General features: G+C 73.8%; 47 protein-coding genes, 1 tRNA gene and 1 riboswitch (1 of these 49 running past the window's edge). Of the genes, 31 read left to right on the top strand and 17 right to left on the bottom strand.

Annotation, left to right across the window (positions count from 1 at the left end; all coding sequences use genetic code 11):
* The 8 genes from ACIBIW_RS17180 to ACIBIW_RS17145 form a co-directional block, all read left to right on the top strand.
* Positions 1–503, top strand: partial view of a hypothetical protein gene (locus ACIBIW_RS17180; RefSeq protein WP_399336839.1) — the 3' portion only. Its footprint begins 445 nt before the window's first position; only the last 503 of its 948 coding nucleotides appear in the window; its start codon lies beyond the left edge, outside the window; its stop codon occupies positions 501–503.
* Positions 503–1,666, top strand: a complete 1,164-nt coding sequence (locus ACIBIW_RS17175; protein ID WP_399336837.1) for a hypothetical protein — start codon at positions 503–505, stop codon at positions 1,664–1,666. Before ACIBIW_RS17180 ends, ACIBIW_RS17175 begins: the two co-directional genes overlap by 1 nt.
* Before the next feature lie 69 nt (positions 1,667–1,735).
* Positions 1,736–2,818 (top strand): glycoside hydrolase family 25 protein, encoded by a 1,083-nt coding sequence (locus tag ACIBIW_RS17170; protein WP_399336835.1) that lies wholly within the window; start codon positions 1,736–1,738, stop codon positions 2,816–2,818.
* A gap of 2 nt (positions 2,819–2,820) precedes the next feature.
* On the top strand, positions 2,821–3,087 hold the full coding sequence (locus tag ACIBIW_RS17165) for a hypothetical protein (protein WP_399336833.1): 267 nt from the start codon (positions 2,821–2,823) through the stop codon (positions 3,085–3,087).
* Between the two features lie 29 nt (positions 3,088–3,116).
* Positions 3,117–3,404, top strand: coding sequence for a hypothetical protein (locus ACIBIW_RS17160; RefSeq protein ID WP_399336831.1), 288 nt, complete (start codon positions 3,117–3,119; stop codon positions 3,402–3,404).
* Positions 3,401–4,081, top strand: a complete 681-nt coding sequence (locus ACIBIW_RS17155; protein ID WP_399336828.1) for a collagen-like protein — start codon at positions 3,401–3,403, stop codon at positions 4,079–4,081. Before ACIBIW_RS17160 ends, ACIBIW_RS17155 begins: the two co-directional genes overlap by 4 nt.
* 526 nt (positions 4,082–4,607) lie before the next feature.
* Positions 4,608–5,171, top strand: coding sequence for a hypothetical protein (locus ACIBIW_RS17150; protein ID WP_399336826.1), 564 nt, complete (start codon positions 4,608–4,610; stop codon positions 5,169–5,171).
* Positions 5,168–5,956 (top strand): hypothetical protein, encoded by a 789-nt coding sequence (locus ACIBIW_RS17145; RefSeq protein ID WP_399336824.1) that lies wholly within the window; start codon positions 5,168–5,170, stop codon positions 5,954–5,956. Before ACIBIW_RS17150 ends, ACIBIW_RS17145 begins: the two co-directional genes overlap by 4 nt.
* A gap of 228 nt (positions 5,957–6,184) precedes the next feature.
* Here ACIBIW_RS17145 and ACIBIW_RS17140 read toward each other — a convergent pair whose 3' ends face one another.
* Complete coding sequence (locus ACIBIW_RS17140) at positions 6,185–6,820, bottom strand: DUF1524 domain-containing protein (protein ID WP_399336822.1); 636 nt, start codon at positions 6,818–6,820, stop codon at positions 6,185–6,187.
* A 241-nt stretch (positions 6,821–7,061) separates the two neighbouring features.
* Between ACIBIW_RS17140 and ACIBIW_RS17135 the strand changes: the two genes are divergently transcribed.
* The 4 genes from ACIBIW_RS17135 (at position 7,062) to ACIBIW_RS17120 (ending at position 10,233) form a co-directional block, all read left to right on the top strand.
* A complete protein-coding gene (locus ACIBIW_RS17135; RefSeq protein WP_399336820.1) occupies positions 7,062–8,306 on the top strand; it encodes a helix-turn-helix domain-containing protein in 1,245 nt (414 codons plus the stop codon).
* 314 nt (positions 8,307–8,620) lie between these two features.
* The gene (locus ACIBIW_RS17130; RefSeq protein ID WP_399336818.1) at positions 8,621–9,271 is read left to right on the top strand and encodes a hypothetical protein; all 651 of its coding nucleotides are present in this window, start codon (positions 8,621–8,623) and stop codon (positions 9,269–9,271) included.
* A gap of 1 nt (position 9,272) precedes the next feature.
* Entirely contained in the window at positions 9,273–9,908 is a 636-nt protein-coding gene (locus tag ACIBIW_RS17125; protein ID WP_399336816.1) for a hypothetical protein, read from the top strand.
* A 133-nt stretch (positions 9,909–10,041) separates the two neighbouring features.
* Positions 10,042–10,233, top strand: a complete 192-nt coding sequence (locus tag ACIBIW_RS17120; protein ID WP_399336814.1) for a hypothetical protein — start codon at positions 10,042–10,044, stop codon at positions 10,231–10,233.
* Between the two features lie 588 nt (positions 10,234–10,821).
* Here the strand turns inward: ACIBIW_RS17120 and ACIBIW_RS17115 are convergent.
* The 5 genes from ACIBIW_RS17115 to ACIBIW_RS17095 all read right to left on the bottom strand — a co-directional run bounded on the left by ACIBIW_RS17115 (position 10,822) and on the right by ACIBIW_RS17095 (position 15,297).
* Positions 10,822–10,980, bottom strand: coding sequence for a hypothetical protein (locus ACIBIW_RS17115; RefSeq protein WP_399336812.1), 159 nt, complete (start codon positions 10,978–10,980; stop codon positions 10,822–10,824).
* A gap of 173 nt (positions 10,981–11,153) precedes the next feature.
* Positions 11,154–12,026 (bottom strand): cyclase family protein, encoded by an 873-nt coding sequence (locus ACIBIW_RS17110; protein WP_399336810.1) that lies wholly within the window; start codon positions 12,024–12,026, stop codon positions 11,154–11,156.
* Between the two features lie 125 nt (positions 12,027–12,151).
* Positions 12,152–13,582 carry an amidohydrolase family protein gene (locus tag ACIBIW_RS17105; RefSeq protein WP_399336808.1) on the bottom strand — a complete coding sequence of 477 codons (1,431 nt, stop codon included), beginning with the start codon at positions 13,580–13,582 and terminating at the stop codon, positions 12,152–12,154.
* Positions 13,583–13,663: 81 nt separating this feature from the next.
* Complete coding sequence (locus ACIBIW_RS17100; protein WP_399336806.1) at positions 13,664–14,641, bottom strand: MBL fold metallo-hydrolase; 978 nt, start codon at positions 14,639–14,641, stop codon at positions 13,664–13,666.
* A complete protein-coding gene (locus ACIBIW_RS17095; RefSeq protein WP_399336804.1) occupies positions 14,638–15,297 on the bottom strand; it encodes a hypothetical protein in 660 nt (219 codons plus the stop codon). Before ACIBIW_RS17095 ends, ACIBIW_RS17100 begins: the two co-directional genes overlap by 4 nt.
* Positions 15,298–15,379: 82 nt before the next feature.
* On the opposite strand from ACIBIW_RS17095, the gene ACIBIW_RS17090 reads away from it, so the two are divergent.
* The 5 genes from ACIBIW_RS17090 to ACIBIW_RS17070 all read left to right on the top strand — a co-directional run bounded on the left by ACIBIW_RS17090 (position 15,380) and on the right by ACIBIW_RS17070 (position 20,024).
* The gene (locus ACIBIW_RS17090; protein ID WP_399336802.1) at positions 15,380–16,021 is read left to right on the top strand and encodes a TetR/AcrR family transcriptional regulator; all 642 of its coding nucleotides are present in this window, start codon (positions 15,380–15,382) and stop codon (positions 16,019–16,021) included.
* A gap of 440 nt (positions 16,022–16,461) precedes the next feature.
* Complete coding sequence (locus ACIBIW_RS17085; protein ID WP_399336800.1) at positions 16,462–16,881, top strand: molybdopterin-binding protein; 420 nt, start codon at positions 16,462–16,464, stop codon at positions 16,879–16,881.
* Between the two features lie 589 nt (positions 16,882–17,470).
* On the top strand, positions 17,471–18,634 hold the full coding sequence (locus ACIBIW_RS17080) for an ABC transporter ATP-binding protein (protein WP_399336798.1): 1,164 nt from the start codon (positions 17,471–17,473) through the stop codon (positions 18,632–18,634).
* On the top strand, positions 18,631–19,356 hold the full coding sequence (locus tag ACIBIW_RS17075) for an ABC transporter permease (RefSeq protein WP_399336796.1): 726 nt from the start codon (positions 18,631–18,633) through the stop codon (positions 19,354–19,356). The genes ACIBIW_RS17080 and ACIBIW_RS17075 overlap by 4 nt, the downstream gene beginning before the upstream one ends.
* Positions 19,353–20,024 (top strand): ABC transporter permease, encoded by a 672-nt coding sequence (locus tag ACIBIW_RS17070; protein ID WP_399336794.1) that lies wholly within the window; start codon positions 19,353–19,355, stop codon positions 20,022–20,024. The genes ACIBIW_RS17075 and ACIBIW_RS17070 overlap by 4 nt, the downstream gene beginning before the upstream one ends.
* A gap of 106 nt (positions 20,025–20,130) precedes the next feature.
* Here ACIBIW_RS17070 and ACIBIW_RS17065 read toward each other — a convergent pair whose 3' ends face one another.
* The 4 genes from ACIBIW_RS17065 to ACIBIW_RS17050 all read right to left on the bottom strand — a co-directional run bounded on the left by ACIBIW_RS17065 (position 20,131) and on the right by ACIBIW_RS17050 (position 25,173).
* Positions 20,131–20,658 carry a GTP-binding protein gene (locus ACIBIW_RS17065; protein WP_399337603.1) on the bottom strand — a complete coding sequence of 176 codons (528 nt, stop codon included), beginning with the start codon at positions 20,656–20,658 and terminating at the stop codon, positions 20,131–20,133.
* Positions 20,659–20,728: 70 nt separating this feature from the next.
* Entirely contained in the window at positions 20,729–21,109 is a 381-nt protein-coding gene (locus ACIBIW_RS17060) for a DUF742 domain-containing protein (protein ID WP_399337601.1), read from the bottom strand.
* A gap of 600 nt (positions 21,110–21,709) precedes the next feature.
* Complete coding sequence (locus ACIBIW_RS17055; RefSeq protein ID WP_399336792.1) at positions 21,710–22,189, bottom strand: roadblock/LC7 domain-containing protein; 480 nt, start codon at positions 22,187–22,189, stop codon at positions 21,710–21,712.
* Positions 22,186–25,173 (bottom strand): ATP-binding protein, encoded by a 2,988-nt coding sequence (locus ACIBIW_RS17050; protein ID WP_399336790.1) that lies wholly within the window; start codon positions 25,171–25,173, stop codon positions 22,186–22,188. The genes ACIBIW_RS17055 and ACIBIW_RS17050 overlap by 4 nt, the downstream gene beginning before the upstream one ends.
* Before the next feature lie 737 nt (positions 25,174–25,910).
* On the opposite strand from ACIBIW_RS17050, the gene ACIBIW_RS17045 reads away from it, so the two are divergent.
* The 9 genes from ACIBIW_RS17045 (at position 25,911) to ACIBIW_RS17005 (ending at position 36,130) form a co-directional block, all read left to right on the top strand.
* A complete protein-coding gene (locus ACIBIW_RS17045; RefSeq protein ID WP_399336788.1) occupies positions 25,911–26,846 on the top strand; it encodes an ABC transporter substrate-binding protein in 936 nt (311 codons plus the stop codon).
* Between the two features lie 162 nt (positions 26,847–27,008).
* Positions 27,009–28,811, top strand: a complete 1,803-nt coding sequence (locus ACIBIW_RS17040) for an aromatic amino acid lyase (RefSeq protein ID WP_399336786.1) — start codon at positions 27,009–27,011, stop codon at positions 28,809–28,811.
* A 680-nt stretch (positions 28,812–29,491) separates the two neighbouring features.
* Positions 29,492–30,724 carry an alginate lyase family protein gene (locus ACIBIW_RS17035; protein ID WP_399336784.1) on the top strand — a complete coding sequence of 411 codons (1,233 nt, stop codon included), beginning with the start codon at positions 29,492–29,494 and terminating at the stop codon, positions 30,722–30,724.
* 98 nt (positions 30,725–30,822) lie between these two features.
* Positions 30,823–31,389 carry a GNAT family N-acetyltransferase gene (locus tag ACIBIW_RS17030; RefSeq protein WP_399336781.1) on the top strand — a complete coding sequence of 189 codons (567 nt, stop codon included), beginning with the start codon at positions 30,823–30,825 and terminating at the stop codon, positions 31,387–31,389.
* Positions 31,390–31,461: 72 nt separating this feature from the next.
* Positions 31,462–31,535 (top strand) — tRNA-Met (locus ACIBIW_RS17025).
* Between the two features lie 164 nt (positions 31,536–31,699).
* Positions 31,700–32,917 carry a PP2C family protein-serine/threonine phosphatase gene (locus ACIBIW_RS17020; protein ID WP_399336779.1) on the top strand — a complete coding sequence of 406 codons (1,218 nt, stop codon included), beginning with the start codon at positions 31,700–31,702 and terminating at the stop codon, positions 32,915–32,917.
* A gap of 266 nt (positions 32,918–33,183) precedes the next feature.
* Positions 33,184–33,325, top strand: a riboswitch (cyclic di-AMP (ydaO/yuaA leader).
* 11 nt (positions 33,326–33,336) lie between these two features.
* A complete protein-coding gene (locus ACIBIW_RS17015; protein WP_399336776.1) occupies positions 33,337–34,491 on the top strand; it encodes a M23 family metallopeptidase in 1,155 nt (384 codons plus the stop codon).
* Positions 34,492–34,757: 266 nt separating this feature from the next.
* Positions 34,758–35,081 carry a divalent-cation tolerance protein CutA gene (gene cutA, locus ACIBIW_RS17010; RefSeq protein ID WP_399336774.1) on the top strand — a complete coding sequence of 108 codons (324 nt, stop codon included), beginning with the start codon at positions 34,758–34,760 and terminating at the stop codon, positions 35,079–35,081.
* A 104-nt stretch (positions 35,082–35,185) separates the two neighbouring features.
* Complete coding sequence (locus ACIBIW_RS17005) at positions 35,186–36,130, top strand: aldo/keto reductase (RefSeq protein WP_399336772.1); 945 nt, start codon at positions 35,186–35,188, stop codon at positions 36,128–36,130.
* On the opposite strand, the gene ACIBIW_RS17000 is transcribed toward ACIBIW_RS17005, so the two are convergent.
* From ACIBIW_RS17000 to ACIBIW_RS16985, 4 genes are all read right to left on the bottom strand, one after another.
* Positions 36,041–37,165 carry a PrsW family intramembrane metalloprotease gene (locus ACIBIW_RS17000; protein ID WP_399336770.1) on the bottom strand — a complete coding sequence of 375 codons (1,125 nt, stop codon included), beginning with the start codon at positions 37,163–37,165 and terminating at the stop codon, positions 36,041–36,043. The two genes, ACIBIW_RS17005 and ACIBIW_RS17000, sit on opposite strands and share 90 nt — an antisense overlap.
* A 93-nt stretch (positions 37,166–37,258) precedes the next feature.
* Entirely contained in the window at positions 37,259–37,978 is a 720-nt protein-coding gene (trmB, locus tag ACIBIW_RS16995; RefSeq protein WP_399337599.1) for a tRNA (guanosine(46)-N7)-methyltransferase TrmB, read from the bottom strand.
* A 240-nt stretch (positions 37,979–38,218) separates the two neighbouring features.
* Positions 38,219–39,466, bottom strand: a complete 1,248-nt coding sequence (gene lhgO, locus ACIBIW_RS16990) for an L-2-hydroxyglutarate oxidase (RefSeq protein WP_399337597.1) — start codon at positions 39,464–39,466, stop codon at positions 38,219–38,221.
* Positions 39,467–39,576: 110 nt separating this feature from the next.
* Complete coding sequence (locus ACIBIW_RS16985; protein ID WP_399336768.1) at positions 39,577–40,998, bottom strand: MFS transporter; 1,422 nt, start codon at positions 40,996–40,998, stop codon at positions 39,577–39,579.
* Positions 40,999–42,117: 1,119 nt separating this feature from the next.
* On the opposite strand from ACIBIW_RS16985, the gene ACIBIW_RS16980 reads away from it, so the two are divergent.
* Positions 42,118–44,217 carry an asparagine synthase-related protein gene (locus ACIBIW_RS16980; protein WP_399336766.1) on the top strand — a complete coding sequence of 700 codons (2,100 nt, stop codon included), beginning with the start codon at positions 42,118–42,120 and terminating at the stop codon, positions 44,215–44,217.
* A 415-nt stretch (positions 44,218–44,632) separates the two neighbouring features.
* Positions 44,633–48,181 (top strand): AfsR/SARP family transcriptional regulator, encoded by a 3,549-nt coding sequence (locus tag ACIBIW_RS16975; RefSeq protein ID WP_399336764.1) that lies wholly within the window; start codon positions 44,633–44,635, stop codon positions 48,179–48,181.
* A 194-nt stretch (positions 48,182–48,375) separates the two neighbouring features.
* On the opposite strand, the gene ACIBIW_RS16970 is transcribed toward ACIBIW_RS16975, so the two are convergent.
* On the bottom strand, positions 48,376–50,439 hold the full coding sequence (locus tag ACIBIW_RS16970; protein WP_399336762.1) for a sigma-70 family RNA polymerase sigma factor: 2,064 nt from the start codon (positions 50,437–50,439) through the stop codon (positions 48,376–48,378).
* 183 nt (positions 50,440–50,622) lie between these two features.
* Positions 50,623–51,417, bottom strand: coding sequence for a TetR/AcrR family transcriptional regulator (locus ACIBIW_RS16965; protein WP_399336760.1), 795 nt, complete (start codon positions 51,415–51,417; stop codon positions 50,623–50,625).
* Between the two features lie 364 nt (positions 51,418–51,781).
* Between ACIBIW_RS16965 and ACIBIW_RS16960 the strand changes: the two genes are divergently transcribed.
* Together ACIBIW_RS16960 and ACIBIW_RS16955 are read left to right on the top strand one after the other, a co-directional pair.
* Positions 51,782–53,251, top strand: a complete 1,470-nt coding sequence (locus ACIBIW_RS16960) for an NAD(P)/FAD-dependent oxidoreductase (protein WP_399336758.1) — start codon at positions 51,782–51,784, stop codon at positions 53,249–53,251.
* Positions 53,252–53,450: 199 nt separating this feature from the next.
* Positions 53,451–55,112, top strand: coding sequence for a SpoIIE family protein phosphatase (locus ACIBIW_RS16955; protein WP_399336756.1), 1,662 nt, complete (start codon positions 53,451–53,453; stop codon positions 55,110–55,112).
* Between the two features lie 84 nt (positions 55,113–55,196).
* On the opposite strand, the gene ACIBIW_RS16950 is transcribed toward ACIBIW_RS16955, so the two are convergent.
* Positions 55,197–56,516: an MFS transporter gene (locus ACIBIW_RS16950; RefSeq protein ID WP_399337595.1), complete on the bottom strand. Its 1,320-nt coding sequence runs from the start codon at positions 56,514–56,516 to the stop codon at positions 55,197–55,199.
* Between the two features lie 213 nt (positions 56,517–56,729).
* Here ACIBIW_RS16950 and ACIBIW_RS16945 point away from each other — a divergent pair, with 213 nt between their 5' ends.
* Positions 56,730–57,290, top strand: a complete 561-nt coding sequence (locus ACIBIW_RS16945) for a MarR family winged helix-turn-helix transcriptional regulator (protein ID WP_399336754.1) — start codon at positions 56,730–56,732, stop codon at positions 57,288–57,290.
* Positions 57,291–57,671 lie beyond the last annotated feature (381 nt).

The following is a 57,671-nucleotide window of genomic DNA, read 5'->3' as shown; positions in this document are numbered from 1 at the left end:
AGCTGTACGTCGGCGGCCGGTTCCGGCCGTGCACGTCCACCACTCTGCCGGAGTACGCGGGCATCGGGGACGGCGTCGTGGAGACCGACACCGGCCGCGTACGCATCTACGCCCCCGGCGGCTGGCGCACCATCTCTTCGAGCAGCGACGGCACGATCAGCATCGACTCCCCGCTGTCCGCCTGGTCCATCGAGACCGAGAGCGTGATCGAGGTGCGTAATGGCCTCGTCACCATGCGGCTCGGCAGCTTCGAGCGTGCCGCCGGAACACTTGGGGCGTCGACCTCTTCGCGGCTGCCCGCGCTCATCCCGAGCGCGTACCGGCACGCCACCCGGGATCAGTACATCGTCGGCTACGTGACCGGGGTGGAGGTGTGCCGCATGACGCTGTACTCCCGCAACACGGACATGCCGGGACAGATTTGGTTGACCCAGAAGCCGAGCATTGCCAACGGCGACCACGTCCTCGCCACGAGCGGTGTGACCTGGGTGGTGGCGGACTGATGGCCCGCAGTGAGTACGGTGCCGGCGTCGCCGACTTCATCGTGACTCCGGCCGACGGCCTGTGGCAGGTCGGCGCCGGGGTGAGCGTGACGTTCTGGGACTCGCCCGCGGACGGCATCCAGTACACCGACCTCCTTGACGCCGACGGCGGGCCGCTCACCGCGGTGACCGCCGACGAATTCGGCGCCCTTCCCAGGTTCTTCGGGCCCGAGGACACCATCGGCATGTGGGCGGATGCGGGCGGCGGCACCCGCGCCTGGATGGACGCGCACAGCCTGACCGCAGGGGCGCCCGGGGACGAGGACCCGGCACCGGTCACCTCCGTCAACGGACAGACGGGAACTGTCGAGCTAGACGCCGATGACGTGGGCGCGATCCCCGCGGAGGCGGCCGGCGCACCGGAGGGCGTCGCGCAGCTCGACGAGGACGGGCACGTCCCCACCGAGCAGCTTCCGGAGATCGGCGGCGCGGTCGACTCCGTCAACGGCAAGACCGGCACCGTGGTCCTGGCGGCCGCCGACGTCGGCGCCGTCGACCTGGCAGACGTGGGCAGCGCGGGCGGCGTCGCCGACCTCGACACCGACAGCCGGGTGCCCGACGCGCACCTGCTGCCCTACGGCTTCCGGCCCACGGACCTCGGCATGCTCGCCTGGTCCTTCGACCCCGCGGCCGGAACCAGCGGCGGCCGGGCGCCGTCCACCGGATCGTTCCGCATCACCGCCATCCCCGTACGGGAGACGATGACGGTTACCAAGCTGGTGTGGCACGTCCTCGGCTACGAGGGCACCGGCCTCGACGCCGGGTCCAACGCCGGGATCTTCGCGCCGAGCGGCGCTCTCTGGGGAGACGTCGGCAGTATGATCGACGCCACCAAGATGCCCGCCGTCCACAACGCGGGCGGGCAGACCGTCGCGGTGCCGCTGTCCGAGCCGGTCGACCTCGATCCCGGCATCTGGTACATCGGTTTCCGTTTCATGATCGGCACCAGCGCGAACGCGCCGATCATGATGTGCGCCGATTCCACGAACGCAACCCCGGTGGTCACACTCGACACCGACGTGAAGCCGTTCGGCGTGATCTCTGGCCTGTCATCGTGGCCGACCTCATTCAATCTCAACGCGGTGGAAACCGATCCCATCCGGTTCTGGGCCGCCCTCGCCTGAGCAGCCCACCCCACCCCACCCCTCGCCCCGACGCCGTGTGGTCCGGGGCTCTCTCACGTCTGGAGTCCCATGGCGACCAGCCGCGGAGTCGACGTCTCCGCCTACCAGAGCCCGCAGAACTGGGCCGACCACAAGAAGGACGGGGTGAGCTTCGCGTTCGCCAAGGCGAGCGAGGGCGCCCACACCCACGACACCCGCTTCGCCACCCACATCACCGCCATCAAGGCCGCGGGCCTGGTGCCCGGCGCGTACCACTTCGCCTGGCCCAACCAGAACCCGGCGACCGAGGCTGCGAACTACATCGCCGCCGTGCATCCGTACGCCGGGAAGGGCTTCACGCACTGGCTCGACCTGGAGCGCTACGAGGACGGCCGCAACTACACCGGCCGCTCGGCCGCGCAGATCAACGCCTACACCACGGCCTGGCTCGCCGCCGTCCGCAAGGCGTTTCCAGGGCAACGCGTCGGCGTCTACACCAGCGGTGACGACCTCGCCAAGGGCCACGTACCCGCCGGGGTGCCGCTGTGGTACCCGGCCTACCCCGGGGCCTCGTGCGACACCTACGCCGAGGCCGAGAAGCGCCCGCAGCCCCGCCCCTCCGGGCGCACGCCCATGTTCTGGCAGTTCGCCGGGAGCCCGCTCGACCGCTCCGTCTGCTACCTGTCCGCCGCCGAGCTGCGCACCTGGGCCGCGGGCGACGCCCCCAAGGAGGACGACCCCATGCCCCTGCCCCTGTACGTCAACCTCGGTGTCGCCGAGCCGTTCACCCTCGCGCCTGGCCAGGACTGGGACGCGATCGAGTTCACCACGGAGTGGACGGACGAGCCCGGGCACCACGCCACCGGCGGCAGCGTGTTCGCCCGGGGCCCTGCTCGGTTCGTCGGCCAGCTCTCCCTCGTCGTGGAGGGCCTGCCGCCGGGGCGCGAACTCCAGATGCGGCAGTCGGAGGTGGACGCCTCGGGCAAGGAGTACGTGCAGGACCACCCCATCTTCGAGCTGGTGGGCACGGGCGGGTCGACGTTCGGCGGGATGCCGGTCGTCAACCGGCTCGCGAAGGACCGGCAGATGCGGATCAGGATCAAGGCGTTCGAGGACACCCCCGTGAAGATCGTGAGCGCCGTGCTCAAGGTCATGACCTGGAAGGAAAGTTGATCATGACGAACTCCTCTCTGCCGCCGCTCGGCACCATCGGCCGGACTGCGGCCACGTACGCACGTGACCTCGCGGAGCGTGTGATCTGGACGTTCCTCGCCGCGGCAGGCGCGGTCGCGCTGGCGGCCGGTCCGGCGGACATGCTGCACGCCTCGTTCTGGCAGGGTGCGGCCTCCGCGGGGATCGCCGCCGCGGTGTCGCTCGTGAAGGGCCTTGCCTCGAAGGTCGTCGGTGACCGCAACAGCGCGTCGTCCGCGCCCGGAGTCTGACCCTGCCCCTGCACGCCGAGGGGGTGCCAATGGACGCCGCCACGCTCACCGCCGCCGCGGCCCTGATCACCGGGGTTGCGGGGGCGGCGGCGGCCGTCTACGGCCACCGCGGCGCCGCACGGGCGACCCGGGAGGGGAACGCAGTGACGGGCTTCAACAGCCTCACGGACCAGCTCCAGGAGGAGCGCGTCGAGCTGCGCACGGAGCTGGCGACCGTGCGCGCGGAACTGGCGGCCGAGCGCGCCGAGCTGTCTGCCGCGCGCGCGGAGTCCGCGCGGCTGCGGGCCCTGGTCGTGCAGTTGGGGGGCGAGTCATGACCCGGGCCGAGGCCCTGCTGTACCGACGCCGCCACCTGCTGTGGGTGGTGGCCGCACTCCTCATCATCGGCGGCGGCGTCGCGCTCGCCCTCATCCAGGTGCACCGGGCGCAGCAGCGAGCCGACCAACTCGCCAGCGAGGCGGACCGCCGCGGCACCGCCGTGAGCACGCTGGCGACGGACGTGCGGACCCTACGGCAGCAGGTGCGGGATGCAGGGGCGACACCGGCGGCTCCGGACCCGGCTGACGCCGTCGACGGCCTGCCGGACCGGGCCGAGGTCCCGGTGCCGATCCCGGGCCCCCGCGGCGAGCGCGGGATCACCGGGCCCCGCGGCGCGACCGGCGCGCCGGGGAAGACGGGCGCCGCGGGCGACCCGGGGGATGTCGGCGCCGACGGCACGGACGGCTCGGATGGTGCCGCGGGCACGGCCGGACCGCCGGGCCCCGCGGGCGAGCCAGGCCCCGCCGGGCCGCCCGGCGCGGACGGGCGGGACGGCGCCCCGGGAAAGGACGGCCGGGACGGTCAGACCTGCCCCGACGGCTACACCCTCCAGCCCCTGCCCGCGGACCCCGATGCACTCGTGTGCCGCCGCGACGACGCCCCCGCCGACGGCGACTCCGGCTCGACACCGCCTCAGGCCGCCGGCCTCGACCCCACCCGCAGGCAATACCGATGACAACGGCCCCCGCCCACCCCTTCACGGGGCGGGCGGGGGCCACTTTGTCTTGTGCCGAGATTTGTGACAATAACTGGCCAATCTATTCATACCAGTTGATTTGATATTCATCCTGCCCATACTCGTCCTCATGCCTACCTCTCAGCCCGCCGTCCCCGTCGGGGGCCGCATCGAGCCCGTGTCTATCCGTCTGATGGGTTCGCCCGCCGCCGTGCGCGCGGCCGTGGCCGCTCTTCAGTCCGCGGCCGCGTGCAGCCCAGCCAGCTACTACCCGATGCGCCGTGGTGACGGGGAGCGCGCGTATCTCCAGATCACTGTGCCGCTGGTGGACGGGAGTGCGTGAGACCGTCCGGCGCCGCTGGCCCCACAGCCCCCGCCCGCCCCTCCACGGGCGGCGGGGGCTCTTCGTCATGCCGTGCTCCCCGTGCGAGCGGAGAGGATGGGAGGTCCTTCGCAATGTCACCCCTCTGCACACAGGGCGTCACGGTGCGATACCTTCAGTCCTCGCGGCGTGGAAGGGGGGCACGTGCCGGAAGAAGAGATGACTGACGCTCTTGCTGAGAAGATCTTGAGCGGCACGGCAGGAGGAGCGCTGAATGCGCCCTTCGAGTGGCGGCAGAAGAATTTTCCGCGCAAAGAGAGCGCACCGATCCATATAGAGGCAACCGCACCCATCCGGACGGATCTCGGAATTCGACTCGATCTTCGGATGAGAATTGGACTGGACCTTCCCTGGGAATACAGCCTGCTCCTCGTTTGTCCAGCGGCCCGCGTCTGCCTGCGCCGATTGGATATTCGCGGCTCGCACCTGGCTCGCGCTAGTGGCGAAGAATTCATCAACAGGACACATAAGCACAAGTGGTCCGTGGCGCGAAAAAATGCGGACGTATATGCGCCGGACGACATTCGACACAACCCGGACCCGATCCCGAATGCAACCCTCTTGATCATGGATGAAGAATACGATCGGGTCGTGCGTGACTTCGTCCTGGAGTGCAAGATGGCCGTAGGGGCGGGGTACGTGTGGGTACCGCCACCGAGCCCGCCGGTGACGCAGCCGACGTTCGATGGTCTGGAGGACTACCCGTGAACGCACTCGACTACGTCGACGATCAGCTTTCGTCTGTGCTCAAGTGCTGGCGCTTTGCCCCCGGCGGGCGCCCTGGAACTGTCTCCCTCACCGGACGCCAGTACTTCGCCGACGGTGACGGCGTCCGGGTTCTCATCCGAGTTGCAGGCGAAGAGGCCCTCGCGAGCGATGGCGGCGTGATGGCCGCTCGCCTGACCGACGCCGGTGTCGACATCGCCGGATCGACCCGTGCAGGGGCAGCGTGGCGGGAGATCCTGGCCCAGTTCGAGCTTCGCGAACTGGATGGCAGGATCGTCGGACGCCGGCCCTTGCGGCAGGCAGATCAACTGGCCTCCGACATCGCAAGCGCCATGCTCACTGCCGACGGCCTGCGCTGGCTGGCCCTTCCCGAGCGGGAGAGCAAGCTCACGAAGCAACTGTACGATTTCTTGCGAGCTGAAAAGTTCTCATTCACCAGGCGGCCGACGATCAGCCTCCCTCGGGGGTCGAAGGTTAAGCCGACCGCTCGCGTTACCACGCCAAAGCGGGAAGTTCTCATCCAGACTGTCGCAGGAGGCGAGCAGGGAATCGAGCATGCTCTGTCCCTCGTTCAGCGCATCGATCGCGCTAGCTACACTTTCGATCAACGGCTCGTCCTGTTGAAGGGCGTTCCGGGAGAGTGGCCAGCCGATCATCTTGATCTCCTGGCCGAGCATACCCCTGTGGGCTTCTCCGCCCGTATGGAACAGGTGCAGGCGTTCTTGGGAAAGGGCAAGAAGTTGCCGTCACCGGTCGAGGGTTTGTGACAGAGACGAGACGCGACCCTGGATCACCAAAGCGGCCATCGGCCGACGCTCTCCGCGAGTGGGGCATTCCACGTGCGACCCCTTCCGCTCCTCAAAGGACAACGCGTCTCTGTGACAAGGCTCAAGACCTGCCCCGAAGCCCAGCCCGACGCCAGTACCCCTGACCCGACACGGCCCCCGCCCGCCCCCGTGACGGGGCGGGCGGGGGCCGCTTTGCTGCGCGGGGCGTCAGCTACAGGTGTCGAGCATGTCGCCGAGCGCCGTCACCTCGTCGTCGGTGGTCGTCAATGCAAAGGTGTGCTTGATCGACGTGTAGTCCTCGGCGTACGTGCACCAGAAGGCTTGATCCTCGGGCTTCCAGTCGGCCGGTCCGGAGTCCGACTTGGAGCTGTTCGACGACTCGGACGCCACGATCAACTGCGGGTCGTCGAGGTCGTTGCCGAACGCCTTGCGCTGGTCCGCGGTCCAGTCGTCGGCGCCGGAGCGCCACGCCTCCGCGAGTGGTACGACGTGGTCGATCGTCGCCTGGGCCACGACCGTCTGCGTGGTCCCGTCGTAGGCGGAGTACCACGAGCCTGACTCGGGCTGGCAGTCGCCGTCCTCGTCGACGACGTCGTCGCCGTCGCGGGCGAGCACGGCCTGCCGCGTGGTGCAGCCGTCGCCCTGTGACGCCCAGATGTCGAAGGCATCCCGGCTGTAGCCGTCCATGCTGTGGGGGGTGGCGACGGTGAGGTCAGCGAGGTACTCGCGGGCGGTGCTCTCGGCGGGCGGGGGTGGGGGGTCGGCCATCGCCGCGGGGGCGAGGCCGATGGTGCCGACGCTCAGGGCTGCCGAAGCGGCCAGGATGCCGAGTCTTTTGCGCACGGTTTCTCCTTGTGTGGGGGGTTCGGTCCCTCGTCAGGCGCGAACCTGACGAGGCGACAGGGGCCCCATCCCCAGCACAGGACCGGCGGAAACTGGGGATCACCCCAGCGAGAGAGGAAGCGTCAATGCAGCCTTCCAGCGGGCCTCGTCCACTTACGGTGGGCGGGGCCGCTGCGCTATGTCCGGACGCGGGGGGCCGCCGTACTCTGGCGATACGGCCACTGCCACCGAGGGAGCGCCTGTGACCATCCCAGATGACCTGAGCGATCTCTGTCCCGGCGAGCGTATCCGCGTCCTGCGAGAGTCGCGGGGACTGTCTCGTCCAGCGCTCGCGCAGTTCTGCAACCGCGGCCCGGACTGGCTCAAGAAAATCGAGTCGGGCGAGCGTGAACTGCGTTCTCACACGCTCATGATGCGGCTCGCGATCGCCCTTCAGTTGCCCGATCTCTCCCTGCTGACGGGCGGTCCGGCGGAGGTTGCGCAGCCGGTGCCTCTCGGTCGCCTCTCCCATCCGGCGATGCCCGCCATCTGGACCGCCGTGATGGCGCGTCCTCTGGCGTCGGCCGCCGCAGACGGGCCGGTTGCCCCCGCCGTTCTCCAGGGCCGGGCTGATCAGACATGGCGTCTGTGGCACTCCTCCAGGCGAAACCGGAGCGAGGTCGGCGCTCTGCTGCCAGTTCTTATCAGGGATGCCGAAGCGGCGGTCCGGGCCCTCGACGGGGAGCAGCGGCGTGCTGCCCTCGTTGCGCTTTCCGACGTCTACCGGTTGACCGGGCAGGCCACGGCGTACATTGCCCCGGCCGAGCTGGCGTGGGTCGTTGCAGACCGGGCGCTCACAGCCGCGCAGGCAGCGGATGCCCCGGCTGCCATCGCCGCGGCCGCCTGGAACCTCGGCAACATCTTGCGCGAAACCGCGTATCCCGAGGAGGCGTTGCGCGTCGTCACCGAGGCCGCCGACCTCATCCGCCCGCATCTGGAGGACGCCCCCGAGGACTGGCGCGGTGTGTACGGCGCGCTTCAGCTCCACGCTGCGGTGACCGTAGCCCGTGACGGGCGTGAGGGCGACGCGTGGCGGTACTGGGACAAGGGCGACCAGGTGGCGAAGTCCCTGCCAGCCGCGTACGTCCACCCCAGCACCGTGTTCGGCCGGGCGAACGTCGATTTCCACGCAGTCAGCGTTGCGACCGACTTGCAGCGGGCGCAGCGGGCGCTCGGCCTGGCGGACGACATCGACCCCGACGTAATGCCGTCCCGCGAGCGCCGGGCACGCCTGTGGGTCGAGGTCGCCCGCGGGCACCTTCAGCGGGGCGACCGAACGGCCGCGCTGCACGTCATGCAGATGGCTCACAAGATCGGTGCCGAGACCGTGAGCTACACGCCCTCGGCCCGCGGCGTCACGGCAGACCTGTGGCGGTCGGCGCCCCGCGCGATGCGGACGGAGGCGAGCGAACTGGCCGCCGTGGTGGGGATCACGGGGACGGCATAGGGACAGCCGGGGACACGGGGACATTCTGTCCCCCTTCTCTACGTCGTGTGCCCCTACGGTGACGGCCCGTCAGTGCCTCACCTGGGAGCTCCTGTGACGATCGCTCTGCCCTTACACGCATCTCCGCGTCGCGATGCTGCGCCCGTCTGCGACCCCGAAACGGGCGAGATCCGCGTCCCTATCTCGCTGTACCAGGTCGATGACCACCAAGTGGACTGCGACCTGGTGCTCTCCCGGGCCGAGGTGGAATCCCTCCTCACCGTCTTGGGCAGAGACCTGGCAAGGCGGAGAGTGCCGCTCCAGGGGGTGCCGCAGTGAGCGCTCGGCCCGCCCCCACCACCGCCGCATTCCGGACAGGCGCCGCAGCGGCCTGGCTGGCGCGGGCGCACCGGCGCCCGGCCGAGGTGCACGAGGCGTGGACGCACCCCTATGGCGTCGCCGCGCTGCCCTGCGGAGTGCTGTATACCGCCGTGCGCCTGCCCGATCCGGTCGTGCGCGCCGCTCTCGGCACCGACGACCTCGACACCCTGCACGCCGCCCTCGCCGCGGCGCTGCACGGGCCGGTCTTCCGCGACCCCGCTGGCGCCCGCTACTACGCCCTCGTACCCCCCGGCACCACGGGGACCTGGCGGCTGCCGGACGTGGAGTGCCTGGGCCCCGAGTATTACCTCGGCGTGCCCAACCCCGCCGCCGTGCGCCCGTCGGGGATGAGCGGGTACTGGGCGGTGCCCATCGAGGGACCGGGGCACCTGTGCGACCCGGTGGCCGTCGAGGAGCTGGCGCGGCTCGGGCGGTCCCGGGCAGGGGACGGGGTGGTCCGCTGGTGCAACTGGCACCACGGCTACGCCCATGGCACCGAGCTGGTGCAGATCATCGAGCAGGGGTCGGCGTTCGGCGGCGGCCTGTACGCCTGCCCGGACTGCCGCACGGTGCACCACCTGACGCCCCTGGTCGGAGGTGAGTGAGGTGCCGCAGGACGAGCGCCGCCCCACCGCCGACTGGCTCGCCTCCGCCCACCTCCACCCCGCCGAAGTCCACCGGGCGTGGGAACGGCCGGGCGGCGTGGCCCCGCTGCCGTGCGGCGTGGTGTTCACCGCGGTGAGCCTGCCCGCGCTCATCGTGCACGCCGCCGCCGGAACCGCCGTCCCCCACACGGTGCGCGCCCGGCTCGGCGAGCGCCTGGGCGGCCCCGTCATCCACGACCCCGCGCACGCCCGCTACTACCCCCTCGTCCCTGCGGACACCGCCAAGTCCTGGCACCGCACGGTGGCGTACGTGCGGTGCCTGGAGCCCGAGCAGCACCTCGATGCGCCCGCGCCGAGCGCCACCCAGCTCTCCGGGCAGGTTCCGTACTGGGCGGTGGCGCCGGTGGAACCTGAGCGGCTATGCGACCCAGCGGCGGTGAAAGCACTGACCCGCCACGGCCAGCGGCGGGCCACCGCGAGCGGCATCGGCTGGTGCCACTGGCACCAGGGCTACGCGCACGGCACCGAACTGGTGACGGTCACCGGCACGTCCAGCCTCGACGCCGGGGGGCGCTGGGCCTGCCCGCCCTGCCGCAGGGCACACCACCTCGAACCCTTCTACGAGCAGCGGAACTGATCCACCCCCAGCTCCCGCGTGGTGCCTGTCAGCCTCGTCACCGCGCGGGTGGGCGGCCCGTGCCGCCCCGGCCCCGGCCCCCGCACTCGCTCTGCGGGCCGGGGCCACCCCAACCACCTGAGGAAGGACGCGCATGCCCGCCACCCCTGACGAGCCTGATGAGGCCACGCCCGAGGACAGGGAGCTGATCAGCCTGGCGCTCGACCTCGGAGCTGCTGCCGCGATGGCCCGGGACGAGAACCTGCCGCCCGCGATGCGCGAGGCCGCCGCCGCGTACCAGGAGGAGTTGACCGACGAGGCGAAGCGTCGCACCGGCGGCGCCTGATCCTCAGCTCCCGTGCGGCCGGCGACCCCCACGGGGCCGCGCGGGCGGGGCGGCCACAGGAGTGCCGCCCCCGCGGCCCCGGCCGTCACCGTGCTCTGGCGGCCGGGGCCCATCGACTGCCGTCCCCGGCCACTGCCCGGCCGGGGACGGCTCCGCTGTCACACCCCCGCCGTACCGTGGAGGGCAGTCCGTATCCACGCTGCTGGCGCTCGTGCAGGACCACCCCGGGGCCGGGCTTCCACCACGGAAGCCCGGCCCTTTCGTGTGCTCGTTGCCGTGCTCACGCAGGTGCGGGATGATGGGGTTCTGCGCAGGTCAATCCCGGTGCGGGGGAGGCGGTTTGCGTGAGCGGTGCGTGAACGGGCGTCCCGGAGTGGCCCGGAATTCCCGGTGTGAGCCGGAGTGAGTGAAACCCCCGCACCCGGCCCACCAGGGCATTCGGAGTAGGCCAGAGTGGGCCGGAGCAGAACCTATCGACTTTTAATCCATTGGTTGTGGGTTCGAGTCCCACACGGCCTACGAACAGGACCCAGGTCAGCGGGGGCGCTGCCTGGGTCTTCGGCTGTCCTCCACGGACGCCGCCCCGGCCTACTGCTCGTCAGCCTCGCTGGCGAGCTGGGCGGCAAGGGCGTTGAACGCGGTGACGTACTGGTTGGCCATGCGTAGTGTGCTTGTCTCGGGCGTGACGTTGTACGTCTGCGCGACGTCGGTGGTGCCGAGGGCGAGGATGCCGACCGCCGTGGACACGGCCGCCGCGCGTTCGAGGAGGGTGTGGACACGTCTGTCTGTTGCCGTGATCGCTCCTTCGTCATCGCGCGAACCGTGCCGGGGCGGGCCGTGCCACGGTGGTCGGAGTCACCTCACCAGGCGCCGCTCTCTCCTCGCTGCCGCGGATCTTTCGTCTCCGGTCGGCCGGGAGGTCAGAAGATGGCCAGGGGGTTCACCGGGATGCCCGTGGCGCCGGTGACGGGGATCGGGGCCAGGGTGAAGAGGAAGGCGGCGCGGGCGAGTTCGGTGGCGGTGGTGGCCAGCAGGTCGGTCTCCGTGCCGTCGATCAGCGGCATACCCAGCCTCGCCAGGGCGATCCCGTGCAGCGGCATCGGGCCCGTGGCGCCCGGCAGCGGGGGCGGGTCGCCGACGTCGCCCGCGTAGAGGGAGACCTCGCGGTCGGCCAGCCACCGTACGGCGTCGAGCGTCATCACAGGCGGCGGCTCCTCGGGGATGCCACGCACCGGCCGCCCGCCCCGTACCACCAGGGCGTCGCCCGACTCCACGCGCACGCCGGCCCGCGCCTCCGCCGCGTCGAGGTCGTGCCCCATCACGAGGTGGCCGGGCGGGAGCCGGTCGCCCGGTGCCAGGTCGAGCAGGACGCCCCGGGTGGCGAGGCCGTCCGCGAACGCGCCGGTGGAGCCGTGCGCCACGCCGCCACGCGCCACCGCGTCGGAGAGCGGGACGCCCGGGTACACCTGGCCGTTCACGGGCACGTGGGCGAGCGCGTCGATGTGGGTGAGGCCGGCGTGGTGGGTGTTGACCACCAGGACGTCGGAGAGGGCGCGGGCGGGCGAGCCGGTGAAGCTCAGCATCTGGAGCACGGCGGCGGGCGCGGGGCCCGGCGCGAACGGTATCGGGCCGCCGAGCGGCACCGGGGTCACCCGGCGCGCCAGCGACACCACCCGGCCCTCGCGTGCCTCCTCCACGCCGCGGGCGCGTGCCTTGTCGGTGATGTGGTTGAGGGTGCCGCGCTCGTCCTCGGGGCCCCAGCGCCCCCAGTTGCTCGGCGGGGTCAGTTCCATGGGGCCTCCTGGAGCGGATTTTCCTGGTGTGGGTTCTTCTGGCATGGGGTCTCCCGGTGGGTGCGGTGGTGGGTTGTGGGGGGGGAGTGCGTTGTGGGTTGTGGTGGAGTGCCTGGGGGAGGGGGTCAGGCGGCCGAGTGGGTGGTGGCCACGTGGTCGCGGATGTGGGCCAGGGCCCGCGCGTCGAGATGGCGGCCCGCGCGGACGACCCCGCTGACGGCGTGCAGATGGCGCACGTCGGCCAACGGGTCGGCGTCGAGCAGGACGAGATCGGCCGCCCTGCCCTCGGCGACGCTGCCCAAGCGGTCCTCGACGCCGAGGAACCGGGCGCCGAGCAGCGTGGTCATCTGGAGCACCCGCAGCGGCGAGAGCCCGGCCCCGGCCAGCTCGTCGAACTCCCGGTGCAGCGCGGCCCCCGGCACCTCCCAGCCCGCGCCGCACGCGTCGCTGCCCGCCAGCATCGGCACCCCCGCCTCGTCGAAGACGCGCACGAGCCGCAGTTGCAGCTCGTAGACGGCGCGGTGCACCGCGCGCTCCTCCGGGGGCCTGGCGGCGTACGTGTCCGCGGCGCACCGCCAGGTGTCGAGGGCGCCGGGCGCCATGTAGCGGTGGTCGGGGTCGTCGCGGTACTCGGGGGCGTCCGCGAACTGGGTGGTGTGGGCGCGCACCAGCGTCGGGCACTGCCAGGTCTCGGTGGCGGCGAGGAGGGCGGCGAGGTCGCGGGCCCGCGCCTCGTCGAAGGTCTCGGTCGCGCGGCGCAACAGCGCGACGTCGCCGTCGCCGCGGCCCAGCAACGGGTTGGTGACCAGGGAGCGCAGATGGGCGATCATCCGTGCGTCGAGCTGGGGCACGGGGCGGGCAGCGGCGGCGGCGAGCTGGCGCTCCACGGCCGTACGGATGCCGGCCTCGTCGGTGCAGCAGGCGGCGAGCAGCGCGATACCGGGGCCCAGGTGCTCGACGCAGCGCAGGCCCCCGCGGGCCGCCGCGCGGATGTCGACCCCGGCGGGGAGGTGGCCGAGCAGCGGGATGCCGAGCCGGTTCGCCTCGGTGAGGGCCGCCGTGAACACCGCGGGGGTGGTGTCGCCGACCTTGATGAAGTCGGCGCCCTGCGCGTGCTGCGCCCGTACCGTCGCGGTCACCGTCTCCTCGTCGCGGGCGTTGAGCGGGGTGCGCAGCGGTACGCCGGGGATGGCGAGGGGCGCCGGGCCGTCCGCCGGGGCCGGGAGCGTGCCGGCCCGGCGGGCGGCAAGCAGCTCCGGGGAGCCGGCCATCTGCCGGAAGCCGGTGATGCCGTGGGCCAGCATCAGCGCGAGGGTGCCCGAGGGGTCGCCGTCGCCGAGCGGGTGGGCGTGCATGTCCAGATAGCCGGGGACCAGGAACCTGCCGCGCCCTGGCACCACCGTCACGCCGTCCGACGCGGGCGGCGCGGGGGCCGTGGGAGTGACGCGGGTGATGGTGCCGTCGGCGGTGTGGACGTCCTGGTGCGGGTGCGGGGTGCCGTCGTGGGTGTCGACGACCGTGATGTCGTGCAGGAGCAAGGGGCCTGGATGGGGCATGGGCGGGGCTTCCTGTGCGTGGGTGCGGTGGAGGGGAGTGGGTGGGCGTGTGTGGGGCTTGGGGTTTGGGGCGTGAGGTGGTCAGAAGGTGTCGAGGTCGCGGGCGAAGTGGACGGGGCCCTTGAAGTGGGCGGCGATGGCGCGCCGTGCGTCGGGGATGGCGGGGTCGGCCACGCCGATGTGCGTCAGTACGAGGGCCCGTACGCCCGCCCGGCGTGCGAGGAGGCCGACCGCGTCGGGGGTGAGGTGCTCGCGCTCGAAGTGGCGCTTCATGAACGCGGCGGCGGCGGGCCCCGCGGCGTGCAGCGCCGGGGGCACCCGGGAGGCGTCGTTGACCTCGCTGACCAGCAGGTCGGCGCCGCTCGCCAGTTGCTCCACGCGCTCGCTCGGGCCGGTGTCGCCGGTGTAGGCGATGCTGCGGTCCGGGGTGTCGAAGCGGTAGGAGAGGGACTGGAAGCGGGCGGAGTGGTCGCTGCCGGGCGGGAAGTCGTAGTGCGTGTTCACGGCGGCCGTGACCCGGACGCCGACCACGCTGAACGTGCTGCCCTCCGTGACCTCGGTGGCGGTCACGGACGCGAGCGGGTCGGGGCCCTGGGTGAGACCGGGGGGTACCGAGGCCCTTCCCAGGTCCGCGAGGTGGCCGAGGGCCGCCTTCAGCCGGTCGACCAGCTCGGCGGTCCCGGGCGGGCCGTAGACCGCGAGGGGTCCTCCGGTACGGGGCTGGAGGCGGCGGCCGAGCAGGGCGAAGAGGCCGCCGGTGTGGTCGATGTGGAGATGGCTGAGCACGATCACCCGGACGTCGGCCAGCGCCACGCCCGCGCCCGCGAGCCGGTCGACGGCGCCTTCTCCCGCGTCCACGAGGAGCGCGTGGCCCGGGCGGTGCAGGAGGTTCGCGGGCTGCGAGCGCGCGGCGCGCGGGGTGGGGCCTGCGGCGGTGCCGAGGGTGGTCCAGGAGAGGGCGTGGGCGGCGGGTGCAGCGGGGGGCGTGGAGGCTTCGGGTGCCGGGGGTGCGGTTGGGTTCGGGTGCGGGGCCGGGGGCGGTGTGGGGTCGGTGGTCATACGGTGTCACGTCCCGGGGCGGGGGTGCGCCCTTGGCGGCGTAGGCGGGGGGTGCGGGGCGTGGGGGTGGGGGCGTGATCGGGGGTGGTGCGCGGGTCGGGGGTGGCGGTCGGTGCGGGGGCGGTCTGGGGTGGGGCGGCTTGGGCGGCGGAGGTGCGGGTGGTGGTGGCCGCGGGTGAGCCGAAGAGGCGGGGGTGGAGGCGGGGGCCGAACGCCGTGACCACCACTACGATCAGGGCGCCCACGATCACGTTCGCGGAGCCGACGCCCGCGGTGACGAGTATCTCCGTGAGGACGAACGCGCCCATGATCAGGGAGCCCTTGGCGACCAGCAGCCAGCCGGTGTGCAGTGCGGGGCCGGTCGGGCGGCCTGCGCGGCGGGCCACGTACTGGATCACGGCGAGCAGGCTCCGTACCACCAGGACGGTGATCACGAGCCGGAGCAGGCTCTGCACCGGGGACTCGCCGGAGTGCCAGGCCCACAGGACGCCGATGCCGAGGCCGGCGATCAGGTACCAGGCGCGCAGAGGGAGCGTGCGGCGCGGTTTGCCCGCGGCGGGGGCCGTGGCGGCTGCGGGGGTGGGGGAAGGGGTCGCGGGGGGCTCGGGTGAGGGCATCGGGGCCTGCCGTTTCGGCTCGACTGCGTAACCGGACATGTGATGTCCGCTTGGCAGAGCCAGCGTAGCAGCAAGTGGACACCGCATGTCCATTTCCTGTGAAGGGATCTATCCTCGACGCATGACCGACCCCGCAAGAGCGCCCCTGAGGGCGGACGCCCGGCGCAATCGCGAGCGCATCCTGGCCGCTGCCGCGGAGGTGTTCGCCACCCGTGGCCTCGCCGCGACGCTCCACGACGTGGCGGCGCACGCGGGGGTGGGGGTGGGCACCGTCTACCGGCGGTTCCCCGACAAGCGGGCGCTGATAGCGGCGCTCTTCGACACCAAGATCGAGGAACTGGTGTCGACGGCCGAGCGGGCCGCCGCGATCGAGGACCCCTGGCAGGCGCTCACCGCGCTGCTGCGCGATCTCACGCTGCACGCGTCGTCGGACAGCGGTCTTCGGCAGGTGCTCGGGAACGAGGCGCCGGGGCCCGACAAGTTCGTGGCGGCGCGGCGGCGGCTCGCGGTGGTCGCCTCGCGGCTGCTGGTACGGGCGAAGGAGGCGGGGGTGGTGCGGGCGGATCTGGAGTACGTGGATCTGGCGATGCTGTGGCGGATGCTGACGCATGTGGCGGAGCAGACGCGGGGGGTGCGGGGGGATGCGTGGGAGCGGTATCTGGAGATCGTGCTTGAGGGGATACGGGGGCGGGAGGGGCAGCGGGGGCTGGGAGTGGTGGTGCTTGGGGCGGGGGAGGTGCCGCTGGTTCTGGGCGGTTCGTAGGGGTGGGGGGGCTTACGGGGCCTGGCGGGGAGGGCAGCTTCGAGAGCGCATCGGTTTCTTTTTGTGGGCGAGGGCTTACGGAGCCTGGTGGAGAGCGTGGCTTCGAGAGCGCACCGGTGCGTCCACCCGTGCCGCCCTGCGGCACGATTGCCCGCCAAAGGCGGTGGGGCTGCGCCCGCTCAAGGGGGCGGGCCGCGCCCGCGCATGGGGCCAGAGGGTGCGCATCGGGCCGGGGGTGCGGGCTTCGCCCGCTGAGGGGCGTTCTGGGCTTCGAGCGTGGATGGGGCCGCGCCCCACGCCCCCTCACCCGTTCAGAACCCCGCCGCAAGCGGCCCCGTTGCGGCGGAGGCACCGTGGTGGGGGCCATATGTTTCGGTGCTGGTCGGTGAGGAGGCGGTTGTGGTGGTGTGGGCGGAAGCCGCATGGGTGGGGTGGCCGGGATGGGGCTGAGTATTCGGAACCAGATTCCCGGCACCGTCACCTCCGTCACCACGGGAGCCGTGATGGCGGTGGTGAAGGTCAGGCTGGCCGGGGGCCAGGAGGTCACGGCGGCCGTGACGGGGGAGGGCGCGGCGGAACTCGGTCTTGCCGCGGGGTCCGCGGTGCGGGTGCTGGTGAAGGCCACCGAGGTCGCCCTCGCCACCGGGCCCCTGGAGGGGATCAGCATCCGCAACCAGTTGCCTGGCACCGTCACCGCGCTGGCCGAGGGCGGGGCCATGGCCTCGGTCGGGGTGGCCGTGGAGGGGGCCGCGCTCACCGCCGTGATCACCCTCGACGCGGCCCGCGACCTCGGTCTCGCGGTCGGCGTCCCGGTGGTGGCGCTGGTGAAGTCGACGGAGGTGTCGCTGGCGGAAGGGTGAGGGAGCCCCCGGGTGGGCCCGGGGTTCAACAGGCGGGTGGTCCCACAGGCGGCCGACTCACGGGCCGGGCCCCGGGCCCCGCAGGCCCCCGATTCCACACAGCCCCGCCCCCGGGCCCAGATCCCCCGGACCCCACACAGCCCCGGCCCCGGGCTCCAGCACCCCGGACCCGACAACTCCCCCGAGCCTGGGCCACCGGCCCCACGCAGCCCCACCCCCGGCCCAGCACTCCGAACCCCACAAATCTTCGAGCCTGAGCCACCGGCCCACGCAGCCCCACCCCGCCCCCAGCACCCCGAACCCCACAAATCCCCCCGAGCCCGACCCACCGGCCCCACACAGCCCCCCAGGCCCCCAAGTCCCACGCACCCCCACCCCCCGGAGGGAACCCGCCCCTCAAACAGACCGACTCCCCCGATCACGGACCCAGGACCTCCGGGTCAATAAGCGATCACGAAACACTCCCTCCACAGAACCCGGGGCACGGGCGTTCTAGACTTGCCCACTCATGCCGGTATGCATGGCTGCTTGAAAGCCCAAAAGCCGCAAAGCCCAAACCGTTCCGCCAGCCCGAGGGGTGTTCGGCGCCGTGATAACCATCGAAGAAGTCAGCAAGCGGTATCCGGACGGCACCGTCGCCGTCGACCGCCTGTCGCTCGACATACCCGACCGCTCGATCACCGTCCTTGTGGGACCGTCCGGCTGTGGGAAGACCACCACGCTCCGCATGATCAACCGGATGATCGAGCCCAGCGCGGGCCGCATCCTGCTGGACGGCAAGGACCTCCAGCAGCAGCCGGTGAACGCGCTCCGCAGATCGATGGGGTACGTGATCCAGAACGCGGGGCTCTTCCAGCACCGTACCGTCGTCGACAACATAGCCACCGTGCCCCGGCTGCTCGGCTGGTCGCGGCAGCGGGCCAGGGACAGGGCCGCGGAGCTGATGGCGCGCGTCGGGCTCGACCCGGCCATGGCCAAGCGCTACCCGTATCAGCTCTCCGGCGGCCAGCAGCAGCGCGTCGGGGTGGCGAGGGCGCTCGCCGCCGACCCGCCGGTGCTGCTGATGGACGAGCCGTTCTCCGCCGTCGACCCGGTGGTGCGCCGCGGCCTCCAGGAGGAGCTGCTGCGCATCCAGGGCGAGCTGGGCAAGGCCATCGTCTTCGTGACGCACGACATCGACGAGGCCATCCGCATCGGCGACCGCGTCGCGGTGCTGCGCACCGGCGGCAGGCTCGCCCAGTTCGCGCCGCCCGACGAACTGCTCTCCGCGCCCGCCGACGACTTCGTCGCGGACTTCCTCGGCGCCGACCGCGGCATACGCGGCCTCTCCTTCTTCTCCACCACGGGGCTCAACCTGGACTCCACGCCCGTGGTCGCCGAGGACGCCACCACCAAGCAGGTCGCCGCGCGCGTGCGCCCCGACGTGCCGTACGTGCTGGTCACCGACGTGGACGGGAAGCCGCTCGGCTGGGCGGAGCCGGCCGGGTGGACCGAGGGCGAGAAGACGCTGCTGCCGCCGGGGCAGACCTTCGAGTTCGGGCGCGACTCGCTCAGGGTCGCCCTCGACTGTGCGGTGCTCTCGCCGACCGGCTGGGCGATCGGCGTGGACCGCACCGGCAGCGTCGTCGGCGTGGCGTCCCAGGAGACCGTCGCCACCGCGATCCGCGCCGCGCACGCGGAGCGCGACCTCGGCGGCGGTGGTGGCGGGCCCGTCGACGGGCCCCCGTTCGCCAAGGCGGGAGTCGGGAAGTGAACGGCTTCTTCGACATGCCGAGCGACCTCCAGCACAGCTATCTGGGCCTCATCGGATGGCATCTGGAGGAGGCGCTGATCCCGGTGCTCGTCGGACTCGTGGTGGCGCTGCCGGTCAGCCAGCTCTGTGTGCGCTTCCGCTGGCTGTACCCGCCGGTGCTGTGGGTCACCACCGTGCTGTACGCGGTGCCGTCGCTCGCGCTGTTCGTCGTGCTCATCGACTACACCGGGCAGAGCGAGATCACCGTGATGATCCCGCTGGCCCTGTACAGCCTGGTGGTGCTGGTGCCGGCGATCGTGGACGGGGTGCGCTCCGTGCCCGAGGAGACCAAGGCGGCGGCGATCGCCATGGGCATCGGGCCGATGCGCCGCTACCTCACGGTGGAACTGCCCATCGCGGTGCCCGCGGTCATCGCGGGCCTGCGGGTGGCGACCGTGTCCAGCATCAGCCTCGTCAGCGTCGGCACCCTCATCGGCAACCAGGGGGCGCTCGGCAACCTGCTGGCCGACGCGATGTTCTACCACCGGCCGATCCTGGCCTGGAGCAGCGTCATCACCACGGCCGTCCTCGCGGTGCTCGCGGACGCGCTGCTCGTACTGCTGCGCAAGCTGCTGACCCCGTGGCAGCCGAGGAGCGCCCGCGCCGCGGCCCGCGCCGCGCGCGCCGCCGCCAAGGAACCCGAGCCCATGACCGCCGCGGCGGCGGGGGAGCGTGCGCTGTGAACATCCTCGACTTCATCAGGCAGTTCTTCAGCGACTCCGCCCACTGGCACGGCTACGACGGCATCCCCTCGCGGGTCGTCCAGCACCTCGGCTACTCGGGCGCCGCGCTCGGTATCGCCGCCGCGATCGGCCTGCCCGTCGGCCTGGTCACCGGGCACACGGGGCGCGGCGGCAACGTGCTCGCGTTCGTGGCGACCGCGGCCCGCGCGCTGCCCAGCTTCGGCCTGCTCGTGCTGATGTTCGTACTGATCGGGCTGAGCACCATCCCGGTGATGATCCCGCTGGTGGTGCTGGCGATCCCACCGATCCTCGTGACCACGTACGAGGCGGTGCGCAGCGTCGACCCGGCGCCGGTGGACGCGGCCAGGGGCATGGGCATGGAGCCCGCGAAGATCCTCTTCCAGGTGGAGCTTCCGGTGGCGCTGCCGCTCATCCTCAGCGGCCTCAGGTCGGCGGCCATCCAGATCGTGTCGACGGCGACCATCGCGGCGTACGTGAGCCTCGGCGGCGTGGGACGGTACATCGTCGACGGGCTCTACCAGCGCAACTACGAGAAGGTCGTGGGCGGCGCCACCCTCACCGCGGTGCTCGCGCTGCTGGTGCTCGTGCTGTTCTGGGCGGTGGCGCGCCAGGCGGTGTCGCCAGGGGTGCGGGGCGACCGCCGCTAGGGAGCGTCTTCAAAAGACCCGGGGCCTCGGCAGTCGGCAGTGCGAGGCCCCTCGGGGACCCTGCGCGCACGGTCACCGCGTGCGCAGGGCCTCCGAGGGGCCTTCGTCACCCGCCCGCGCGGGCGAGGGCGTACTCCAGCACCACGAGCAGCGCGTCCCGTACGGAGCCGCGCTCGCGCGCGTCGAAGACGGTCAGCGGGATCTGCTCGCGGACGTCGAGCGCCCAGCGGACCTCGTTGAGGTCGTGTTCGAGCACGCCGTCGAAGGTGTTGACGGCCACCGCGAACGGGATGTCCCGGTGCTCGAAGTAGTCCACCGCCGCGTAGCAGTCGTCCAGGCGGCGGGTGTCCACGATGACGAGGCCGCCGAGCGCGCCCTCCACCAGGTCGTCCCACATGAAGCCGAAGCGCTCCTGGCCCGGCGTGCCGAACAGGTAGAGCTTCAGCGTGGGGTCGAGGGTGACACAGCCGAAGTCCATGGCCACGGTGGTGGTGGTCTTGGTCGGGGTGTGCGAGAGGTCGTCGACCCCGGCGGCCACCGAGGTGATGGACGCCTCGGTGGTGAGTGGCTCTATCTCTGATATGGACGCCACGGTCGTCGTCTTGCCGACGCCGAAGCCGCCCGCGATCACCATCTTGACCGGCAGCGGTGGCCGGTCGGGCGCCTCGCGGGGCTCGTCCTCCGGTACGGGGTAGCCCCGGGTGTCAGCTGTCACGGACGAGGCCCCGTGAGTCGGGAACGGCGCGGAGACCATCGATAACCCTTCGAAGTACGGAGACGTCCCGGGCGCTCTCCGCTCCCGGGATGTAGAGGGTCAGCTGTCCGTCGGCGCGCAGATCGTCGGCCAGTACCCGTATCACATTGAGATGCAGCCTCAGCTTCGCGGCGACCTCCGCGAGGGACTGGGGCGTGCGGCAGGCACCCACGATGTCGCGGTGCTCGAAGGCGAAGGAGTCGAGCGCTGCGAGCCCGTCCTCGGTCGCCACCACCTGGGTTTCCACGGGGATCGGGCGCACCAGGCCCGCACCGCCTGCCACCCTCCCCGAGGTCAGCAGGAACGGCCGCACGGCCGAGGCGGGCGCCACCGAGGCGTCCTCCCCGCCCGCCCGGTTGCCCTGCGGCCCGCCGGCTCCGGCTCCTTCGCCCCGGGACCCGCCCGGGGTCCCGAAGCCGCCGTCGCCGAAGCCCCCGGGACCGTTCCCTGGGCGCTCGTAGGGTCCGTGGTCGAAGACCCCGTCGTCGTAGGGGCCGCCGGGTTCGTAGGGGCCGCCGTCGCGGTCGTACGGGCCGTGGCCGAAGCCCTCGTGTCCGTACGGGCCGCCGTGGGCGTCCCCTCCGAAGGGCTCGTGGTCGCGGTCGTACCCCTCGCCGTGCCCCGGTGCGCCGTGCTCGGGCCCCGCGTGATCGTGGCCGAATCCCGGGTGTCCCGCGCCGAAGGCGCCGGCCGACCGTCCGAACCCGTTGCCGTCGCCGAAACCGGCGCCCTCCCCGAAGCCGGTGCCGCCGCCGAATCCCGCGCCCGAGCCGAAGCCGGGGCCCTGTCCGAAACCGCTCCCAGGTCCGCCGGCGCCCACGGCGGGGGGCCCGCCGTCGTGCCGCGCGGCCCCGCGCGGCCCTGACTCACCCGGTGCCATCACGACCTCCCCTCGTCACCGCGTCGCGTCCGTCGGCTCTCGCCGCGCCGGTCATTCCGCGATCGCCCTGCCGACCGTGTTCTTCAGCTCCATCACGAGCTGGGGGCTGAGCGCGGAGCCCGCGCGGTTGGCGAAGAGCGTCATCTCGTACGCGATGTTGCCGAGCTTGGCCTCCTTGGAGGCGACCACGCCGAGTACCGCGCCCGCGCCGATCGCGGAGACGAGCAGATGGCCGTGCTCCAGGTCGATGATGACCTTGTTGAGCCCGCCGAGGCCGTAGTTGCCGGAGGCGCCCATGGCGAGGCTGGTGAGCCCCGACACGATGGCCGCGAGGCGCTCCGAGTCCGCGTGGGGGCTCAGCCGGGACACCGCGATCAGCAGGCCGTCGGAGGACACGCCGATCGCGTCCACCACGCCCGCCGTCTCCGTGGCGAACCTGTTGAGCAGCCAGTTGAAGTCGTGCGCCGCGGCCCGCAGGTCGTGCGGTCCGGGCGGCGGTCCTGAGGGGTTGCCATTTGCCCACGTGGTCACTGGTTCACACCTTCCGAGGATGAGTCCGAGGATGAGGACGAGGGCGGGAACGGCCGCATGTTCGGCCCGTTCCGTTGCGGATTCGTTGCCTGGGACGGCCGGTTCGCCTGTGATGGGTGGTCCGGGGGCGGCTGGCGTCGCGGGAGCGACGGAGGAGGCGTCGCCGCCTGCCCCGTGCCACCGGGATGGCCCGCCTGGTCCCGTACCGCCCAGCGCGGCTCCGCTCCGACGCTGTCCCGCCTGGCCCGTTCCACCGCTGCCTCGAAGTCGTCGATTTCGGAGCGCGTCGCCTCGGCGTCCGCGGGCCGCCACACGGACGGCCTTTGGTGCCTCGGCTCCGGGCTGAGCATGCTGGACGCGTTGGTCGCCGCCAGCGTCGCGCCGCGCACCCTGCGCTTCAGCGGCCGGGGCGCGTCCCGGCCGTCCGACGCGGGGCGCTGCGGCGCACCGCCGCCCTGCTGCGGCGCGCCCGCGGGGCGGGTGCCGGGACCGCCCCGGGGGCGCTCCTGGGCGTACGGGGGCCTGGAGTGCTGCTCGGCGGCCGGTGTGCGGCGCGGCAGCGCCGGGGGGCGCTCGCCGTGGCCCCGGTACCGCTCGGGCTCGGGCCCGGCTCCCTGGTGCCCGCCGGGACCCTGGTGGCCGCCGAAGCCCTGGTGCCCGCCCGGGCCCTGCGGCGCCGCGGTGCCCTGGTGTCCGCCGGGGTCGGTGCCCTGGTATCCCCCGCCGGGGCCCTGGTGCGCGGCCGCGGCGTTCTGCTGCGCCCACTGCGGCACCCGCGGGCCCGCCGGGGCCTCGGGGGCGCGCGGCTCGTCGTCCTGGCCCCACTGCGGCTGCTGCGGGCGCTGCGGCCCGCTCTCGTGTCCGCCGTGGTACGCGGGGGCGGGGGGCGCCAGGGGCGGCGGGGCCGGGGCGGCCGCGACCGCGGGCCGGCTCGGGGCCGTGATCGGCTCGGTGGCGGGCCCCATGGGCAGCAGGTGGTCGGAGGGGATCTCCACCGCGGCGGTGACGCCGCCGCCCGGGGTACGGGTCAGCGTGACGGTGATGCCCCAGCGGCGGGAGAGCACGCCGACCACGAAGAGGCCCAGCACCTTGGTCGGCACCAGGTCGAGCCGCTCGCGGCGCACCAGCCGCGCGTTCTCCTCGTTCAGCCGCTCCGGGTTCATGCCCAGGCCGTGGTCGACGATCTCGATGACCGCGCCGCGGCCGCCGGGCACGGCGAGCAGCCGTACCTCGACGCGGCTGCTCGCGGGCGAGAACGTGACCGCGTTCTCCAGCAGTTCTGCCAGCATCAGGGTGAGGTCGCCGACCATGTCGGGCGCGAGGGTGACGTCGCCGTCGGCGCTCGGGACTACCCGCTGGTAGCCCTCGATCCTGCCGAGCGCGGCGCGCACCGTGGTGCTCAGCCGCGAGGGGCTGGCGTCGAGCCCGGCCTCCCTGATCCCGGCGAGCAGCATCAGGCTGTCCGCGTTGCGCTGGAGGCGTACCGCGATGTGGTCGATCCGGTAGAGGCGTTCCAGGACGGCCGCGTCGGTCTCGCCGCGCTCGACGGCGTCGATCAGGGCGAGCTGGCGGGCGGTCAGGTTGCTGACCCTGCGGCCGACGTTGCCGAACATCTCCGCGATGTTGCGGCGGCTGAGCACCTGGCGTTCGAGGAGCGCGGTCGCGGTCTCCTGCACCTGGTTGAACGCCTCGGCCAGTTCGCCGATCTCGTCGTGCACCGGGATCGGCACGGCGGGCAGCCGGGGCGGCCCGGTGTCCTGCGCCTCGTCGTCGGTGATGCGCGCCAGCTCCTTGCCGGTGGCGTCGGCGACCCCGCGGGCGGCGCCGGTCAGCCGCCGTACCGCGCGCAGCACGGAGCGGCGGGCGAGCACCGAGAACAGCAGCCAGACGGCGAAGGCGAGCAGCGCCACGCCGACGAGCTGTCCCGCCTGCCACCAGGCCGTGTGGGAGGCGTCCTCGGTGCTGTCGGCTATCTGCCCGATCAGCGACTGGGCGATCTTCAGCCGGCTCGCGGCCTGCCGCTCGTACGTGGGCGCGTCGCGCAGGGATTCCTCAAGACCCGCGCGCACCTGCGCCGGGCCCTCGGAGACCTGGTTGCCGGGGTCGATGCTGAGCGAGGCGTAGAACCGCTGGACGTTGCCCGCGTCCGCGCCGTGCTCGATCCTGGACAGCTCGTAGGACTGGCTCGGCGTCGCGTACTTGGTGAACCGCGCCGCCTGGAGCGTGTACTGCTCGAACTGGCCGACCGCGATGGTGAACTCGTTGAGCGCGTTGGGGTCGCCGGTCGACGCGGCGAACACGCTGGTCTCGAACGACGCGTGCGCGATGTCGGCGCGCAGCAGCGCGTCGAGCTGCGCGGGGACCGAGCCGCCCGCGGCGCCGCCCGGCTGGTTCTCCAGGTCGAGCCCGTCGATGAGGGCGTCCACGATCCGGGAGTAGGCGGGGTCGAGGTTGTCGGCGGGCATCGGCCCGTCGGCGACCCCGTCGCGGAGCGTGTCGAGCGACCCGATCTCGCGTATCGCGTCGTTCTCGCCCGGCGGCAGCCGGTCGCCGAAGGCGTCGCGGACCGCCTGCACCTGCTTGGTGACGGCCCGTTGGGCGGCGGTGAACGCGGTCGTGTCGGGGCGCTCGTTCGACGGGAGCACGGCGCCTGAGTCGGTCGTGCCCGCCGCCTCGTAGTGCAGCGAGACGAGCACGGCCTGCCGGTGCTCGGCCTGTACGTCGTCGATGAGCCTGGCCACCTGGACGCTGTCCCGGGTCAGCCGCGCGGTGTCGCCCGCGGTGCGGGCGCTGGATATCTGGTTGTTGACGCCGTATCCGAGCAGGCCGGCGACGACGAGCACCGGCACCACGACCAGCACGTTGACCTTGCGCCGGAACGGCCAGCGGTCGAGAAACGCGCCCGCCCGTTTGAGCCCCTGTGGCTGGGGTTCATCCGCGGGCGGCGCGTCTTTGCGCGGCGGGTCCTTCCTGTGCGCTGGCACCAAGCCTCCTCGACTGGACTGTGCTTCGTACTGCGGGCGTGACCGTGCGTGGTGCGTTCCGTGCGGGTGGTGCGGTGGTGCGCAGTGCGGTGCGGGTGGTGCGGGTGGTGCGGGGCGCCGGGGTGGCGGTGCCCGGGTGGTGCGCGTGCGCCTGGCTCCGGCGTACGCCGGGCGTGCGAGACGCATTCTGGTCTGCCTTGCGCCATCGGTGTAGTCGATGTGACAGACCCGACTCGGACAATAGGCGTGTCGGCAGTGACACTTAGCAAAAAAGGTGCAGTCCGCGGGTAGCGGTGCCCCCTCGGGGGTGGTGCTGGCTCGCGGGATCGAGTCCGCCGCCCGGCGCGCCCCCGGTCCGAAGCATGCCATCGGAACGCGGCGGTGACGCACGCGGGGCGCATGATTACGGAACGGATACGAGGCCGCGGACGCCGTTGTCCGGTTGGCAGACCCTAGCGGCAGACCCGGGGTGAGGGCGGCTTTTTGGTAGGCAACAGCGGGAATTCCGCCTGAACCAGCTTGTGTTGATCGCAAGGCGCGCCGGGATCTCTCACACGGGGAAGTGGATCGATCCCGGACGGTAACAGGAACAGCCTTGACTCCTCCTTCCGCCACTGGTTTGGATCGACCACCAGTGCTGCGCCGCACCACCGTGCGGCGCCGCGCACCGGTGCAGTGCCGCACCACCGTGCCTGAGACCACCGCCTCTGAGTCTGGATTGGATCGTGACCGGAACCATGAGTACCAACAAGCGCGTCCTCGCGGCCGCCGTCGTCCTGATGGCGACCCTCGCGGGGTGCGGCTCCGGGGACTCCGGGGGCGACGGCTCCTCGGACCCACTGAAGGACGACACCGCCGACAAGGGCACGGTGGTGGTCGGCTCCAACAACTTCCCCGAGAGCATCCTGCTCGGCGACATCTACGGGGAGGCGCTGAAGGCCAAGGGCCTCAAGGTCGAGTACAAGCCGAACATCGGCAGCCGCGAGACCACGTACGGCCTGATCAAGAGCGGTTCGCTGACGGTGATGCCGGAGTACAACGGCTCCCTGCTCGCGTACCTGGACGCGAAGGCCACGCCCAAGACCGAGGACGAGACCAACCAGGGGGTCAAGGACAAGCTCGACCCCAAGCTGACGCTCCTCGACGCCTCGCCGGCGCAGGACAAGGACTCGCTCACGCTCAACGCCGAGACCGCAAAGAAGCTCAACTTGACCGCCCAGTCGACGGTCGGCGACCTCAAGGACGCCGCCTCCGGCCTGGTGATCGGCGGCTCGCCCGAGTTCCAGACCAGGCAGCAGGGCCTCAAGGGCCTTGAGTCGGTGTACGGGCTGAAGTTCAAGACCTTCAAGGCGCTGGACGCGGGCGGCCCGCTGACCGTGGCCGCCCTCAAGGACAACAAGATCCAGGTCGGTGACGTCTTCACCACCGACGCCAGCATCAAGACCAACAAGTTCGTCGTCCTCCAGGACGACAAGAGCCTCTTCGGCTTCGCGAACGTCGTACCGCTCGCCTACAAGTCGGGGCTCAGCCAGAAGGGCGTCGACGCGCTCGACGCGGTCTCCGCCAAGCTCACCACGGAGGAGTTGCAGGGCCTGCTCGCCGACGTGCAGAACGAGCGCAAGGACCCGCTCGAAGTGGCGAGCGGCTGGCTGAAGGACAAGGGGCTGTCCTGACCCTCCCCTTACCTTCCCCGGTGGGAGCGGTCCGCGCACCGCTCCCACCGGGGGCTTCCTGCCCCGGCGCCACCGCGGCCGCGGGGGACGAGTCCCGCCCCGCGCGGCCGGTCGTTTCCACCGGCCCCGCACACGCGGGTCCCGTACCCCAGGAGGCACGGAATGTCGCTCGACCTCGGCTACGACACCCCGGTGGTCCTGGACGGCCGCACGCTCGACGCCGAGCGGGTCGCCCGACTCGCCGACGGCCGCGCGCAGCCGCTCGTGGACCCGGCCGCGCTCACCGTCGCGGAACGCGGGCGCGGCCTCGCCAGGCGGCTGACCGGCCGCGTGTACGGCAGGAGCACCGGCGTCGGCGCCAACCGCGGCATGGAGGTCACCGACCTCGACCCCGCCGCGCACGACCTGCGGCTGCTGCGCAGCCACGCGGGCGGCATCGGCGCCCCGCTGCCCGCGCGCCAGATCCGGGCGATGCTCGCGGTACGGGCCAACCAACTGCTCGCGGGCGGCTCGGGACTGCGCCCCGCGGTGGTGCTCGCGCTCGCGGAGGCGCTGCGGGCGGGCGTCCACCCCCGGGTGAACGAGTACGGCGGCATCGGCACCGGCGACCTGACCGCCCTCGCCCAGACCGGCCTCACCCTCATCGGCAGGGAGCCGTGGCTCGGCGACGACCAGTACGCGGCGGGACGCCACCCGGACGAGGCGGCAGGGACGGCCCCCGAGCGCCCGGCACCCACCGCTCGCCCCGAGCCGGACGGGGGGCGCGGAGCGGGGCCCGTGAGGGGCGCGGGCGCGGAGACGGGTACGGGTGCGGTCGGCGGTACGGGCGCCGGTGGTGGTGCCGGGCGGGTGGCGCCGGGGGTCGGTGGCGGCGAGCGCGGGGCCCCGCCCGGCGGTGCGTCCGGCGGTGGGCCCGGTGGTGGGCTCGGGGCGTGGGAGCCGGGAGCGGTGGCGCCGGGCGGCGGGCGGCGCAGGCCCCGGGTCCCCTCGGGGCGCGCGCCCGCCGCGCTCGTACTGGAGCCGGGCGACGCGCTCGCGCTGCTCAGCAGCAACGCCCTGACGCTCGGCCAGAGCGCCCTGTTCTGCTACGACCTCGGTGTCCTGCTGCGCGCCGCGCACACCGTGGCCGCCCTCGCGCTGGCCGCCGTCGGCGGGTCCTACGAGGCGTACGCGGCCCCGGTGCACCAGGCGAGGCCGCACCCCGGCTCCGTCCACGCCGCCGCCGAGATCCGCCGGCTGCTCGACGCCCCCGAGCGCCCCGCGCCGCCCGCCGGGCGCGTCCAGGACCCGTTCGCCTTCCGCTGCTTCCCCCAACTGCACGGCCCCGCACTCGAAGCGCGCGCCGCGCTGGAGCGCACCCTCGCCGTCGACCTCAACGCCGCCGCCGAGAACCCCCTGATCAGCGCGGAGGGCCCGGAGGGCACCGCCACCGCCTACCACCACGGGGGCTTCTACGAGGCGCCGCTCGCGCTCGCCCTCGACCAGCTCTGCCTTGCGCTGCTCCAGACCGCGCGCGGTTCCGCCGCACGCCTCCTCGCGCTCGGCCGCGCCGACCTGACGGGTCTGCACCACTTCCTCGCGGACGGCGCCCCTGCCGCCTCCGGGGTGATGATCCTGGAGCACAGCGCCCACGCCGCCCTCGCCGAGGTTCAGGCGTGCGCCACCCCCGCCTCCCTCACCCACGCGGTGGTGGCGCAGGGCGTCGAGGAGATGGCGAGCTTCGCCACCCAGGCCGCCCGCAAGGCCCTGCGCGCGCTGGACGCGTACCGCCTGGTGCTGGGCTGCGAGCTGCTGTGCGCGGTACGGGCGCTGCGGCAGCGCGGCGGCGGGCTCCCGGCGTCCGCGCCCGCCGCCTCCGCCTACCGCGCGGCGGCCTCGGCCCTCGACCCGGACATGTCCGACCGCCCCCTCACCGCGGACGCGGCGACCGCGGCCGGGATGCTGGAGGAGCTGGCCGCGTACTGACCCGCGCCGCGTGCGCGCAGCGCCGAGCCGTCGGGCGGCCTCCCGCGCGGCGGGCAACGCCTCGCCCGGCGAGTCCGGCCTGCCCGACCGAACCGGACCCCGGGGCCCGCGCGGGCCGCCGGAGCCGGGGACACCGGGGCCGGAGGGCCACCGGCGCCCGGTGCCCGACGTGCGGACCCCGGTGCCGATGGGCCAGGCCGAGGCCGCGCCCACGGATGCTCGGCACCGGGAGTCCGTCCCCGGCGCGGCGGGCAGACATGACCACCGGCCGGGCCGACCGGGGGGCACCGTGCCGAGGGCAGGGAATGGCAGGACCCCCCGCCGCGCCGGCGCCGTTGGTCCGACGCGGGTCGGACCACCCAGTCCAGCGCCGCCCGCCCCGCCCCGGGAGCGTGCGCGGCGCACCAGCATGTGCGTCTTGTTCACACGGGGTGTGAACGCGCGCGCCCGCCGCCCGTCGCCCCCCGCGCGCCCCACCCGCCGCACGCGTACGGCGCCCCGCGCGCCGCCCGTTCACCGTTTCGGACCAGCGGGGCCACGTGCGGCGCAACAGATCCTGCGGCGTGCCCGTCCGCGGGCGAGGCTGCGGGGAGCGCCAAGGGGAGCGCCCCCCGGGTGCTTCAAGCGGAGCCCAGGTGCTTCAAGCGGAGCCCGGGTGCTTCAAGCGGAGGTGGAGAGCGATGAGTCCAGTGCGGCGGCGGACACGCCGGGTGCGCACGGCGGTCTGTGTGCTGCTTGGGCCGCTGCTGATGGCCCTGACGGCCTCGTGCGGCATGGTCGGCGGCGGCCACGCCATGGCCCAGGCGAGACCGGACGACGGCGGCTTCAACCACCCGGGGGTCCTCCTCAGCAAGGACCAGCTCGACACCGTCAGGGACCGTGTCGACGACGGCAAGCAGCCCTGGCTGCGCGCCTACCTCACCATGCGCGACAGCAAGTACGGCGCCCTCGACTACCGCGCGAACCCCTTCACCACCGTGCAGTGCCCCCCGGACACCAGGCCGGGGCACGGCTGTGTCGAGGAGCGCGAGGACGCCGTGGCCGCGTACACCCAGGCGCTCCTGTGGTACATCACGCGCGAGAAGGCGCACGCCGCCAAGGCCGAGGAGATCATGGACGCCTGGTCGGCGCGGGTGCGCAGGCACACCGACGGCAACGCGGGCCTCCAGGCCGCCTGGTCGGGCTCCACCTGGGCGCGCGCGGCCGAGATCGTGCGGCACACCGGGGCCGGCTGGCCCCGCGCGCGCGTCGACCGCTTCGCCGCCATGCTCCGTACCGCCTACCAGCCCGAGGTCACCAAGCCGGTGCCGGACTACAACGGCAACTGGGACCTCGCCATGACCGACGCGGCCGTCGGGATCGCTGTCTTCCTCGACGACCACGACGCGTTCGACCGCGCACTCGACCGCTTCCGCGCGCGCGTGCCCGCGTACTTCTACCTCTCCTCGGACGGGAAGCTCCCCAAGACGGTGCCCGGCAGCTCCTCGCGCACCCCCGACGAGATCAGGAAGTACTGGTTCGGCCAGGACACCTTCACCGACGGCCTCGCACAGGAGTCCTGCCGCAACTTCATGCACGTCGGCTACTCGCTCGCCGCCACGGGACACATCGCCGAGACCGCCTGGCACCAGGGCGTCGACCTCTACTCCGGCGTCAAGGACAGGCTCGCCGCCGCCCTGGAGTTCCACGCCCGCTACCAGCTCGGCGCGAAGGCGCCCGCCCGGCTGTGCGGCGGCAAGGTGGAGCGCACCATGGGCCCGGACGTCGAGGTCCCGCTGAACCATCTCAAGAACCGGGCCGGGGTCTCGCTGCCCGAGACGGAGAAGCTGGCCGCGAAGACCCGCCCCGAGGGCACCGACGACCTCTTCGTCGCCTGGGAGACCCTCACCCACGACGACAACCCCGGGGCGTGACACCCCGCCGCCACCCACGGGCCCGCCTCCGCCGCGGCCCACCGCAACCCGTCGAAATCCGGTGGACACGGCCCCGGCGCCGCACGACCATGCGCCCTGTGACAGACGAACGAGACGCCGGCCCGCCGCGGCCCGCGAGCCCCCGGCGGATCAGCTTCGCCGAGGTGTCGGGTGCGGCGATGACCGCCCTGCTCGACGGGGACCTCGCCACCGCGAGCGCCGCCGCGGGGGCCGCCCTGACCCCGTACTTCCTCACCGCCAGGGCCCGCGGGCTCTGGCGGTACCGGCTCGGCCAGATGGCCGCCGACCCCGGGCGGGCCCGGTGGATGGCGCGGCAGGCGGTGGTCGGGGACGGCGGGCTCGTCGTCGGGCACGCCGGGTTCCACGGGCCGCCGGACGCGCGGGGCATGGTGGAGATCGGCTACTCGGTCGACCCCGCGTTCCGCCGCAGGGGATACGCCCGCGCCGCCCTGGTCGAGCTGCTGCGCAGGGCCGCGGCCGAGCCCTCGGTCACCGTGGTGCGCGCCACTATCAGCCCCGACAACACCGCCTCGCTCGCGACGATCGCCGGGTTCGGGTTCGTCGAGGTCGGAGAGCAGTGGGACGACGAGGACGGCCTGGAGACCGTCTTCGAGGTCCCGGCGAACGCCGCACCGACCGCCTGAGGGCCCGCGGCCGCCCCCGGACGCGGGCGTGGCGCCGGGGCCTCCCGGGATGCCGTAGACTGGTCTCACCGACGCGGGGTGGAGCAGCTCGGTAGCTCGCTGGGCTCATAACCCAGAGGTCGCAGGTTCAAATCCTGTCCCCGCTACTGAACGGCCGAGGGCCGGGGCGCACGCCCCGGCCCTTCGCCGTTTCCCCTCATCCCGGTCCACGCCCGGGGCGGCCCCCGGAAGGCCCCCGCCGACTCGCGTCCGTACGCCACCGGCAGCAGGCTGGACGGGTGCGGTGAGACGCGGCGGCAGGAGACGACCCGTGGGGCAGGCAGGACCCGGTGGCGGCGAGGAACCCTCCGACGCCCCGCGCGACGGGCACGGCGGGGCCGTCGATGAGCGCCCCGCGGAGACCGACACGGCGACCACCCGCACCACCCGCACCACCCTCTCCACCCGGCAGATCACCGCCCTGCGGATCTTCGTCAGGGCCGTGCCGACCGTCTGCATCGTCGCCGGGGTCTTCTACGACCTGCTGCTGCCTCCGCGCTTCAGCGCCCTGCCGATGTTCGCCGCCGCCATGCTCATCGCGGCCCCGTTCTACTCCTTCACCGGCACCGCCCTCACCGCACTCGTCACCGTGCTCGGCGTCCTGTCGCTGCACCTCAAGGACGACAACGTCGGCAAGGTCGACGGCGTCACCGACCTCATCACCTGCGCGGTCATCGCCATGTTCGCGCTCATCACCAACGGCGTCGTCCGGCACGGCCAGGAACTCCTCGCCTCCGCGCGCGGCATCGCCGAGGCGGTCCAGCTCGCCCTGCTGCCCTCGCCCGCGCACAGCATCGGCGGCCTCGACGTCGCCGCCCACTACGAGGCGGCCCAGGCCGACGCCCTCATCGGCGGCGACCTCTACGCGGTCCAGGACACCCCGCACGGCGTGCGCCTCATCGTCGGGGACGTACGCGGCAAGGGCACGGGGGCGGTCGGCGCCGTGTCCATCGTCATCGGCGCCTTCCGGGAGGCCGCCGAGCACGAGAGCACCCTGGAGGCGGTGGCGCAGCGCCTCGACCGCGCGCTCGCGCGCGAGGCCGTCAGACGGGGGCGCGGCATGGAGTACTCGGAGGGCTTCGCCACCGCCGTCATCGCGGAGATCCCCTACGGGCACGACGTCGTACGCGTCGTCAACCGCGGCCACCCGCTGCCGCTGCTGCTCGAACCCGACGGCCGGCTCAGCGAGATCTCCGGCGCCCCCGCCGCCCTCCCGCTCGGCATGGACCTCGGCGCCTGGCCCGACCACGCCCAGGAGAACGAGTTCCACCGCGGGGCGATGCTGCTGCTGTTCACCGACGGCCTCACCGAGGCCCGCGACCGGCACGGCGTCTTCTACGACCCCGTCCAGCGCCTCAGGGGCCGCGTCTTCCAGGGCCCCCAGGCGCTCCTGGCCACCCTCACCACCGAGGTCAGACGCCACACGGGCCAGCGCACCACCGACGACATGGCACTCCTCGCGATACGCCGCCCCTGGCGCGGCCCGTGACCGGCGGCTCCCGGAAGTGACGGCGGGTGACCGGCCGAGCGCCGTGCGCAGCGCGACTGACGGCCTGTCAGGGCCGGTTTAACCGCCGGGGCGTGCAATGGATTGGCAAACCCGGCCCCGACTCGCCCGATTCCGTCCCCTGGCACCCGATTTGGCCTCAGGGTGTTCCCCTAATGAAGACCCGGAACGGCTTGGAATCCGGGCGGGGCTTCTATTAACGTTCGATAACGCAGCGCGGTCGTCCCAGCCGTCACCAGAGACGGCTCCGTGCGCAAGCGCCGAATCCCGCAAGGGAACCGGGGAACCACCAATTGGGGTGAATCGGGCGTCCTTCCGTGAAGGGGCCCGTAGGAGACCTTCCTGCTCCGAACCCGTCAGCTAACCCGGTAGGCGAGAAGGAAGGAAAGGAGCGCGCCTCCGTGGCGTCCAATCGGCCTGCTCCCGAAGGCTCGTACGCACCCAGAGACCTCTTCGGCGGTAACGGACACGACGGTGTCCACGAAGGTACTGACACCGTTGTCAGCTCCCTGGACGGTGACTTCGGCGAATTCGCCGACTTCGGCCCGGCGTCCGCGCCCCGTACGGTGCCCGGCCCCGGCGGCGACGAAGGACCCTGGGAGGAGTGGAATCCCACCGAGGAGACGCTGCGCTCCAACCGGGGCAGACACCGCGTCATCAAGCAGCGCGGCGGCCTCGCCCGCAGCTCCACGGTCCTCGGCGTCGGCGTCATCGCCGCCGTCGGCGCGGGCGGCATCGCCAGCGCGCAGGGCGGCAAGCCCCCCGTACACATCTCCGTACCCGACCTCTCCGCGGTCAAGGACGCGCTCCCCGCGGCCAAGTCCCTCCCCGGAGTCGGCTCGCTCCTCAGCGACGGCGACAAGTCCGGCGGCCAGGAGCAGGCGGCGCCCCTCTCCGGCATCGGCGTCAGCCGCGCCGACGTCCGCCAGGGCGCGACGAGCGCGGGCGAGGCGCTGCGCGAGCGCATACTCAAGCAGGCCCAGGAGCAGGAGGACCAGGCCAGGGCCGCCGCCGACGCGGCGGAGCGCGCCGCGGTCAAGAAGGCGTCGGAGGCGGCGGCGAAGAAGGCCGAGTCCGAGGCCGCCGCCGAGAAGGACAAGGCAGAGAAGGCCGCCAAGAAGAAGGCGGAGGAGGAGCGGCTGGCCAAACTGGCCAAGCAGTTCACCCTCCCCGTCGCCTCCTACACCATCACCTCGCGCTTCGGCGACGGCGGCTCCATGTGGTCCTCCGGCTACCACACGGGACTCGACTTCGCGGCCCCCACCGGCACGCCCCTCAAGGCCGTCCACTCGGCCACCGTCAAGGAGGCCGGCTGGTCCGGCTCCTACGGCTACCGCACGGTGCTGGAACTCGACGACGGCACCGAGCTGTGGTTCTGCCACCAGTCCTCGATCTCGGTGAGCGTCGGCCAGAAGGTCACCACCGGCCAGGTCATCGGGCGGGTCGGCGCCACGGGGAACGTGACGGGCCCCCACCTCCACCTGGAGGTCCACCCGGGCGGCGGCTCGGCGGTGGACCCCGCCCCGTGGCTCCTCGCCCACGGTCTGAAGCCGTAGTACGCGCCTGACGGCGGACCCACCGGGCCCGCCCCCGCACGACGGGCCCGCGCGCGGGCACCCCGGGCACACCGCAGGGCCACGCCCCACCGCGGACCACCCGGACCCGCCCCGCGCCGCGCCGCCCGCGTGCGCCCCCGAACACCGGCAGCTCTGGCGACACCCCCCCGACGCCAGAGCTGCCGGGCTGTCCTCCACGGCACCGACAGGGCCCCGTGGCCGACCGCCGGGATACCGTCCCCGCAGACGCCACCGAGGGAGGCCACGTGCCCGCTTACCTGACCGTGCTCACGACCACCGACACCGCCGAGAAGGCCGGACACCTGGCGACCACCGCGGTGGCCGCACGGGTCGCCGCCTGCGCCCAGATCGACGGGCCGGTCACCAGCGTCTACCGCTGGGAGGGTGCCGTACACACCGACCAGGAGTGGCGCGTCCTCTACAAGACGACCGAGGACCGCTACCCCGCACTCGAAGCCCACATCCGCGCCACCCACGACTATGAGACCCCGGAGATCATCGCCACCCCCGTCACCCACGGCGGCGCCGACTACCTGGCGTGGGTGAGCGCGGAGACGGTGGGGGAGTGAGGGGGGCGGCACGGGAGTGAGGGGCGGCGCGCGGGGAGCCGCGCCCTCGTCCCGGGAGCGCGGCGCGGGGAATATCCGGGTGCCGCGCGGGGTTGCGGCTCCTTATGTCTCCTCTTCGCAAGCTGGGTTCATCGGGGCTCGAAGTCCACCCGCTCTGCCTGGGCGGCAACGTCTTCGGCTGGACCGCGGACCGGGCCACCTCCTTCGCCGTCCTCGACGCCTACACCGAGGCCGGCGGCAATTTCGTCGACACCGCCGACGTCTACACCGCCTGGATCGAGGGCAACTCGGGCGGTGAGTCCGAGACCGTCATCGGCGAGTGGCTTGCCGCCCGCGGCAACCGCTCCGACGTGGTCGTCGCCACCAAGGCGGGCTCCCACCCCGACTACAAGGGCCTCGCCCCCGACACCATCAGGGGCGCGGTCGACGCGTCGCTGCGCCGCCTCGGCACCGACCACATCGACCTCTACTACACGCACCGCGACGACGAGTCGGTGCCGGTCGAGTCCATCGTCAGCACCCTGGACGAGCTGGTCAGGGCCGGGAAGGTACGAGCGGTCGCCGCCTCCAACATCAGCCCGGAGCGGCTGCGGGCGTCCCTGGACTTCGCCGGGCGCGAGGGCCTCACCCCGTACACGGTGCTCCAGCCGCAGTACAACCTGGTGGCACGCGACAGCTACGAGGGCCCGCTGCTCGACGTGGCGCGGGACGCGGGCCTCGCCGTCGCCCCCTACTTCGCCCTCGCCGCCGGCTTCCTTACAGGCAAATACCGTCCCGGCGTCACCGTCGACAGCCGGCGCTCGGGGAGCGCGGCCAAGCTGCTGGAGACCGAGCGCGGCATCCGGGTGCTCGACGCCCTCGACGCGGTCGCGAAGGCCCATGGCGCCGAGCCCGCCTCGGTGGCGCTCGCCTGGCTGCTGACCCGCCCCACCGTCACGGCGCCGATCGCCAGCGCCAGGTCACTCGCCCAACTGCCGCCGCTGCTCGCGGGCGTGGAAATGACCCTCACCGCCGACGAGACCGCCGCCCTCGACACGGCCTCCGCGTAGGGCTCCGCCGGTGCCGCCGGTACGGGTGCCGGTGCCTGTTTCTGCGCCGGTGGTGCTTGTGCCGGTGCCGGTGCCCGTGCCTGTGTCCGTGCCGGCGGGTGGTGGCTGCGCGTGCCGCTCGTCGTGCGGTGTCCATGTCCTTGCCACGCAGCGCCGCCGCAGCCACAGGCAGCAGCCCGCGGTCCCCAGGAACACCGGCACCATCGCGGCCCCGTACACCAGCGGGAAGCCGCCGAGCCGGGGCGAGCCGTTCCACAGCGCGTGCAGACCCACCGCCGCGAGCAGTCCCGCGGGCGCGAGCAGCCGGGCGGCGCGCACCCGCCCGCGCGCACGGCGCGCGGCGGGGCGCGCCGCCGCACCGAGGCCGAGCGCGGTGACGACCGTGAACAGCGGGTGCGCGAAGAGCCCCATGCCGATCCTGACGAGGAACGTGGCCAGGGTCAGGGAGTGCAGCCACCGCTCCCCGGTGAGCCGGTCGTTGCCGAACGCGTCGCCGAGGTAGAGCACGTTCTCCGTGAACGCGAACCCGGTGGCGGTCACCCCCGCCACCACCGCGCCGCCGAGCACACCGCCGAGTGCGCGGCGGCGGAAGACCAGCAGCAGCACCAGCGCGCCCGCCTTGGCGCACTCCTCGACCACCGGGGCCACCAGCGCCGTACCGACGACGCCCGACGAGCCGACGGCGGCGACGGCGCGCGCGGCGAAGGAGTTGGCCGCCATCGCGATCAGCGCCGCCGCGCAGCCGCCCCACGCCAGCGCGAACATCAGCAGCCGCCACGGGGGCCGCGCCGGTCCTCCGAGCCTGCCGAAGACCGCGACGAGCGGCCCCACCGGCAGCGCGGCGAGCCCGAGTCCGACGAGGAAGCCCCCGGTGCCGGTGCGCTGTCTGACCATGCCGAGGACGAGCAGCCCGCACAGCGCGAGCACCCCCGCCACCACCCCGAGCCGCACGGCGCGGCCCCGGCCGCGGGGCCGGGGCGCGCGGATGCCCGCGTAACGCGGCGAACGCGCCGGCACGGACGGACTTGCTGCCACACCCTCGACCCTAGCCACCACCCCCGGCCACCGCGACGGTGCCTCCCGTGCCGCCGGATGGCCGTAACGCGTCTAACGGTGCGGAACTTTGCGTCACGCGGTGCGGTGGAAGAGCAGGTCGCGGACCGTGTGGCCCTTGGCGATGCCCTGGCGTTCGAAGCGGGTGACGGGGCGGAAGGCGGGGCGGGGGGCGTAGCCGCCTTCCGGGCGGGTGTTGGTGAAGTCCGGGTGCGCGTCCAGCACGTCGAGCATGTGCTCGGCGTACGGCTCCCAGTCGGTGGCGCAGTGCAGCAGGGCGCCCGGTTTCATCCGGGGCGCGAGCAGGGTGAGGAACCCGGGCTGCACCAGCCGGCGCTTCTGGTGGCGGGTCTTGGGCCAGGGGTCGGGGAAGAAGATCCGCACCCCGTCGAGGCAGCGCTCGGGCAGCATGTCGCGCAGCAGGATGTGGGCGTCCCCGTTGGCGATACGGATGTTGGTCAGCCCGTCCCGCTCCGCGAGATGCAGCAGATGGCCCTGGCCCGGGGTGTGCACGTCGACGGCGAGGATGCCGGTGCCGGGGTCCGCGGCGGCCATCCGCGCGGTCGTCTCGCCCATCCCGAAGCCGATCTCCAGGACCACGGGGCGCCCCTCGAAGAGCGCGTCGGGGTCGAGCGGTGAGCCGTCGATATCGACGCCCCAGCGCGGCCAGAGCCGCCGCAGCGCCTGGGCCTGGCCCGAGGTGATACGGCTCCTGCGGGTCTGGAAGCTGCGGATGGGGCGGTGCGGGCCACCTGGCGAGGTGGCGGGGGAAGGGCCGGTGCCCTGGGGGAACATGCGCTTCCGCTCGGGCGTGGTCATGACCTTCGTGCTCTCGGGACGGGGGGCGGGTGTACTCACCCCGATTCTACGGAGCCGGTACGACATCCCCTCGTGCCCCGCGCCGCGGCCCCGGAGCGGACCCCCCTCCGGCCCGCCGCCGCGCCCGCGAGGCCCCGGTCCCGGAGCCTCCGCCCCCGCAGCCCCCGCGCGCCGCCGCCCCCGCGAAGCCCCGTGGCGGGTCCGGCCGTCAGGCCGTCAGCCCTCGGCGAGTGCCCGCAGCGCCCTGCGGGCGATCTCGCGGCCGATCGGGAGGGACGCCGTCGCCGCGGGGGAGGGCGCGTTGAGGACGTGGACGGTGCGCGCGGACTCGCGGATCAGGAAGTCGTCGACCAGGGTGCCGTCCCGCAGCACCGCCTGGGCGCGCACCCCGGCGGGCGCGGGCCGTAGGTCGGCGGCGGTCACCGCGGGCAGCAGCCGCCGCACCGCGCGTGCGAACTCCTGCCGGGACAGCGAGCGCCGTATCTCCCCGGCGCCGTAGCGCCAGTGGCGGCGGGCGAGGTGCCAGGAGCCCGGCCAGGCGAGGGTCCCGGCGAGGTCGCGGGCGTTCAGCGTGGCGCGGCGGTAGCCCTCGCGGGCGAGCGCGGGGACCGCGTTGGGGCCGACGTGCACACCGCCGTCGACGCCGCGCGTGAGGTGGACGCCGAGGAACGGGAACGCCGGGTCCGGCACCGGGTAGACCAGGCCGCGTACCAGGTCGGGGCGGGCCAGCTCGTAGTACTCGCCGCGGAAGGGGACGATGCGTACCGCCGGGTCGTCGCCGGCGAGCCGGGCGATCTCGTCGCAGTGCAGCCCCGCGCAGTTGACCAGGACCCGGCCGCGTATCACCTCGCCGCGCTCCGTGCGGGCGGCGACGCCGCGCGCGGGGCGGCGGTCCATGCGCGTGACCCGGGCGCCGTAGCGGATCTCGGCGCCAGAGGCGGCGGCGAGGCGGCGGGCGACCTCGCGGTAGTCGGCGATGCCCGTGGTGCCGACGTGGATCGCGGCGAGCCCCCTGACCTCGGGCTCGTACTCGGCGATCTGCGCGGGGCCGAGTTCGCGGACGGGGATGCCGTGCTGCCTGCCGCGCTGGACCAGGGCGTGCAGTCTGGGCAGCTCGGCGTGCTCGGTGGCGACGATCAGCTTGCCGGTGAGGGCGTGCGGGATGCCGTACTCGGCGCAGAACTTGCGCATCTCGGCGGCGCCCTCGACCGCGTAGCGCGCCTTGAGCGAGCCGGGCCGGTAGTAGATGCCGCTGTGGATGACGCCGCTGTTGCGCCCGGTCTGGTGGCGCGCGGGGCCCGGCTCCTTCTCCAGCACGGTGACACGGGTGCCCGGCGCGGCGCGGCTGAGGGCGTACGCCGTCGACAGGCCGATGATGCCGCCGCCGACCACCAGCACGTCGCAGTCCGCCCGGTGCGCACCGCGGGCACCGGCGGCGGCCGTGCGCGTGCGGCCCGTGGTCACCGCCGTGGGCGTCGTCCCTTCCACATGCGCCACCTTCCGCTCGGCCACCCGCCTACCGATAGTGCACTGCGCCACTGACACAGCGCGTAAACGTGGCGGGCGGGGAAAGGTCAGGCGGGTGACATCAGGAGGGGGCGCGCGCGCTCGCGCAGCTCCACCACCCGGGGTTCGTCGCCGTACGGCTCCAGGCGGTGCAGCAGGTCGCGTACGTACTCCGTGGTGCGCGCGGACGATATCCGCCCGGCCACCTCGACCGCCCGCACGCCCTGCTCGCAGGCGGCGTCCAGGTTGCCCGACTCCAGCTCGGCGACGGCGGACACGATCAGCCTGAGGCCGTGCGAGCGCACGTACTCCTCGGTGGGTTTGGACAGTGCCTGCTCGGTGAAGCGGCGCACCTGCCGTGGCGCCTTCAGGTCCCGGTAGCACTCGGCGGCGTCGGCGGCGAAGCGGTCGTACGAGTAGAAGCCGAGCCAGGCCGGGTCGTTGTCGCCGTCCCGCGACCGTTCGAGCCAGCCCTCGGCGGCCCGCAGCGCGGCCCCCGCGGCCTGCGCGTCGCCGGTACGCGCGTGCGCGCGCGCCTCGATGAGGCTGAAGAAGCTCATGGTGCGCGCGGTGGCGAGGCCGCGGTTGCGCTCCAGGGCGGCCTGGGCGAGGTCGACGCCCTCGTCGCCGAAGCCGCGGTAGGTGGCCTGGAGGGACATCGACGCGAGGACGTAGCCGCCGAGCGGGACGTCGGCCGCGGCGCGCGCGAGCCTGAGGGCCTGGATGTAGTACCGCTGGGCGGCCTCCTGCTGGCCGGTGTCGAACGCCATCCACCCGGCGAGCCTGGTCAGCTCCGCGCTCGCGCCGAACAGCGCGCGCCCGACCTCGTCGGAGTACGAGCCGAGCAGCAGCGGTGCCGCCTCCACCCGCAGGCACTCGGGGACCATCGAGGAGCGCCAGTCGCCGCCGCCGTACTTGGAGTCCCAGCGGCGCGCGTCCTGCGCGGCCTCCCGCAGCTTCTGCACGTCGCTGTGGCCGACGCGCATCCGGGAGCCGCCGTCGCCGTGCCCCGCGTCGCGTGCGACGGAGCTGTCCGCGGGCGTTATGAGCCAGCGCGAGGCGGGCGTGGCGTACGCGCTGACGGCGAAGGAGCCCGCCAGGGACTGCCAGATGCCGCCGCCGCCCGCGCGCCGTCCCGCGAGGTCGAGGCGGTACAGCTCGGTGGCGGACCTGACGGCCGCCGCCACGTCGCGCGGGAAGGCGAGGCCGACCTCGGGCGCGGGGTCGGCGTCCGCGAGGCCGATCTCGTGGAGCGGCACGGGCCTGCCGAGCTTCTGCCCGATGGCGGCCGCTATCAGATGGGGCGCGGCGCCCTGCGGCACCATGCCCTTGGAAACCCACCTGGCCACCGAGGTCTTGTCGTAGCGGAGCGTCAGGCCCCGCTGGGCCCCGAGGTCGTTGACCCTTCGCGCGAGTCCCGCGTTGCTGATTCCCGCGAGGGCGAGAACGGCGCCGAGCTTCTCGTTCGGCCCGCGTTGCTCCCTGGACATGCGCCCCCCTCGGCACAGACGGCCGCCGCCGCGCTGGCGGCATTCGGGCCCCTGTCCCCCCGGCCGCCCCCCGGCGCGCGGGCCGTGGCTCTCCGGCGCGCGGGCCGCAAGAGCGTCTGGCCGAGCCCCGGGGTATATGCCACCGCGAAAACACGGGCACACCCAGCGTAGTTCGGCGCATCCCAAGCGTTAAGAGGCATAGTTCCGGATGGCGAGATTGTTGCCCGCACGGCAGTGCGGACCCGGCGCGCCGTGCTCCGGGCGTGTGGCCGTGCGCCCGGCCGTGCGCTCTTCTGCCCGGGGGGCGGGGTCGCTTCCATGGGTGACGCGTGGGTCGGCCCGCTGTACTGGGTCCAGTGGGCTGGGGGACACCGCCGCCTTCATCCCCGCGGGCGGCGGACCGGTCCGGGAGGCGAATGACGCCTCCCGGACTGTGAGGATGGTCCGCCCGTGGGGAAGGGGTCGGCAACGCCCCTTCATCCTGGCCGAATTGGCCGAAATCCGCCTACGCGCCGGCGGCTCCGGCAGGGCCGGGAGGGCGGGAACGTTCCTCCCGGTACCCGGCAGAATGCCAATGAACGGCCATAGAAGGCTCTTTTCGGACCAATTACCGCGCTTTTCGGCGACGTTGCCGCCGCGCGGGCCCTCGCGCCGCCGCCACACCGGCCACTGAGGCCCCGTCACGCCCCGTTTCCAAGGCGGCGCCGCCGCGCGTTTCGGTCGCCCTTCGCCTACGGTGCGATCCCTCCGCCCGGCGCCCCCGCCCGGTACCCCGCGGCGGCCCCGCGCGGCCGCCGCACACCCTCCGTCAGGGCCCCGTCGACGCCCCGCGGGGCCCCGGCGGGCACCCCCGGGGGCGCGTCCGGTGGCACGCAAGGCAAACCGGAGAGCGTCCCGTGCGCCTCCTTCGTGGCAGCATGGAGCCGAGTTCGTCCGGTGCACTAGGCGTGACGCCGGTTTCCTCGTTCATGTTGGCCAAAGTTGCTCAGTGTTGCTCGGTATTGCTCGATGTTGGCTCTGTGTTGGTTCGGTTGTGAGGGGTGCCGACGCAGCGTGACGCCGGGTGGGCCGAGCCGGCCGGGGGCAGCCCGAGGCCGACTCAGGGACCGTGGAGGCGAGATGCGGTGGTTGGTGGGGTGGAGCAGTACCGCCGCGGGCACCCTCGATCCGCTGTCGGCGGGGGCGACGAGCGCCTCGGGCGAGGGCGTCCACCCGGTCGGCGCCCAGCTCCTGTGGGGCGACCCCGACCCGCTGTGGGCCGTCGGCGACTGGCGGCCCGACGAGGTACGCGTCGTCACCGCCGACCACCAGACCCGTATCGCCGTCCTCGGCACCTGCGGCGCCACCGACGAACAGTTGCGCGTCGCGCTGTTCTCGGCGCGCGGCGGCGCACTGCGGCACCTCACCGCCTGGCCCGGCGGCTACACCGCGGTCGTCCAGGTCGGCAGGCGCCTCACGGTCGCGGGTGACATTGCGGGGGCGCGCCCCGTCTTCCACACGCCCTGGGCGGGCGGCACCGCGTACGCCACCGCCGCCCTCCCGCTCGCCGACCTGGTCGAGGCCAACCTCGACATCGGCCACATCGCCGCGCTCCTCGCCGCCCCCGAGGTCCCCGAGGCCCTTCAGGACTCCACCCCGTACGAGGGCGTGCGGCGCATCCCGCCGGGCCACGCGCTCATCCTGCGCGCGGGCGCCCGCGAGGTCGCCGGATACGAGCCGGTGGCCTCCCTCGCGGTCGCCGCCCCGCCCGTCGACCCGGCGAGCGCCGTGGACGGCGTCAGGGACGCCCTGGTCGAGGCCGTACGCACCCGGCTGGCCGCACCGCGCCACGTCCCCGGCGCCGACATCGACCCGGGCCCCGTGCCGGGGATGGGCCCCGCCGAGCGGCGCGCCGCGCGCGGCATGCCCGTGCCCGGCATCGGCGCCGACCTCTCCGGCGGCCCCGCGTCCGGCACCCTCGCGCTGCTCGCCGCCGGGCTGCCCGGCATGCCGGGCACCGTGCTCGGACACGGCACCGGGGCCGGTGAGCGCCTTGTCGCGGTCACCTTCAACGACCTGGTCTCCGGCGGCCGTGAGGCCGAGATCCAGCGCGCGGGCCGGCTCGCCGCCAACCCCCGCCTGCACCACGTCGTCGTCACGGGCGGCGAGGAGGCCCTGCCGTACGCCCTGCTCGACGGCCCGCTCACCGACGAACCCGCGCCCACCCTCGTCACCGCCGCGCGGCACCGCGCCAGACTCGCCGCGGGCAGCGCCGACCACTTCACCGGCTACGGCGCCCGCCAGGTGCTCGACGCCCACCCCGCGCGCCTCGCCGACCTCCTCATGGACCGCAAACGCCGCCACCTGGTGCGGCCCGTCGCCGCGCTCGCCAGGGCCGACGGCTCCGTGATGGTCCCCGCGCGCGTGTACGGCGCCGCCCGCAGGCTCGCCCGCACCCCGCACCGCGCGGGGCTCGAAGCCCTCGCCGAGGGCCTGATGCGACGCACCTTCGGCGACGCCGACGACGCCAGGGGGCCCGTCGGCGCCTCGCTCGCCGCCCTCGCCTGGGGCAGACCAGGGCCCGCCGCCCGCTGGCTCACCGGGGAGGCGCTGGCAGAAGTATCGGTTCGTCTCCAGGCCGCCGCCGACCGCCCGGGCCCCGGCTCGGGACGCCCGGGCGACACCCGCGCCCGCGCCGCGCTCGCCCGGCACGCCGCCGACCTCCGCATCCTCGAACAGGCCGCCGAGATCCGCTTCCAGCGCCTGCACTCGCCCTTCCTCGACAACCAGGTCGTCCGCGCCTGCCGCGCACTCCCCGAGTCCGTACGCGTCCAGCCGGGCGCCCGCGCGGCCATCCTGCGCACCGTGCTGGAGGGCGCGGGCGTCACCGACCTGCCGCCCGACTGGGGCGCGGGCTCTCCGGGCCCCACCGTCTCCGCCGCGCGCACCGGCCTGCGCTATGCCATAGGGGACCTCGTCGTCCTCTTCGGCACCCCGCTGCTCGCCGAGGCGGGACTCGTCGAGGCCCGGGTCGTACGCAAGGCCCTGCGCGCCGCCTCGGAGGGCGAGCCGCTGCCCCTCGCGGGCCTCGCGGAACTCGTCTCCGTCGAACTCTGGCTGCGCCGCCTGCTGGCCCGCAGGGGCACCTGCTGGACCGGCACACCCTCGCGCCAGCGCGCGGTCCCCTCCGGCTCCGTGGTCCCCCGCAGAGACGCCCTGGGGACGGCGCACGGCCTCTGAGGGGGGGTAGGCAGCGGCCCGTACGCGCGCGTGGGTGGTCCTCGGCCCGTACGCGTGTGTGTGGGCGGCCGTTGCCCGGTACGCGCGCGTGGACGTCCCCTGCCGGTACGCGTGTCGGCGGCCCTCGGGCGCGTACGCGCCGTGTCGGCGGTCCCCGGCGCGTACGCGCGTATGGGCGTGGGCGGTCTCCGGCTCGTACGCGCGTGCGCGGCCATCGGCCCGTACGCGCGAGGGGGCGCGGTGGCCGCGGGTGTGAAACCCCCGTAGGGGGGCGCACGGCCGTCGCACCGCGTATCGCGGTCCGACGCCCGCCCGGCGCCCGCCGCGCGGGCACGCGGGGGCAGCGCCCGTACCTCGGAGGTCGTCCCCGGCGAAAAGCCGTGGCCCCATGCGCCGGTGCGGTGAGAATGGGGGCGTGCGGTACTCGATTTTGGGCTCCACGGAGGCAAGCGCGGCGAGCGCGGACCCGGAAGAAGCGCCCGGCGGTGCGCGGGACGGCTCCGCCGTGCCCGTCGGCGGCCCCCGGCTGCGCGCCCTGCTGGCCCTGCTCGCGCTGCGCCCGGGCGCCACCGTCCCCAGCGACCGGCTGATCGACGAGATCTGGGCGGACGACACGCCCCCGCACGACGCGCCCGCCGCCCTCCAGGCGCTCGTCGGGCGGCTGCGCCGCGCCCTCGGCAGGGACGCCGTCGCCTCCGGGCCCGGCGGCTACCGGCTGGTCGCCGAGCGCGAGGACGTCGACCTGTTCCGCTTCGAGCGGCTGCTGCGCGAGGGCACGGCCGCCCTCGACCGCGGCGACGCCGCCACCGCCGCCCGCACCCTGCGCGCCGCCCTCGCCCTCTGGCGCGGGCCCGCGCTCAGCGACCTGCCCGACAGGTCAGCCGCTGCCCGCCCCGAGGCACAGCGCCTCGAAGCGCTCCGCGCGCGCATGGACGCCGATCTGCGCCTGGGCGACCTGGTGGGCCTCGTCCCCGAGGTCACCGGGCTCCTCACCGCCCACCCGTACGACGAGCCGCTGCACGCGCTGCTGATCCGCGCGCTGCGCGCCGAGGGGCGGCACGCGGACGCACTCGCCGCGTACGAGAACGCCCGCCGCACCCTCGCCGACGCGCTCGGCGCCGACCCGGGCCCTGAACTGCGCGCCCTGCACGGCGAACTCCTCGCCCCCGCCGAAGCGCCCGCGGCGCCCGCGGCCGGAGCGGGCGCAGCCGGAGCCGGCGGGCCGGGAGCCGACAGCGCGGGAGCGGGCGGACCCGGAGCCGACGGGCCCCGCGTCGGCCGGGCGGCGGGCGGCGCCCCCGCCCGTCCCGGTGCCCCCGCGCGGCCCCCCGCGCCGCCCAGGCCCCCGCACGCACGGCGCGGGAACCTCAGGCCGCGCCTGACCTCCTTCGTCGGCCGGGAACCCGAGCTGGCGGCCATACGTTCAGAGATCGACCGAGCACGCCTGGTCACCCTCACGGGCCCCGGCGGTTCGGGCAAGACACGTCTCGCCGAGGAGGTGGCCGCCGGGCACCCCACGGCATGGCTGGCCGAGCTGGCCCCGCTCGACCGTCCTGAGGCGGTTCCCGGCGCCGTGGTCTCCGCACTCGGTCTGCGCGAGACGGCGATGCTCCTGCCAGGCGACCTGACCGCCCCGCACGGCGACGACCCGACCGCACTCCTGGTCGACCACTGCGCGGGACGCACGCTCCTCCTGATCCTTGACAACTGCGAACATGTGATCGACGCGGCCGCGTCCCTCGCCGAGACCCTGCTCACCCGCTGCCCCCGGCTGACCATCCTGGCCACCAGCCGTGAGCCACTGGGCGTCCCCGGCGAGTCCGTGCGCCCCGTGGAGCCGCTGCCCCCGCACCCGGCGCACCGGCTCTTCACCGAGCGCGCGGCCGCCGTCCACCCCGGCTTCGACCCCGCGCGCGAAGCCGACGCCGTCGACGAGATCTGCCGCAGGCTCGACGGCCTCCCGCTCGCCATCGAGCTGGCCGCCGCCCGCCTCAGGCTCCTCACCCCGCGCCAGATCGCCGACCGCCTCGACCACCGCTTCCGGCTGCTGACCAGCGGCAGCCGCACCGTGCTTCCCCGCCAGCAGACCCTGCGCGCGGTCGTCGACTGGTCCTGGGACCTCCTCGACGAGCGGGAGCGCACGGTGCTGTGCGAGGCGTCCGTCTTCGCCGGGGGCTGGGACCTGGCCGCCGCGGAGGCCGTCTGCTCGGGACCCGCCGCCGACACCGTCGGCGCCCTCGTCGACAAGTCCCTCGTCGTCGCCACCCCCGACCCGGACCCCGACGCCCCGGGCATGCGCTACCGCCTCCTGGAGACCATCCACGAGTACGCGACCGAGCGCGCCGCGGAGCGGCCCGACCTGCTGGACGCCGCCGAGCGCCGCCACGGCGCCCATGTGCGCGCCCTGGTGGAGAAGGCCGACCCCCTCCTGCGCTCCCACGAGCAACTGCCGTGGATACGGCGCCTTGAGACCGAGCTGGACAACATCCGCGCGGCGCTCCACCGCGCCCTGGCCCGCCGCGACGAGGACCTGGCGACCGCGATCGCGCTCGCCGCCGGATGGTTCTGGTGGCTGCGCAACCACCGCAGGGAAGGCGCCGGCTGGGTCGAGCAGACGCTGCGCCTCGGCCCCGCGGGGCAGTACCAGGACACCGGCCCCGGCGAGCCCCACGGCACCTGCGCGGGCGAGCACCGCGTCCCCGAGGCGGACCCGGCGTCCCTGGTACCGCCGATGCCCTCGGGCCCCGACCCGCTGGGCGACGAGGCCGACCCCCGCTACTGGCCCCGTATCAACCTGCGGCTGCTCTACATGTTCCTGTTCGCCGAGAGCAGCCCCATGAGCGTCCTGTCCGACGAGCGCGTACGCGGCCAGATCCGCGCCGTACGCGACGTCATGCGCAGCGGCGGCCCCCACGCCGCCCGCTTCCCCGGGCTCATCTGGCCGTTCACCACGTTCTTCCTCGACGGCCCCATCGCCGCCCGCCCCGCGCTTGAGGCAGGCGTCGCCAACTGCCGCGCGTACGGCGGCCCGTGGGAGATCGGCGCGATGCTGATGTTCCGTACCCACATGAACATCGACATGCCGCGCGGGCTGCACGGCGTCGACGAGGACCTGCACGAGCTGCGGGACGTCAGCGCCCGCGTCGGCGACCGCTGGATGCGCGCCCAGGTGTGCAGCGCGGCGGGCGAGGTCGCCATGGCGCGGGGCAGGTTCGAGGACGCGCGCGGGGAGTACGAGGACGCGCTGCGGTTCGCCTACGAGGCCGGTGCCTTCGCCGAGACGCCGTTCCTGCTGACCAGGCTCGCCGAGATCGCCCACGCGGACGACGACCGCGCCACCCTGACCAAGCTACTCGACGAGGCGACCGAGGCCGCCGAGCAGTACGGGGTCATGGACTCCCTCGCGTTCACCAGCCTGCTGCGCGCCGGAGTCGCCCTGGAGGACGGCTCGGTCGCCGAGGCGCGCGGTCTGCTGGACGCCGCGTGCGGCGAGGCCAGACGCGGCACCCCGCCCCCGCAGTTCTCCGCCATGCTCGGCGGCGTGGACGCGCAGGTCACCGCCGCGGAGTCGGGCCCCGCGAAGGGGCTCAGGGTGCTGTTCGACGCGCTGCACACCGCCCTCGTGGCCGGTTGCTCCGAGCATGTGGCGGCCTCTCTGGTGGACGTGGGCGCCGACCTGTTGTGCGAGGTCGGCGACCCGGCGCGGGCGGCCCGCCTCGTGGCCGCCGCGCTGGTATGGCGCGACGGCCTGTCCAGGCCCGCCGCCCGCCGGCGGACGGCCGAGCAGGTGGAGGAGGCGGCGCGCGCGGCACTCGGCGAGGAACGGCTCGCCGCCGAGCGCGAGTCGGGCGCCCGCCTCGACGCGGACGCGGTGCTCGCCGAACTCGCCACCGCCATCGGTGTCGCACCCCCGGGCCCGATCGCCCAGGCGGACGCGGCCTGGCCCCCACCCACGGACGCCTGACGACACACCACGGCGGGTACGCACGCCCCCACCGGGCCGGTACGGGCGCGGCCTTGCGGTGCTAAGCGGCGCCCTCCGGTGCCGTGCCACGCCGTGCCGTGCCACGCCGTGCCGTGCGTTGTCCTACGGTGTCGTGCCGTGTCCCACGGTGCCGTGCCGTCCCGCGTCGTACGGTCCGCGTCGACGCGTGGCGCTCAGCCGCAGGTGAAGCGCGAGGTGGCCCAGTCGGCCATGTTCACGGACCCCAGCGGCTTCACCGGCTCCACCACGAGACGCACGCTCTCGCGCCCGCTCAGCGGCACATGCACCGGTACCGCCTTGTCCCCGCCCGCCAGTTCCGGCGACTGCCACAGCCGCGCCCCGTCCCCGTACACCGAGAACCGCACGGAACCCACCGACGGTGTCATGTCGTCCACGCCGACCAGGGCGTCGTACGCGGAGCAGGGCCGGTTCAGGTCGATGGTGACCGTCGACGACCCACGCACGGTGACGCCTGGGGAGTAGTGGGCACCGGCGATGGACAGCTCGGAGCGCTGCCACACCCAGTCGCCGAACCGCATCTCGGGCTCGGTGCCGTCGCCGAGCAGCCCGTAGCGCAGCTCGCTCCACTGGTACACCGCCGGGGCCTTCGGTGGCGGCGGTGTCGGCCGCGGCGGCTTCGGCGCGGGCGGCTTCGGGCGCGGGCTGCTCGGCTTCGGCTTCGGTGTCGGCTTCGGCGACTGCTTGACCGGCGGCTTCGGCTTGGGCTTCGGCGGCGCGGGCCGCTCCGGTGGCTTCGGCGCGGGCGGCGCGGCCGGTGGCTCGGGCGCGGGTGGCGCGGGCGGCGCCGGGGGCACCGGCTGCGACACCGGGGGCTTCTTCGCGTCGGGCTTCGGCGCGGGCTCCGAGCCGTTGCCGACGAGCGCCAGCGCGAGCGCCACCCCCGCGACCACCGCGACGGCGGCCCCGATGCCGACCTTCACCGGGGCGCCGACCCCCTCGGACGCGGCGCCCGCGCCCGCCGCCCCGGAGCCGCCCCCGGAGGCCGCGGCCGCGGCCCCACCGCCCGCGGCCCCCGCAGCGCCGCCCGCGATGAGACCGACGGCCTTGGCGTACCCGGCGGCGCCGAACCAGCCGATGACGGCCACCGGTACCACACCGGGAATCCCGCCCGCGACCTCCTTGAGCTGTCCCGCGGCCACCCGGCACCGCGCGCACTCCTCCAGGTGCTTGCGCAGCCCGCGCTCCGCCCTGCTGCGCAGCCCGCCCCTGGCATAGGCGCCGAGGCGGTGCGCATAGCGGGCGCAGGACTCGTCGGCCGCGAGCGACTCGCTCACATGGGCCTGGATGAACGCCTGCTTCAGGCCCTCGCGGGCCCGGAAGGCGAGCGCGCGCGTGCTGTTGGAGTCGAGCCCGAAGAGCCGCCCGACCTCGCTCGGCGTCTCGTCCTCGACCTCGGTGTGCCACAGCACCGCCTGCCAGCGCTCCGGCAGGCTGCGGAACGCGCGCATGGCCATCGACTGCTCGGCCTCGTGCATCGCGCGCGCCTCGGCGCCGAGGTCGAGCGTGTCGTCGCCCGCGGCCTCCCGGGTGCGCGCGGACTGCTCCGCGAACACCGCGAAGTCGTCGACGAGATGCTCGCGCCGCGCCGACCTGATCCAGTTCGCGGCGACCCTGCGCACCGTCGTCAGCAGATACGCCCGCACCGCGTACTCGGGCCCCGAGCCGCCGCGTACGGCCTGGAGGGTGCTCGCGAACACCTCGGCGGTGAGGTCGTCTGCGGTGTGCGCGTCCCGGCAGCAGGTGCGGGCGTAGCGGCGCACGGCGCCCGAGTGCCGCCGGAACAGCTCCTCGTAGGCGCTGTCGTCGCCCGCGCGCATCCGCCCGATCAACTCGCTGTCGGACGGCGGCTCCCCGGCCATCGGCCCGGGCCCCTCGTCCACCGGCGCCTCGTCGCCCGGTGCGCGCCGCCGCCTGCGCTGGCGCGGCACGCTCGACGCCCGGTCCTCGCCCTCCCGCCGCGGCGCCGCATGCCGCGGCCCGCCTGCGGCCTCGGTTTCCTCAGGGGCGGCGTCCGGTGCCGCGCCCTGGCCGTCGGGTACGGGCGCGTCCGGCGGGGCCGCGGGGCCCTGCGCCGCCGGTTCGCCCTGCGGCGCCCGGTCGGCCTCCGCCGCCGGGGCGGGAGTCGGTACCGAGCCTTCGTGGCCCGGTGCTGAATCGTTCCCCCCGGGCGGCGAGCCCTCGTTTCGACGCGACGCGTCCCCACCCTCAGCACCCATGACGGAAAGCCCCCGACAACTCTGCGTACCACCGTCGGAACAGAGTGGCACAAGGGGTTCTCGCGACAAACCGATGGCCCCGGCAACCACCCTTCCAGGGTCTTTCTGTCATGAACCGGCACCCCGTCGCAAATGATCGGGTAAGGTCCGCCCCTCTCATCCCCGCCGGGGTGCCGGATGGTGTCACGCGGGCCGCGACCGCAGGCCCTCCAGCAGGATGTCGAGCAGCCTGCTCGACGCCGCCGCCTGCTGTGCGGCATCGGGCAGCGCGGGCGCCGCCGTCGCTATCACCAGCAGCACGTCGGACACCGTCACGTCGTCCCGCAGCTCGCCCGCGGCCCTGGCGCGCTCCACGAGCCGCCCCACCACCGAGAGCAGCGCCTCGGCGCCCGGCTCCGCGGGACCCTGCGCCGTGTCGCGCCCCGAGGGGGCCGGCTCACGCTCGACGAGCCGCAGCCCGGGACCCGTGCCCCTGGCCGTGGGGCCCTCGGCCCCGAAGACGTTGCGCTGGTGCGGCACCCGCGCCTCGTCGCCCGCGGACTCGTCCACGGGCACCCGCAGGATGTGCGGCGGCAGCAACCTGCCCGCACCTGACGCCACGGACGTCCGCAGGAAGCGCGACAGCGCCGACCACGGCTCGTCCTCCTGCCCGAGCGCCGCACGCGCCTGCTCGGCCAGCCGGGCGGTCTCTTCCTCGGCTATGCGCCTGACCAGTACGTCCTTGCTCGGGAAGCGGCGGTACACGGTGCCGACGCCGACCCGTGCGCGACGGGCGACGTCCTCCATCGGGGCGCCGTAGCCCAGCTCCCCGAACACCTCGCGTGCCGCCCGGAGCACATGCTCCAGGTTGCGCTGTGCGTCCACCCTCAGCGGTGCGGAACGTGTGGCGTCCGCCGCCGCGGGGTTGTTCATACCGGCGCCCCCGCCCGCCGAAGCCACGGCGGGTGCGACGGACCAATGAGAATCCTGAGTGTGCATAGATGTTCCCCCGGTTAACGATGTCTCCCCCCGGAGACTCTCCCCGTTGTGTTCGACCGGTGCGCTCGGGGGAAACAAGCCACCGGCACGGCCCTTGCCGAACCAACGTATGAGCATCCCCCGACACCCCGATGACAGACGAACATAGTTGAGCTGGGGTCAATTCAGAAGAGGCCAAGGCCCCGGCGGACGCCGCCCGATCGGAGCAGACCCGCCGCCCGCTCCGGTACATGCGCCGCGACACCCCGCCCAAACCCGGCACCACCTGCGCGCATACCGGACGGTCGGCCTGTGCTCCCCGTGTGCCTCCCCGTGACATCCGGTCACACAAATCGCTGAGCCTGTGGACAAACGACGGACTCCGATGCGTCATGGGACGGTGAAGGCCACTCTCTCGCCCGGCACCGCCCCGGGCCCCACGACGGGCAAGCGCGTCCTCATCGTCGGTGGCGGCTACGTCGGCATGTACACCGCCCTGCGCCTCCAGCGGAAGCTCAAACCCGAGCTTGCCCGGGGGGAGATCGAGATCGTGGTGGTCACCCCCGACCCCTACATGACCTACCAGCCGTTCCTCCCCGAGGCCGCCGCAGGCTCCATCTCGCCCCGCCATGTCGTCGTACCGCTGCGCCGCGTCCTCGACCGGTGCCGCGTCATCATCGGCGAGGCCACCGCCATCACCCACGCCAAGCGGACGGCGACCCTCGCCACCCTCGCCAGCGAGGAGGAGGGCGCCGGCACGGTCGAACTCGGCTACGACGAACTCGTCCTCGCGCCCGGCTCCGTCTCCCGCGCCCTGCCCGTGCCGGGGCTCGCCGAGCACGGCGTCGGGTTCAAGACCGTCGAGGAGGCCATCGGGCTGCGCAACCACGTCATCGAGCAGATGGACATCGCCTCCTCGACCCGCGACCCCGCCATCCGCGAGGCCGCCCTGACCTTCGTCTTCGTCGGCGGCGGTTACGCGGGCGTCGAGGCGCTGGCCGAGCTGGAAGACATGGCGCGCTACGCCTCGCGCTACTACCACAACATCAGGGCCGAGGACATGAAGTGGATTCTCGTCGAGGCCACCGGGCGCATCCTCCCCGAGGTCGGCGAGGCCATGGGCAAGTACGCCGTCAGCGAACTGCGCCGCCGCAACATCGATGTACGCCTCGGCACCCGCCTCGAATCTTGCGAGAACCGCGTCGCCGTCCTCGACGACGGCTCCCGCTTCAGGACCCGCACCCTGGTGTGGACCGCGGGCGTCAAGCCCCACCCCGTGCTCGCCGCCACCGACCTGCCGCGCAATGGGCAGGGGCGCCTCACCGCCACCGCACGCCTCACCGTCGACGGCGTCGCACACGCCTGGGCGGCCGGCGACGCCGCCGCCGTGCCCGACCTCACCGCCGCGGACAAGCGCGGAGCCGCGGACACGGGCGCCGCCACACCCGCGCGGGACGGCGTGAGCGCGCCTGCGGTGTGTGCCCCCAACGCGCAACACGCCGTCCGCCAGGCCAAGGTGCTCGGCGACAACGTGGCCGCCTCCCTCAGGGGAGCCCCCCTCAAGGAGTACGCCCACGCGTACGCGGGCTCCGTGGCCTCCCTCGGCCTCCACAAGGGCGTCGCCCATGTCTACGGGCGCAAACTCAAGGGCTACCCCGCGTGGTTCATGCACCGCGTCTACCACCTCAGCCGGGTGCCCACCTTCAACCGCAAGGCGCGCGTACTGGCCGAGTGGACCCTCTCCGGCCTCTTCAAGAGGGAGATCGTCTCCCTCGGCTCGCTGGAACACCCCAGGGCCGAATTCGAACTCGCGGCCGGTGGAAAGCACCCCAGGCCCCCGAAGGGGTCGTCCTGAGCTATACGGGGAACTCCACCGGGCGTATCGACGTCTCACGCATGCCGGTTCGGTCGGTCAGACTGGACCCGTGACAACGGTGGCCGCCCAGCGACACCGACAGGTCCGTTCCTTCCGCGACAACGCCGTTTCGGAGCACCACCGCGGCCCCGGCCGCACCCGGACCGACCCCACCACGACGACACGAGGCAAGAATTCGGTGAATTTCACCCGCTGGAGCTCCCGTCTCCCACAGCGCCGCGCGGCAGCGCGCACCGACCACGGGGCCTCCCCCGCGGGACGCGGCGAAGGCGCCGTGCCCGCCGCCCGCGCGGAACGCCCCGCGGACGGCCGCGCCACACCCGCCGGTCTGCCCTCCGTCGACAGCCTGCTCGTCCACGACGTCCTCGACCGCATGCCCGCCCTGGTCGCCCTCGTCCACGGCCCCGACCACCTCCTCGGCCACGTCAACAGCGCCTTCACCGCCGTCTTCGGCCCGCGCCCCGGCGGCACCCCCGCCCGCGACGCCCTGCCCGAGCTGCGCGAACTCGGCGTGCTGCCCCTCCTCGACCAGGTACGCCGCAGCGCGAGACCGCGCCGGGTCAAGTCCCGCCGCGCCCACGACGGCCGCTCCTACACGTTCACCTGCACCCCCGTCGACTTCCCCGCGCCCGGCTCCGACAGCGGTGTCCTGATCTTCGCCACCGACGTCACGGAGCACGCCAGCGCCGCCGAGCGGCTGCGCGAGGGCGAACGCAGCCAGCGCGAGACCGTGGTCACCCTCCAGCGCTCGCTGCTGCCGCAGAAGCTGGAGGAGCCAGACGACCTCCGCATCGCCGCCACCTACCACCCCGGCGGCCTCGAAGCGGCCGTCGGCGGCGACTGGTACGACGTGATCACCCTCGGCGGCGGGCGCACCGCGCTCGTCATCGGCGACGTGATGGGCCGCGGCGTGCGCGCCGCCGCCGTCATGGGGCAACTGCGCACCGCCGTACGCGCCTACGCCCGCCTCGACCTCCCGCCGCACGAGGTGCTGCAACTCCTCGACGGCCTCGCCATGGAGATCGACGCCAACCAGATCGCCACCTGTGTGTACGCCGTCCACGACCCCAACGAGGGCCGCCTGGTGTACGCCTCCGCCGGGCACCTGCCGATCCTGGTGCGCGACCCCGAGGGCGTGGTGCACCGCGCCTCCGACCCCACGGGACCCCCGCTCGGCACCGGCGACTGGCCGCACACCTCAGGGTCCATCCCGCTCGGCCCCGGCTGCACCGCCGTCCTCTACACCGACGGCCTCGTCGAGCGCCGCGACCAGGACATCGACGTCGGTGTCACCGCCCTCGAACAGGCGCTCGCGGGCGCCACCGGCAGTCCCCAGGTCATCTGCGACCGGCTGCTGCGCACGGCGGGCGTGACCGCCGACCACGACGACGACGTCGCCGTGCTCGTCATGACGCACCCCGCACGCGGCGGCACCGAAGGCGATCTCTTCCGCAACGCCGCCCTCGAACTCCTCGGCGGCGTCGAGGCCACCCCGCGCGCCCGCGCCTTCGCCTCCGGCGTCCTCACGAGCTGGCGCTTCTCCCGGGACCTCCACGACCTCGGGGTGCTCGCCGCCAGCGAACTCGTCGCCAACTCCCTCCAGCACGGCACCCCGCCGATGCGGCTGAAGCTCCGCCGCACCGACCGCCGACTGATCATCGAGGTCACCGACGGCGACGACCACCTGCCGCGCCGCCGCAGGGCCGAGCCCGCCGACGAGGCGGGCCGTGGCATCGATGTCGTCGCCACCATCGCCGCGAGCTGGGGCGCCCGCCGCACCCCCGACGGCGGCAAGGCCGTCTGGTGCGAGTTCGCCCTGCCCGACGCCGCAAGACCCTGACCCCGGGCACCCCGGCCGGGGCACGCCCGCGGCCTCCGGCGGTCCGTGCGGGGAGCCGCGGCATCCCACCGCCGCGGCCCGCCGTCAGCAGTCCGCCGGTATGGACTCCGCGACCCCGGCGGGCTCCCCGGCGCGGCGCCCGCCGCGGGCGGCGATCCGCCCGCCCGCCGGGTGCGGCCGGTCCTGCGCGGGACTGAGCCACCTGCCGAGCCGCAGCGCCAGCGCCGTGACCCCCAGCGAGAACAGCAGGAACGTCACCACGTACGGGCCGTGCAGCGCCGCACCCATCGGGCCCCCGACGGCCGGGCCCACCGCCAGCGCGAGCTGCTTCACCAGAGCGAACGCGGAGTTGTACCGCCCCACGGCGCCCTCGGGTGCGAGGTCCGCGACCAGCGGCGCGAGCGTCGGCGACAGCAGCGACTCGCCAAGACCGAACAGCGCGTAGGTGGAGACGAACGCCGTCGTCGCCATCGCCTGGCCGGCATGGCCGAGGCCCGCGTAACCCGCGGCCGCCCAGGCCACCGCCCAGATCAGCCCCACGGCCGCGATCACCCGCGAGCGCCTGCGCCGCTCCACGAACCGCAGCACCGCGAACTGCGCCACCGCGATCGCCGCGGTGTTCGCCGCGAGGGCCACCCCCAGCATCGACGGCGACACCCCGGCCGCCTCCACCCCGTACGCCGAGAGGCCGGAGTCGAACTGGCCGTAGCAGGCGAAGAACAGCACGAAGCCCAGCACGGAGAGCTGCACCATGGCCCGGTGCCCGAGCAGCGCACGCCACCCGCCGGAGCCTGCGCCCGCCCCGGCGCCGCGCAGCGCCGCGGACTCGGAGCCGGGCTCCACCGCGGTGACCGGGGAGGGTATGCCCGCCCGCGCCCCCGCCGCGATCGCGGCGAGGGCCAGGAACATCAGCGCCTCGACCGAGAACAGCGCGACGAAGCCGCCGGGGCTGCTGCCGTCCACCAGCAGCCCGCCCACCAGCCCTCCGGCGCCCAGGCCGACGTTCTGGAGGAAGAACTGCACCGCGAAGGACCGGCCGCGGCTCGCCGCGCCCGAGCACCAGACCACGAGCGTGGCCAGGGCGGGCTGTATCACCGCCGTGCCCGCGCCGAGGACGGCGGCGGCGAGGACCACGGCCGCCTCGCCCCGCGCGAGACCGAGCGCCATCGCCCCGGACGCCGACACGACGGCCGCGGCGAGCAGCACCGGAAGCGGGCCCCGGCGGTCTATCGCGCGCCCGGTCAGCGGCAGCACGGCGAGCGCGGCCACCGCGAACGCCGCGAGCACCATCCCCGCGGCGCCCGCGCCGAGCCCGCGCACCTGCGCCGCGTACACGTACAGAAAGGGGACAGTGAGCCCCATCCCGAAAGCGGCCAGCGCGCTGCCTGCCTGGACACGCCCCATCGCCGTGAACCGGGCCTTGACCACCTTGACCACTTCTCACCTGCCTCCACTGCTCGACGGCGGCCCCACGGCCGCCGGGGGGAGCGCCCACACCGCACGAGGCGATTGTGACCTGGACTACTTACCCCTCAAGACTTTACCTCTAAACTTCGAAGCTAAACTGTACACCCCGAAGAACTTCGACGCCAACGGCCGCCGTGGCATACTCCCGACATGGGTGACACGCCTGGCGCGAGCGAGCCGAGCATCGACGAGCAGATCGCCGCCTACCAGCGCGAATTCCGCGATCTCGATCCCCAGGTCGAGCAGATCGTCTCGGCCCTCGGCCGCCTCAACCGCCGGATGAACGTCGCCTACGGCCGCCAGACCGCCACCCTCGGCCTCAGCAACGCCGAGTGGGAGGTCCTGAAGGCACTCGTCCTCTCCGGCCACCCCTACCGGCTCGGCCCTGGGGAGCTGGCCAGGCGGCTCGGCCTCACGCCCGCCGCCATGACCCACCGCATCGACCGGATGGTCACCGAGGGCCTGGTGACCCGGGACCGCGACGAGCGCAACCGGGTACGGGTCATCGTCGAGCTGACGGAGGAGGGGCGCGAGAAGTGGCTTGAGGCGATGCGCCTCGCCACCGTCTTCGAGGGGGACCTCCTCCAGGACCTCACCCCGGCCGAGCGCGCGATGCTCGGGAACGTGCTCACCACCCTGCTGCGCCGGGTCGAGGACGCCCAGCCGGACGCCGGCGGACGCCTCACCGACCTGGACCCGGGCACCGACTGACCGCCGCAGGCAGCGGTTTGACACGCACCGGGCCGATCCGTAAGGTTCTTCGAGTTGTCGTGGCGCCGTAACGGTTCTACGGCAGTACCCCGCGCCGCACGACGGCGCCCCACTCTCTCAGTTCGACTCCCCGATGGGATCAAATTCGGCATGCCCGAATTTGATTTCGACCACTCGATTATGAGCGGCCCCGGGGAATGGGCTAGAGTCCAGGGCGTCGAAGCGGCCGAGGGGCCGTAAAGGCATCCCGTTCCGGCCGGGAATCGGGTCCGAAAGGATCTGGTAGAGTCGGAGACACCGAAAGGGAAAGCGCCCGGAGGAAAGCCTGCTGAGTGTGGGTGAGTACGAAGGAAGTGTCCGTTCCTTGAGAACTCAACAGTG

The organism is Streptomyces sp. NPDC050560, from assembly GCF_044457285.1.
GTDB lineage: Bacteria > Actinomycetota > Actinomycetes > Streptomycetales > Streptomycetaceae > Streptomyces.
This window is presented reverse-complemented; position numbering and strand designations above follow the sequence as displayed.

Bases quoted from the DNA above. Each gene is read 5' to 3' on its own strand.
- ACIBIW_RS17160 (WP_399336831.1), top strand. From the start codon at position 3,117: ATGGACGCCGCCACGCTCACCGCCGCCGCGGCCCTGATCACCGGGGTT.
- ACIBIW_RS16950 (WP_399337595.1), bottom strand. From the start codon at position 56,516: ATGGGGCGTGTCCAGGCAGGCAGCGCGCTGGCCGCTTTCGGGATGGGG.
- ACIBIW_RS17105 (WP_399336808.1), bottom strand. From the start codon at position 13,582: ATGCCCCATCCAGGCCCCTTGCTCCTGCACGACATCACGGTCGTCGAC.
- ACIBIW_RS17085 (WP_399336800.1), top strand. From the start codon at position 16,462: ATGGGGCTGAGTATTCGGAACCAGATTCCCGGCACCGTCACCTCCGTC.
- ACIBIW_RS17165 (WP_399336833.1), top strand. From the start codon at position 2,821: ATGACGAACTCCTCTCTGCCGCCGCTCGGCACCATCGGCCGGACTGCG.
- ACIBIW_RS16970 (WP_399336762.1), bottom strand. From the start codon at position 50,439: ATGGGTGCTGAGGGTGGGGACGCGTCGCGTCGAAACGAGGGCTCGCCG.
- ACIBIW_RS17045 (WP_399336788.1), top strand. From the start codon at position 25,911: ATGAGTACCAACAAGCGCGTCCTCGCGGCCGCCGTCGTCCTGATGGCG.
- ACIBIW_RS16980 (WP_399336766.1), top strand. From the start codon at position 42,118: ATGCGGTGGTTGGTGGGGTGGAGCAGTACCGCCGCGGGCACCCTCGAT.
- ACIBIW_RS17090 (WP_399336802.1), top strand. From the start codon at position 15,380: ATGACCGACCCCGCAAGAGCGCCCCTGAGGGCGGACGCCCGGCGCAAT.
- ACIBIW_RS17110 (WP_399336810.1), bottom strand. From the start codon at position 12,026: ATGGAACTGACCCCGCCGAGCAACTGGGGGCGCTGGGGCCCCGAGGAC.
- ACIBIW_RS17120 (WP_399336814.1), top strand. From the start codon at position 10,042: ATGCCCGCCACCCCTGACGAGCCTGATGAGGCCACGCCCGAGGACAGG.
- ACIBIW_RS16985 (WP_399336768.1), bottom strand. From the start codon at position 40,998: ATGTCCAGGGAGCAACGCGGGCCGAACGAGAAGCTCGGCGCCGTTCTC.
- ACIBIW_RS17155 (WP_399336828.1), top strand. From the start codon at position 3,401: ATGACCCGGGCCGAGGCCCTGCTGTACCGACGCCGCCACCTGCTGTGG.
- ACIBIW_RS17040 (WP_399336786.1), top strand. From the start codon at position 27,009: ATGTCGCTCGACCTCGGCTACGACACCCCGGTGGTCCTGGACGGCCGC.
- ACIBIW_RS17100 (WP_399336806.1), bottom strand. From the start codon at position 14,641: ATGACCACCGACCCCACACCGCCCCCGGCCCCGCACCCGAACCCAACC.
- ACIBIW_RS17175 (WP_399336837.1), top strand. From the start codon at position 503: ATGGCCCGCAGTGAGTACGGTGCCGGCGTCGCCGACTTCATCGTGACT.
- ACIBIW_RS17065 (WP_399337603.1), bottom strand. From the start codon at position 20,658: ATGGTGATCGCGGGCGGCTTCGGCGTCGGCAAGACGACGACCGTGGCG.
- ACIBIW_RS17095 (WP_399336804.1), bottom strand. From the start codon at position 15,297: ATGTCCGGTTACGCAGTCGAGCCGAAACGGCAGGCCCCGATGCCCTCA.
- ACIBIW_RS17170 (WP_399336835.1), top strand. From the start codon at position 1,736: ATGGCGACCAGCCGCGGAGTCGACGTCTCCGCCTACCAGAGCCCGCAG.
- ACIBIW_RS17005 (WP_399336772.1), top strand. From the start codon at position 35,186: ATGTCTCCTCTTCGCAAGCTGGGTTCATCGGGGCTCGAAGTCCACCCG.
- ACIBIW_RS17035 (WP_399336784.1), top strand. From the start codon at position 29,492: ATGAGTCCAGTGCGGCGGCGGACACGCCGGGTGCGCACGGCGGTCTGT.
- trmB (WP_399337599.1), bottom strand. From the start codon at position 37,978: ATGTTCCCCCAGGGCACCGGCCCTTCCCCCGCCACCTCGCCAGGTGGC.
- ACIBIW_RS16945 (WP_399336754.1), top strand. From the start codon at position 56,730: ATGGGTGACACGCCTGGCGCGAGCGAGCCGAGCATCGACGAGCAGATC.
- ACIBIW_RS16960 (WP_399336758.1), top strand. From the start codon at position 51,782: ATGCGTCATGGGACGGTGAAGGCCACTCTCTCGCCCGGCACCGCCCCG.
- ACIBIW_RS16965 (WP_399336760.1), bottom strand. From the start codon at position 51,417: ATGCACACTCAGGATTCTCATTGGTCCGTCGCACCCGCCGTGGCTTCG.